Here is a 57316-nt window from a genome sequence, read left to right on the forward strand (position 1 = left end):
GGACCACTATGAATTCAAGGAAAGGCCAACACCCCAAAGACCATGGGCAAAAAAAACAGCCAATAAGCAGGCAAAAAAATCACTTGCTCAACTTGGAATGCCGCCGAGAATAGCCGAAATAGATAACCATCCCAATGAGCAACCAAACCACAAACGCCACCCAGGTAATCCCCTGAAGGTTAACCATTAAAAACAGACAGGAAGCGACCGCCAAAACCGGCACAACCGGCACCCCAGGACACCGAAACGCCCTCGGCAAATCCGGATGCGTCTTCCGCAAAACCAGCACCGCAATCGACACCATCGAAAACGCGGCCAACGTACCGATATTGATCAACTCAGCCAACACATTCAACGGCACGAGCGCCCCGATCAACCCAAAGAAAATCCCAACGAGCCAGGTCGTAAAAAACGGCGTAGCAAACCGCGGATGCACCTTCGAAAGCCGAGCAGGCAACAACCCATCCCGCGACATCGCAAAAATCACCCGCGTCTGCCCATAAGCCATCACCAGAATCACCGTCAGCATGCCCAGCACGGCGCCGAGGTCGATAAAACCCGCCACCCACTTTTGCCCCGCCACCTGCAACGCATAGGACACCGGGTGCGAAATATTCGCGAACTGCGCCGACGGCACGATGCCGGTGACCACGGCAGCCACTGCCACGTACAACACCGCGCAAACGCCCAGCGACGCAATGATCCCGATCGGCAGATCGCGCTTCGGATCCTTCACCTCTTCCGCCGCGGACGACACCGAATCGAAGCCGATGAACGCGAAGAACATCACCGCCGCCGCACCGAACACGCCGTTCCAGCCGTTCGGCATGAACGGATGCCAGTTGGCCGGCGTCACGTGAAACACGCCCACGCCGATCACCAGCAACACCACGACGACCTTGATCGCGACCATGATGTTGTTGATCCGCGCCGACTCGCGCACGCCGACCGACAACAGCGCGGTGATCGCCATCATCACGAGGAAGGCGGGCAGGTTAAAGAGCGTGTCATGGCCTGGCAACGCGCCCGGCGCGGCCGTCAGCGCGACCGGCAAGGACACGCCGAAGCCCGACAGCAAGGATTGCAGATAACCCGACCAGCCAACCGACACCGCCGAGGTGGCCAGCCCATACTCGAGCATCAAGTCCCAGCCGATAATCCACGCGGCCAGTTCGCCAAGCGTCGCATACGAGTAGGTGTAGATCGACCCGGCCACCGGAATCGTCGAGGCGAATTCGGCGTAGGCGAGCGCAGCGAAGCCGCAGGCGACAGCGGCGATCAGGAACGAGATCATCAGCGCCGGGCCGGCCTGCACGGCACCCGTGCCGGTCAGCACGAAAATGCCGGTGCCGATAATGGCGCCTACACCCAGGAAGGTCAGATCGAGCGCACCGAGCGCTTTCTTCAAGCCGGCGTTCTGAGCACTCGCGGCGATCATGTGCTCGACGCTCTTTTTGCGAAACAGGGACATTGGCGGGGTCTCCAGTAGTGCACGCGTGTTGCGCGCCGAATGTCGGGAAACCCGCGATTTTAGCGGATGCATGACCTTGCACCATTTTGGGACGTGCTTTTCAGGGCCGATGCGCCGGGCTGAAAATCCCCGGCAGAGACGATTCCAGCGGCACCTTTGTCCGCCGGACAGGCAATGGCCGCAAGGCTTTAGCTTGATGCGTGGCCAACCGGACGGGAATCGCTCTCTTGCAAATGAGTCGCGGCAAGGCCGAGCTATGCAGCGACACAGAGTCGCGCTGGCGTCGAAGGGACGTCAGCCCGCCATCGCCGGATTCAGATCGATGAGCCGGTTGCTCATCACATAGAACGTCAGCTCGGCGTTATTGCGCAGCTTCATTTTCTCGAGCAGCCGAGTGCGGTAGACGCTGACCGTCTTCACCGACAGCGAGAGCGCCACGGCGATATCCGTCAGCCGCTTGCCCGACGCGAGCATGCATAACGTCTGATACTCGCGGTCGGAAAGCTTTTCGTGCGGCAACTGTTCGCCGTCGAAGGAAACGTAGTCGGCGAGCGCTTCGGCCATCGCCGGGCTCACGTATTTGCGGCCCGCCGCGACCTGCTTGATCGCGCCGATCATCTGCGCGGCGTCGACGGTTTTCGACAGGTAGCCGGCGGCGCCGGCCTTCAATGCGCGCACGGCGTACTGGTCCTCGCGGTACATCGAGAACATCAGCACGGCCACGCGCGGCGCCTTGCGCTTCAGACGTTTGAGCACTTCGACGCCGTTCATGTCGGGCAGCGAAATGTCCAGCAGCACCACGTCATAGCTGTGGCGGCCGGCGGCGTCGAGCGCTTCCGCGCCGCTTTGCGCTTCGGTGACTTCGCGCGCCACGCCGCGGTCGAGCAGCAATTGGCGGACGCCCTGGCGAACCACCGCGTGGTCGTCGGCGAGCAGAATGCGCAGACTCATGATGGCGTACTCACGATTGCAGCGCGTGTCGAGCAGCGCGCGGCGCGTGCGCCAGCATCGCGTCCCAGGCAAAGCGCGCGCGCACGAGGGTTCCGCGCGACGCGTTGCCGCTCTCGCCGCGCTCCTGACCGGCGCGCCGTGCGCTCACGCGCAGCGTGCCGTCGAACGCCGCGCAGCGCGCCTGCATGCCGCTCAGGCCGAAATGGCCAAGGCGGCTGCGGGCGTTGCGCGTGACGCCGACACCGTCGTCGCTGATGATCAGCGTGAGGTGACGGCGGCTGGTTTCGATGCGCACGTCGGCCGATTCGGCGCGCGCGTGCTTGGCAATATTGTTCAGCGCTTCCTGCGCGACGCGGAATACGGCGAGCGCGGCGTCGGCGGGCAGGCGCGTCAGACGCACGTCGGCGGCGCACACGAAGCTCGTGCGCAGTTGCGTGCGCGCGGCGAAGTCGCCGGTCCAGTGGGCCAGCGCGCCGACAATGCCGGCCTCGAGCGACGGCGCATGCAGTTCCGCGACAGCCTGACGGCTGGCCTCGCAGACGGCGTCGAGCGACCGGTTCGCCACGGCGAGCGCGGCGGCGCACTGCGGCGGCGCATCGGCGGGCAGCCAGGTTTCGACGCCGGCGAGCGCGAAACGCGTCGCCGTCAGTTCGGCACCCACGCCATCGTGCAGTTCACGCGCCACATGGCGGCACGCGGCTTCCTGCGCCTGAACCAGTTCGGCCGAGAGTTCGCGCACCCGGGCGCGCAGCCGCGCGAGTTCCCGTTCGGCCGACGAAGCGAGCGCAACGGGCTCGGCCGCGACGGACGCGTCGAATCCGTCACGTGCCGGTGACGATGGAAGCGGGGCGGTGAACGGGACGACAGTCGACGTATCCATGACTTTCCCTCTCAGGAAGCGCTGTGGACAGCGAAGCGGATGCGCATCGGCGGCGCGAAGACGAAAGAACGCATGTGGGTCTCTGGCCTCCAGGTGCAGGCCGTCGCGCTTAGGACGCAACGGCCGAATCGCTACGGTGTGAAGTAACGAAATTTACATTCAGTAACATGGCGGGTGTGCCACGACAGGCGTGTCAATTTGACTGATGATGCGCCGCGATGATATCTCACTAAAAGAAAAAATGCAGTTCCACCAAGGGTTAGCGCCTACATTTCACGCAATGGTTGATGATTTGCAACGCCCGCTTTGTAGGAAGAATACCGACGCACAATGTCAGTCCGAGGACGCCAAATTGTAACTGCGAAAAAAAAGGAGCCCGAAGGCTCCTTTTGCTGATTCCGCGGCGCGGGCCGCGAATTTCGGACCGTGACTTAGCCGACGAAGGCCTTTTCGACCACGTAGTGGCCCGGCGCGTTGTTGCTGCCTTCCTGGAAGCCCGCTTCGTCGAGCAGCTTGCGCGTGTCGCGCAGCATGTGCGGGCTGCCGCACAGCATGATGCGGTCGTTTTCGAGCGAGAAACCCGGCACGCCGAGGTCGGCGAACAGCTTTTCGGTTTCGATCAGCTCGGTGATACGACCGCGGTTCTGGAACGCTTCGCGCGTGACCGTCGGGTAGTACAGCAGCTTTTCCTGAACCAGCTCGCCCAGATGTTCGTGCGCCGGCAGGTGATCCGTGATGTATTCCTTGTAGGCCAGTTCGTCGACGAAACGACAGGTGTGCGTGAGCACGACGCGCTCGTAGCGGTCGTAGATATCCGGATCTTTGATGATCGACATGAACGGCGCGAGCCCCGTGCCGGTGGACAACAGCCACAGGGTCTTGCCCGGCAGCAGGTTGTCGGCCATCAGCGTGCCGACCGGCTTTTTGCCGATCAGGACTTCGTCGCCGACCTTCAGATGCTGCAAACGCGACGTGAGCGGGCCGTCCTGCACCTTGATGCTCAGGAATTCGAGATGCTCTTCGTAGTTCGCACTCGCGAGGCTGTAGGCGCGGATCAGCGGCTTGCCGTCGACTTCGAGGCCCACCATCGTGAATTGGCCGTTTTCGAAACGGAACGACGGATCGCGCGTGCAGGTGAAGCTGAAAAGCGTATCGGTCCAGTGATGGACGCTCAGGACGGTTTGTGAATTCAGGTTGCTCATGGCTTCTTGGATAGTGCGAAAACAAAGGCGGCCAGTCGTTTTGAGCCGGCCGGCACGGCAAGGGCGATGCTGCGCTAACCCATACGGGAATCACGCGCATTCCGCTATTTTACCGCGCCCGCTGCCTGAGGGCTGCGACGCCGCGGTTGAGCGTGGTGAAGCGGGTTACCGGACCTGGAAGCGTCGGCGCCGGCTGTCTTTGCGATCGGCGCCGCGGAATACGTTGGCGTGGTGCGGCTACGCGCTTCAGCAGGGGTGCGGCGATGGGCGAATGTCGCGCAGGGCGGCTGCCATCGGTTGTCCGGGATGCGCCGGGTAGGCGCGCCGCGCGGGCAACATTTTCAGGATGATACCGAAACCCGCCATGCGCTGCAGCATTGACCCTGCTGATAAAACTGGCAAAAGCGTAATGAACGGTGAGGAAACGGAACGCGGCGAGCTGCGCGGCGTGCGCGCGACGGCGTTTCTATCGGGCCCGTTCTGACCGTGATAGGTTGGTACACAAAGGCATTCGGATGATTGATAAAAACGTCGGAATCCCAGTTTTAGTAAGGATTCTGGCGTTTTCCGCTTTGATTACCTCGATGCTCATGAAAGTGAGCACAAGACCGCCGCGAGCTCTCGCCGCATCGATCGACCGTTCAGCGTGAATCAGCCAGTCACGCCGCAGCCACGACCCGCTTTTTCCCGCGCTGCTTCAGCACGCGAGCCTGCAACACGATCACCAGCAGGAGGAACACGCCTCGAATCACCGACTGCCAATACGCCGACAAGCTGATAAACCCCAGCCCGTTCTCGAAGTTCAGCAGATTGAACACCAGCCCGAGCAACAACACGCCGGCAATCGTCATCGCGATCGAGCCTTCACCGCCCGTAAGCAGCGTGCCGCCAAGCACCACCGCCGAGATCGCGAACAGCTCCCAGCCGACGCCTTCGTTCGGTTGTCCCGCGCCGAACTGCGCGGCGAGGATCACGCCCGCCATGCCGGCGAGCAGGCCGCTCACCGCATAGGCCATCACGAGCGTGCGGTCGACGTTCAGGCCCATCAGCCGCGCGGCTTCCTCGCTGCCGCCGATCGCCAGCGAATGCCGGCCGAAGCGCGTACTGCGCAGCGCGAGCCAGCCGGCTAACGCCGCCACGACAGCGACGAGGCCCGGAATCGGCAGTCCGAACAGATCGCCTTGACCGAAGTTGCCGAAGTTCGAATCGGCGGCAATCGACACCGCATCGTTCTTGCCGAGCAGCAGCGCGACGCCGTGCGCGCCGAGGCTCGTCGCGAGCGTGACGATGAACGGCAGGATTTTCAGGCGCGTGATGATCAATCCGTTCAGCACGCCGACCGCGAGTCCCGCGGCGCATCCTGCCAGCACGGCGACCCAGCCGCCGTAGACGCTGGTCAGCGCGGCGACGACACTCGCCAGCGCGGCCACCGTGCCCACCGACAGGTCGATGCCGCCCGTGATGATCACGAACGCCATGCCGACCGAGATGAGCGCGAACATCGAGTTGTAGCGCCAGAAAGAGGTGATGTTGTACGCCGAGCCGAAATGCTCGTAGCGCACGAGGCCGAATACGACGAGCGCGGCCAGTGCGAGCAGGATAGGAAGATTCTTTTTCATCGCTTCAAGTCCGGAATTTTCTCTGAGGCGCGTGATTTAGCGAGACTTAGCGCGAGCGCCGCTGCACATAAACCGCCGCGACGATGATGCCGGCCTTCACCACCAGCGCCGCCGCGTCGGGAATGCCGTGCGCGAGCAGCGTGTAGCGCAGCAACTGGATGATCAGCGCGCCGATCAGCGTGCCGCCGATATACGCCTTGCCGCCGGTGAGCGCCGTGCCGCCGACGGCGACTGCCGCGATCGCATCGAGCTCGACGCCGAGCCCGACCACGTTCGCATCCGAGGACGAATTCACGGAGATCGAGATCAGCCCCGCCAGTCCCGCGAGCGCAGCGCACAGCGTGTAGGCGATCAGCTTCACCGTGGCCGTCGGCACCCCGCATAGATAGGCGGCCTTTTCGTTGCCGCCGGTGATCAGCAGATACTGGCCGAACAGTGTCTTGCGCACGACCCACACGAATACGGCGACCAGCGCCAGCATCAGCAGCACCTGGAAGGGCACGCCTGCAACCTTGCCCAGCGCGATCCACTGGAACGCGGGCGTGTTGAACGCCTGCAGGCTGCCGTCGGTGACCACTTGCGCGATGCCGCGTCCGGCGATGAACAGCACCAGCGTCGCGACAATCGGCTGCACGGATAACCTCGTGACCAGCAAGCCGTTGAAGACGCCACACAGCGCGGCGGCGAGCACCGGCAGCACGAACGCGAGCGCAATGCCGCCGGGTCCGGCAATGTTCAGGAACAGCATCGGCGCGAGCGCACCGGAGATCGCCATCGACGCGCCCACCGACAGATCGATGCCGCCGGTCGCCACCACCAGCGTCATGCCGATGCCGACGATCACGATCGTCACCACCTGCGTCATGTTGACGTTGAAGGTTTGCAGCGACCAGAAGTGCGGCGTGAAGATCAGATTGAAGAGCACCATCGCGAGCAGGACGATGACTTCCCGCTGCATCGCGAGATGGCGCCATTTACGCACCGTCGTTGCTGGGGCGGCGGGCGGCGCGGCCGTCATCTGCTGGGCGGTTTCGCCGAGCCGCGGCTCGGTATGCAACGATTCCGTGTGCAACTTAAGCGCCATGACGGTCGCCCTCCAACGCGTCTTCGATGTGTGCGGCGTTTGCCGTTTGCGCGGCTTCGGCCAGTTGCGAATGGCCGTCGCTGCCGTAGGCGATGGCGTCCATGATCGCGCTCTCGCTCATGTCGGCGCCGTTCAGTTCGGCGACCGTGCGGCCGTCGCGGATCACCACCGCGCGATCGGCCACGGCGGTCAGCTCCTCCAGTTCGGAGGCGGACAGCAGCACGGCGAGGCCCGCGTCGCGCAACTCGCGCACGATCTTCGCCACATCTGCTTTGGCGCCGACGTCGATGCCGCGCGTCGGTTCGTCGAGCAGCAAGAGCGAAGGCTCGGCTGCGAGCCAGCGCGCCAGCAAAACCTTCTGCTGATTGCCACCCGACAGTTCGCGGATCGGCTGATCAGCGGAACGCAGCTTGATGCCGAGCGACGCAATGAAACGATCGACGATCGCCTGCTGCTTCTTCACGTCGACCACGCCGTTCTTCGCCAGCGTGCGCAGACAGACGAGCGTGAGGTTGTCGCGCACCGAGAGTTCGGGGACGATGCCCTCGGCCTTGCGGTCTTCGGTGAGGTACGCGAGGCCGCGCGCAATTGCGTCCTGTGGCGACTTCAGCGCCACCGTTTCGCCGCCGATCGAGAGCGAGCCTTGCTCCAGCGGATCGGCGCCGAACATCAGCCGCATGGTTTCCGTGCGGCCCGAGCCGAGCAGGCCCGCGAGACCGACTGCTTCGCCCGCATGCACTTCGAGCGAGACGTCGCTCACCTTTGGATGCGCGCTCAGTTGTGTCGCCGCAATCATCTGCTTGCCGCGCCGCGCGAGGTTCGCTTCGCGCGCGTCGGCGTCGTCCTGCACGACGGCGGCGAGCGTGCGGCCGAGCATCGTCGTGACGAGCTGCAGTTTGTCCATGTCTGCCATCGTGCTTTGCGCGACGGTCTGGCCGTCGCGCATCACGGTGACGCGGTCGCACAGCGCATAGAGCTCGTCGAGCCGATGCGACACGAAGATCACCGCGCGGCCGTCGTCGCGCAGCTTGCGCACCACGGTGAAAAGCAACTCCACCTCGCGTTCGTCGAGCGATGAAGTGGACTCGTCCATGATGACCATCTTCGCATCCGACGACACCGCGCGCGCAAGCGCCACCATCTGCTGGATGGCGGTCGAATACCGGCCGACCGGTTTCTTCACATCGATCTGCAAACCGAATGATTCGAGCAGTGCGGCGGCGCGTTGCTGCACCGCGCGCCAGTCGATCAAGCCGAACCGGCGCGGCTCGCGGCCGAGGAAAATGTTCTCCGCCACCGAGCGGAACGGGACCAGATTGATCTCCTGATAGATCGTGCTGATGCCGGCTTCGCGCGCTTGCTTGGGCGTGCGGAAATCGACCTCGCGGCCTTCGAAGCGCACGCTTCCCGAGCCGCGCCGATACGCGCCGGTCAGGATCTTGATCATGGTCGATTTGCCCGCGCCGTTCTGGCCGATCAGCGCATGCACTTCGCCGGCGGCGACGCTCAGATTGGCGGCGCGCAACGCGGGTACGCCGCCGAAGCTGATGCCAATGTCCTGCATCTCGAGCAGCGGCGAACGGGTAAGGGGAGAGTGTGGCGTCTCTTTGCCGGATTCCGTCACGGGTGTCCTCCTGATGCGTGTGCTGCCTGATTTGCCGCGTGCGCGCCATGCATTGCACGTGCGAGCCGGTGCGGCCTTTCGTTCGGGCTCAGATGCGGGCGGTGTCGCCGGACCATGTTACGCCGCATAAAAGCGAAGCGACGGCTCGTGCTGCCACGAACGCGTCGCTCCGAACCCTTCCCGCCGCCCGCCCCCCGAGGAGACAGATTCGGGGCGGGGACGTCCTGCAAAGCAATCCCCGGACCCCCGATGTTTCAAACAGAACTTACTTCGGGCGGGGCGACTTCCTTCTTCGGGGCGCCGCCGGAGCGCGTGGACGCTCTGCTACAGCGCAGCGCTCAAACTTCAAGACCGCGCATACAGCGGCGCTTAGCCATCAATAGCCGTACTGCATGTTCTGCTGCACGTTGCTCTTGTCGTAGAACTTGTCGGACACCTTGACCCACGTCGGGATCTTTTCGCCCTTCGCGTAACGCTGTGCGACGTCGCAGGCGAGCGGGCCGAAGAACGGGCTCGACTGCACGCTCGCGCCGAGTTCGCCGGCCGCGATCGCGTCCATGCCGCCCTTGGTGCCGTCGATCGTGACGATCTGGATGTCCTTGCCCGGCTGCTTGCCGGCAGCCTTGATCGCGGCGATCGCGCCGAGCGCCATTTCGTCGTTGTGCGCGTAGACGGCGGTCACGTCCGGATGCGCCTGCAGCAGCGTTTCCATGACCTGGCGGCCCTTGTCGCGCGCGAAGTCGCCGCTCTGCGACGCGATGATCGTCATGCCCGGATTCTTCGCGATGATCTCGTCGAAGCCCTTCTTGCGATCGTTCGCGGCGGACGCGCCGGTGGTGCCTTCGAGTTCGATGATCTTCGCCTTGCCCCCAGTCGCCTTGACGAGCCAGTCAGCGGCGCGATGGCCCTGATCGATGAAGTCCGAACCGATGAAGGTGATGTAGTCGCGGCCCGCCTTGGCGACCGATTGATCGACGTCGCGGTCGACCAGGATGACCGGAATGCCGGCCTTTTTGGCTTGCAGCACGACCGGTGCAAGCGGCTTTTCTTCGCGCGGCGGGAACACCAGCAGATCGACGTGCTGCGCGATCATGTTCTGGATGTCCGATACCTGCTTGGAGTTCGAGCTGTTGGCGTCGGTCATGACCAACTGCCAGCCGCACTTCGCGGCGATGTCCTTGAAGCTCTTGGTTTCCGCCAGACGCCACGGATTGTTGCTTTCGGTCTGCGCGAAGCCGACCTTCAGCGGAGTCTTGCTGGATAACTTCGGCAGCGCGTCGTCGGCGTGCGCGGCGGCGACACCGAAACCGATTGCCAGAGCCAGCAGCGAACCCGCCAGCGGACGAATCTGCTGCTTGCGCACGTGACTGCGCGACTGCGTGTTGAGCGACGCCATGTCTTCCTCCAGTACCTGGTGAGGTAGGTGTATTTGCTTTTAATTTCTCCTGCCGGCCGGCGTTGATCTGCCCCACCGGACGTGCCGATTATTCCATCCTGAATTATTATCGGTCAATCACTAATAATATTAATTATTGGCTTTTTTGCCTCGGTAATTACCCTGACCGAACCGCGTTCGACGAGCGGACCGTCGAGTTTGACCATGCGATGCCGAACCGGCGCGCCGGCGGCACGGTTGTGTTCTTCCTGCAGCAAGGTCTCAACGGCCCAGCGCCCCAATTCGTAGTTCGGCAGCACGACCGTCGAGAGTGGCGGATGCGTGTGGCGGGCAATTTCCTGGTCGTCGTAGCCGAGCACCGAGACGTCTTCGGGCACGCGCAGGCCGAGTTGCTTCAGCGCTTCGATCGCGCCGATGGCGGTGAGGTCGTTCGCGCAGAAAATCGCGGTCGGCGGATTGGGTTCGCGCATCAGCGAGAGCGTCAGTTCGAAGCCGAGACCCGAGCTCCAGTCGCCGTCGCGCACCATTTCCGGCGCGTAGGGCAGGTCGGCGGTCGCGAGCGCGGTGCGGTAGCCTTTGAGGCGATCCTTCGAGGCATCCTGCCAGGGCTCGCCGTTGATATAGCCGATCCGCCGATGTCCGGCTTGCAGCAGATAGTCGGTCGCCAGATGGCCGCCGGCCACTTCGGCGGGCACCACCGAAGAAAACCCGCCTTCGCCCGTATAGCAGTTCAGCAGCACGGTCGGCACCTGTGACAGCGCCGTCGGCGGCGTCACCTTGCGCGTATAGACGGTCGCGTAAATCACGCCGAACACATGCGGATTCGACAGCGTGGTGTCCAGCACCTGCTTCTCGATGTCGGCGTTGCCGTGCGTCGAATAGACCGCCAGCATCTTGCCGCTTGCGTAGGCCGCATCGCGTGCGCCGTCGATGTTGACGACCGGATGCGGACTGGTGGAAATTTCGTCGGCGAGATAGACGATCAGATTGCGTTCATCGGCCGAGGCCGACACCGGCTCGCGCAGCGAAAGCCGGTAGCCGAGGTCGTGCGCGGCCTTCAGCACCTTGTTGCGGGTAGTCTCCGAGAACTTCGCGCCGGTCGCGTTGTTCAGCACCAGCGAGACAGTCGATTGCGACACGCCAGTGAGCTTGGCGATGTCGGTCATGGTCGGACGGCGTTGAGTCGATTTTTTCATTGTGCGGGCCGCAGGAGCGGCGCTAAAGCTGGGGCATGCCGTGGGCATCTCGGTGCTTGACGGTACCACTAATAATATGCGCGCGGCAACGCGCGCTAACCCGTCATTTGGGAGAGCTTCATCGCCGTTTGCACGACCTCAGGCCTGCAATTTATTACTAATAATATTGACGACTGCGCTTTGGCGTGCGATTCTCGGTCGCGCGGATTCTGACAGTCCGCCGGCCGCGCGTTGTGCGCGGCACGTCATAGGAGACACCGATGCGTGTTCATGCCGCCATCCGCCTGAGGCCCCGACTTTTCTGACCATGCGCGACGTTTCCTTGAAATCGATCCGCCCGCTCGCGACCGGGCTCATGTGGCTCGATGATCCCGCGGTCGTGGCCACGGTCGTCACGCTCTCGGCCGGCGCGCTGCGTGCCGTGATTGCGCCCGAAGTGGGCGGCGCGCTGGCGGCGTTCTACGAGACGACGCCCAACGGCCCGCTGCATTGGCTGCGGCCGGCCGTGCCGGCGGCCTTCGCTGAACGCGATCCGCTGCGCATGGCGAGCTTTCCGCTCTTTCCCTACTGCAACCGGATTCGCGACGCGCGTTTCGACTTCGACGGCCGCACGATCGATCTCGCCGGCAACGACACGCGTTTCGGCCATGCGCTGCATGGGAATGCGTGGCGGCATCCCTGGCAAGTCGGAGCGCGTACCGAAAGCTCGGTCGAACTGCACTTCGAACATGAACCGGATTCGCGCGTACCCGGCGATTGGCCGTTTCGCTATTGCGCGCGGCAGCGTATCGAGTTGAGCGGCGGCGCATTGCACATTACGCTGTCGGCGCAAAACCTGGCCGGGCAGCCGATGCCGTTCGGCATGGGGCATCACCCGTACTATCCGCGCACTGCGCAGACTCGCGTGTACGCCGACGTGGCAGCCATGTGGCACGCCGACGCCGACGTATTGCCGACGCATCTCGGCCCGCATCCCGCTGTGACCGCGTTGCGCGAAGGCATGTCGCCGGACGCCTTCGATCTCGACAACAACTTTGCGAACTGGTCGCGCGAGGCGACCATTGCGTGGCCCGACGAACACCGTCGACTGACGATGACCGCCGATGCGCCGTTCGATCACATGGTGATATTCGCGCCGGCCAATGATGCGCAACTGTGCGTGGAACCGGTGACGAACACCACCGATTCTTTCAACGCGGTCGGCATGCGTGAGCACGTGGGCGGCTGCGTGTTGCAGCCGGGCGAGGAGATCGCCGCGACGCTGAAATGGACGCCGCACAAGGACTAATATGCGGCGCCTGTGGTTTGGTCTGTGTCTATTCGACCCGCAAGCGAGCCATATACGGCAAGTGATCCGAGAGCCACGCGGTTTCTTGCGTCGGCTGGATCCATTCGATCGGCTTCATGCCGCGCACGAACATCTTGTCGAGCGCGAGTGCGGGTGAGAAAGCCGGAAAGGTGCGGCCGGACTCGCCGAGCAGCGTGGCCACTTCCTGCAAACCATGCTCGCCGAACAGCGGCACGGAATCGTTGCGCCAGTCGTTGAAGTCGCCGGCCAGCACCAGCGGACCTTCAGGCGCTTCCTTCGCGATCCAGTGCGCGATCCAGTTCATCTGACGCAAGCGGGCCGAACGCGTGAGCGCAAGATGCGCGCACAGCAGCGTGACCGAGTGACCACCGAAGGTGGCTCGCGCCACCAGCAAACCGCGCTTTTCGAAGCGATGCGCGGAGATGTCCCAGCGTCCGCCGAGATCGAGCGGATGCGGCGACAGGATCGCATTGCCATGCCGCCACGACGGTTTGAAAACATTCGGTCCGAGCGCGATTTCGAGTTCGAGCGCGCGCGCGATTTCGGTGGCCTGACAATGCCAGACGTCGCTCAACGGATCGGAGAGCGGCGCGCCGAAACTGCTTGCCAGCACCGGCGACGGCATGCGCCGCGCCATCGCTTCCTGTAAAAAATAGGCGTCCGCGTGGGTCGATTGCACCCAGCGTTGCATGGCTTGCCAGGCCTGAAAGCCGAGCGGTGTACGGCCTTTATGCAGGTTCCAGCTCACCGCAACGAAATCCTTGGGCGCTACGCTCTCGCGGATCAATTCTTCGGGGTTTCGCATGCCGCGTTGTCCACGTGTTCTGGTTGGGGGCGTCGGTTAGTCGCGTGCTGTTTGCGCATTCTCTTGCGTGTTCTTTGCATCGGTTCGATCAGTTTGCTGTGTTTGCGCTGTCCGCGAGGCTCGCACGCACGCGGTAGACCAGGTTCGGGTCCTTGTCGACGATGGTCCAACTGGCCCATTGCCCCGTCGCCACCTTCAGACCCGGATGGCTCGCGCTCACCTGGCGCGGTTGCGGCGGCAGTTTGCAGCCGGTGTCGGTTTGCCGCGCGGCGTTTTCCTCAAACGTTTCCTGCGCTTCGATCGACAGTGTGACGCCGCTTGCATCCGCCTGCAGCGGCGAGACGGTCAGCGTGCGCGCCAGATCGATACTGCCGGCGGGCTGATCCTTGCAGCCGACGTTATGTTGCACGATCTTGTGATGCGTGTCCGTGCGCGCCTGGCCGACGGTAGTGGTGCCGTCGAACGCGTCGATTTGCTGGCCGTCGCGCATGACTTGCAACTGCCATTGCACGACCTGCTGCGCCGGCCGTTGTTGCGCGCTTTGTTGTGCGCTTTGTTGTGCATTCGCAAGCAACGACGTGCCGAGCAATACGGCCGCGATACTGGTTTTCCACATAGAAGAAGTCTCCGGTCACGAGATCCGGCAGCGTAGCCAGAGGGCCATCTTACCCCTGATGGGCGCAACGCCTTTCTGACACATCAAACGGGGCCGGGTTCAGCAACAATCCATTTCAGATAAGGCTGGGAATCCCCAAAAACAACCCGCTGTTAGCAGCAGAGCGGCACGACTGCTGGCTTGCACGCGAATATAGCCTCGTTACACTGGACCTGAAACGGTGCCCACCAGGCGCCGCAACAGCAAGACCAGCCAGACGGGGTGAGCGATGACAACAGCAATGGTCAAACAGGAAATCGCCGTGGCGTCTTTCAGCAGGGTGTACGACCTCGATCAGGTCGAGACCGCGCTGAACGATCTCGGTGAAGGCGCGAACGAGGCACTGCGCGCGACATACGAAAAGATGCTGAAAACCGGCAATATGCGCTTTTGCGTGAAGCCAAACCGCATGCCGTCGATCGACGATCTGATCGACGCGCTGCCCAACTTTTCCGCGCCGCTCGACGACATCCGCAAGCAGGTCGCCTTGTGTCTGGAAACAGAAGACAGGCTCGAACTGATGCCGATCCTCCTGCTCGGCGACCCCGGTATCGGCAAGACTCACTTCGCCAAGCAGTTGGCGCGCCTGCTCGGCACCGCGTATCAATACGTGGCGATGAGTTCGTTGACGGCGGGCTGGATTCTCTCGGGCGCCTCGTCGCAGTGGAAGAACGCAAAACCGGGCAAGGTGTTCGATGCGCTCGTGAACGGCAGCTACGCGAACCCGGTGATCGCGGTCGACGAAATCGACAAGGCCACTGGCGATTCGCAATACGATCCGCTCGGCGCGCTGTATGCGCTGCTCGAGCACGACACGGCGCAGACCTTCATCGACGAGTTCGCCGAGATTCCGATCAATGCCGGCCACGTGATCTGGATCGCGACCGCGAACGACGAACGCTCGATTCCCGAGCCGATCCTGAACCGGATGAACGTGTATGAGATCCCGCCGCCGGATCACGACGGCGCGCGCCGTATCGCGCAGGCGATCTACGACGAGATCCGCTGCGCGCACAACTGGGGACTGCGCTTTCCCGACGTGCTCGGCGACGCCGCACTCGATGCGCTGATGCGGGCATCGCCGCGGGAAATGCGCCGCGCGATTCTCAACGGCTTCGGCGCGGCGCGAATCGATGGGCGGGATCATGTCGAAGCCGGCGACATTCGCCTCGACCACGGAAACCGGCGAAAACCTATTGGTTTTTGAGCATTTTTGCCACTTTTTCGTAGAAAAGCCGCCGCTGGGCGGCTTTTTTATGGCCGAAGCCGGGAATCCGTGCCCGAAACGCGGTGAATGCCGTGGCAATTGTTGCTATTAATGAGATGCTAAGTTGTAGTCAATCGATCTAGCTTTTCGATAGTCTGAGAATAAACTGAGCCCCCAACGAGATGACATCCGCGCGACACGCCAGACGTCACTCAGCAACGCACAGAACCCCAATTCAACGACTATTGGAAACCACCATCATGCGAACGGCTTCCCTCGCTTTGCTTTTCTCCTCCACTATCGCCGCACCGGCGTTCGCGAGCGGCTACGGTCCGGCGGCGTCGTATCGTCCCGAAGTCGCCACGTACACGCAACCGAGCGGCGTGACCCGCGCGCAAGTGCAAGCGGACGTCGCGCAAGCTCGCGCAGCCGGCGAGTTGAACCAGAATCCGTACGCGCCGATTTCAGCCGATAGCGTGAGCGCGACGCCCGACAACGGTCCGAAGACCCGTGCCCAGGTGAAGGCTGAATTGGCCGAAGCTCGCGCCAACGGTCAATTGAGCCTGAATCCGAACGCGCCGGCTTATCAGCAGGAACTCGCGGTCGGCGGCTACACCGTGCCGCGCGCGCAAAAGACCCATTTGGCGGAAGCTGCGCATCGAGGCGTCAGCACGCAGGACTAAGCCCCGGCCGTCCCGCAAGCACCGCGGCCCGACCGGGCCGCGTGTCACATTCACCGGCCACGCGAAGAAGCGAGCGCGGCGACCCTCGACGGCGTACACTAATTAGTCCGGCCGCTACGTTTGAGACCCGCTCAAGACCGCATGCCCGCAGTCATTGCCGACTGCGGGCATTTGTGTCTGTACGGCGTCGTACAATTTTACGTAGCGGTTGCGAATGGACAGGAGCGTTCGGCAGCGAGCGGTGGACGGCACGCGACAGCCGCACCCTGTCTTCATCTTGATCGGGTGAACGAGGTAGCGCGCGGCGAGGTTGGCCGCGTCAAGGGACATGGACCAAATCGAATGTGTAGTGATCGGCGCCGGCGTGATCGGTCTCGCGGTGGCGCGCGCACTGGCGGCGCGAGGCCGCGACGTGATCGTGCTGGAAGCGGCCGAAGCAATCGGCGTGGGCACCAGCTCGCGCAACAGCGAGGTGATTCACGCGGGCATCTACTATCCGCGTGGCTCGCTCAAAGCCGGGCTTTGCGTGCGCGGCCGCGAGATGCTCTACGACTACTGTGTCGAGCGTAACGTGCCGCATTCACGCTGCGGCAAATTGCTGGTGGCCACTTCGCGCAACCAGATTCCTCAGCTCGAAAGCATCATGGCCAAAGGCCGCGACAACGGTGTGCTCGACCTGATGCGAATCACCGGCGACCAGGCGCAAGCACTCGAACCCGCGCTCGAATGTGTCGAAGCGGTGTTCTCGCCGCAGACGGGCATCGTCGATAGTCATCAGTTCATGCTGGCGCTGCAGGGCGACGCCGAACGCGACGGCGCCGTGTGCGCGTTTCACGCGCCGGTGCAGGCGATCGAAGCGAGCAATGGCCGCTTCATCATCAAGGTGGGCGGCGATGCGCCGACCACGATCAGCGCAGCGTGCGTGATCAACAGCGCCGGTTTGCAGGCGAACGCACTGGCGCGCAAGATCCGCGGACTCGACGCGCGGCACGTGCCGCCCCTCTATCTCGCGCGCGGCAACTACTTCAGCATCTCGGGGCGCGCGCCATTCAGCCGCCTGATTTATCCGATGCCGAACGAAGCGGGCCTCGGCGTGCATCTAACCATCGACCTCGGCGGCCAGGCGCGTTTCGGTCCTGATGTCGAATGGGTCGATGCGATCAATTACGACGTCGATCCGCGTCGCGCGGAATCGTTTTACGCGGCGATTCGCGCCTATTGGCCGGCGCTTCCGGACGATGCATTGCAGCCCGCGTATGCGGGGATTCGTCCGAAGCTTTCCGGCCCCGGCGAACCCGCTGCCGACTTCGTGATTCAAGGTCCGGCCGCGCATGGTGTGCGTGGACTCGTCAATCTGTTCGGTATCGAGTCGCCGGGATTGACGGCGTCGCTTGCGATCGCGCAGCGAGTGTGCGAGCTGAGCGGACGCGCGTGATTCACGCGGTTCGCGCCAACGGTTTCACTGCGAGCGCCTCGACTCGCGCGCGGTCTGCGCATCGCGTGTTTCATCGCAAAGTGCTCACCTCGTATGCGATCGATTCGCATTCCGCGCGACATTCAGCCGCGCGGTCGTACCAATTCGGTTATCTCTATCATTTGGACCGTCACGCGCGACGGCTTCATTGCTATCCTTGAGAACCGCTGTCACTAGAACGGCGATCAGTTCAATAGAAATGGAGTGAGTCCCCATGAAACCTTCCCGTCGTACGTTTTTGATCACCAGCATTGGTGTGGCGTCCACCTTTGCGTTGTCGCGCCAGGCATTTGCCGACGCACCGAAAGTCGCCGAATCCGATCCGACCGCGCAAGCACTCGGCTACAAGGAAGACGCCACGAAAGTCGACAAGGCGAAATTCGCCAAGTACGCACCGGGCCAGGACTGCGGCAACTGCAGCTTCTACCAGGCCAAGCCGACCGACCCCTACGGCGGCTGTCCGATGTTCGCCGGCAAGCAGGTCGCGAGCAAGGGTTGGTGCAGCGCATATAACAAGAAGGCCTGATTAGCCATCAGCCGCACACGCACTCAGTGTTGCGCGAAATGCGCCGCAACATGGCGGTGCGCATTCGAGGCCCCGTCATTCAGGCGTCTGCCACCCCGCGCGGCAGACGCCTTTTTGCTGCTTGAAAACCGCTTGTGCGCTCTTTACACTCCAAGGCGACCTCTACGGCTCGCGCTCTTTTTTCTCGCTCGCGCTAATACGGCATTGCACTAAAACGACGCACCACAGGATACTTTTGGCAGGCTGGAGAGTCGAATGAAACCAGCGTCAAGGAGCCTTCATACGCGAGCCGTCGTCGCGGCTGTGATCGGCAATGCACTCGAGTGGTACGACTTCACCGTGTTCGGTTTTCTGACGGTGGTGATCGCGCAGTTGTTCTTCCCGGCCGGCAACGACTATGCGTCGCTGCTCCTCGCCACCGCGACGTTCGGCGTCGCTTTCGTCATGCGGCCGATCGGCGGCATCGTACTCGGACTCTACGCGGATCGCGCGGGACGCAAAGCGGCGTTGTCGCTCGTCATCGCGCTGATGACGCTCGGCATTCTGCTGCTGGCGATCGCACCGCCGTACTCGGCGATCGGCATCGGCGCGCCGTTGATGATCGTAATCGGACGCTCGCTGCAAGGCTTTTCCGCCGGCGGGGAGTTCGGCAGTTCGACGGCGTTGCTGATCGAAGCGGCGCCGTTTTCGAAGCGCGGCTTCTACGGCAGTTGGCAGATGGCGAGCCAGGCGGCGGCGCTGCTGCTCGGCGCACTGGTGGGCGCATTGATCACGCGCGGACTGTCGCCCGAGGCGCTGCAATCCTGGGGCTGGCGCGTGCCCTTCATTCTGGGTTTGATCATCGGGCCGATCGGCTTTTATATCCGCCGGCATCTCGCGGATTCCGAAGCGTTTCTACTCGCGCAAAAAACCGCGCGGCGCGCGACGCTCGGCGAAGTTTTCAGAACTCACACCCGTGACGTGCTCTGCGGACTCGGCTCGGTGATCGCGCTCACGGTGACGATCTACGTGCTGATCAGCTATCTGCCGACCTTCGCGGTCAATCAACTCAAGCTGCCTTACGCGCAATCGTTTTACGCGGTGATCGTCGGCAATCTGCTGCTGACGGTGCTGTCGCCATTGACCGGCGCATGGTCGGACAGGATCGGGCGCAAGGGGCTGTCGTTGTGGTCGCTGGTGATTACGCTCGTGATCATCTATCCGCTGTTCGCGTGGCTCGCGGCGGAGCCGAGCGTGTCGAAACTGATTCTCGTGCAGGCGTTGCTGTCGATCACGCTCTCCGGTTATTACGGACCGTTCGGCGCGCTGATCGCAGAGTTGTTTCCGGCGAACGTGCGCTCGACCGGCTTATCGCTCGCCTACAACATCGCGGTGATGGTGTTCGGCGGCTTCGGGCCATTCGTCGTGACATGGCTCATCAACACCACCGGCTCGCCGCTCGCGCCGATTTACTACGTGATGGGCGGACTGGCGCTGTCGATCGTCGCGGTGGCCTGTATTCCAGGCAAGCGCCACGCGGATCTCGACGCGCATCGCAAGCCGGCTTGAACGGCGCCTGAGTTTCAATCAGGTTTTGCTGCCGGCAGCAGACCATTTCCGCTACTTCGCTGCGACACCCTCTCCTAAACCGCTCGTCTAGTTGCGTGCCTGTATCAAAGGCGGCCGCTTGTCGAACCACGGCCGTGCCGTTTCGAGCTGCGCGGCCAGACGCAGAAGCGTCGCCTCGCCGCCGTCGCGCGCGGCAAATTGCACGCCGATCGGCAGCCCGCGCGCATTCCAGTAGAGCGGCACCGACATCGCCGGCTGGCCGCTCAGGTTGAACAGTTCCGTGCAACCGGCCCACGTGAACGCCTTGTTCGACGCTTCCATCAGCACCTTCTTCATCAGCGCTTCGAGAGGCATGGTGGTGACGGCGCGCATCTGCATGCGTTCCGCCGACGTGGGCTGCATCTCGCCGATCTTGATCGGCGGCGCGGCGAGCGTGGCGCACAGAATCACGTCGTAGCGATTCAGCAGATCGGTGAGCAGCCCGGTGATGCGGCGTTGTTCTTCGAGCGCGGCGGGCAGGCCGCGCTCGCCGAGTTTGCGGCCCACATGCGCCATCGCCCACGTCGAAATTTCGAATTCGGCGCGCAGCGGTTTGCGGCCGCTGATGCGCTCGGCATTCAGCACCAGATCTTCCGCCGTCACGGACCAGAGCGTGAGGAATGCGTGGCGAACCGCCGCGAAGTCTATGCCGAGCGACACCGGTTCGATGTTGTGGCCGAGCGAGCTGGCGAGTTGCGCGGCGTCTTCGAGCGCGGCGCGCGCGTCGGCGGAAAGCGACGGTGCGAGCATCGGCTCGGTGACGTACGCGATATTCAGCGGTTTGCACGGCTCGCGGCTCGCGCTCAGAAACGTGCCCGGCGCGCCGAGCGGCCGGTCGGCATTGCCGCCAAGCAGATCGAGCAGCAGCGCACTGTCCCGCACACTGCGCGACACCGCATGATCGACGCCGAGTTCACCGGCCTCAGCCTCCGCGGTCGCACGCGGCACACGTCCGCGTGAAGGTTTGAGGCCGAAGAGTCCACAGCATGACGCCGGAATGCGGATCGAGCCGCCGCCGTCCGATGCATGCGCGAGCGGCACGATGCCGGCGGCAACCGCCGCCGCCGCGCCGCCGCTCGAACCGCCCGGCGTATGGTCGAGATTCCACGGATTGCGGCACGCGCCGAACAGTTCGGGCTCCGTATAAGGCATCTGGCCGAGCTCGGACGTGCTGGTCTTGGCGAAGATGTTGAGGCCGGCCGCTTTCGCCAGCGCGACCACCGGGGCGTCTTCGGTGGGAATGAAGTGGCGGTAGTGGCGGCTGCCCATGGCCATGCGCAGTCCGGCGACCGGCGCGCCGAGGTCCTTGATCAGATAGGGCACGCCGGCCAGCGCTGTTTGCGCGCTGACGCCATCGGCGTTGTTTGCGCCGTTCGCACGGCTCGCGTCGTCGCGTGAAGCGCGTTGACGGGCTGCGTCGTAGTCCTTCAGGACAATCGCATTGATCGCGGGATTGACGGCTTCGGTGCGTGAAATCGCAATGTCGAGCAACTCGCGCGCACTTGCTTCGCGCTTGCGTATCAATTCGGCGAGGCCGGTGGCGTCATGAGCGAGATAGTCTGAATGCACGACGGATGAGCCCTCGCTATCGAGTGTTGAACCGGCCGGCGGTCCATGCGCGCGCTGAACCGCGCCGCGAGGTTTCGTCGCCCGGATTGATGGCCGCACATGGAAAAGACGGCGTGCCACAGACACGCCGTCTTTGAGAGAGTAACTGAGTTATGCGCGCGAGTTACTGACGCACATGAAAAGCGCCAACAAAAAAGCGCAATTGACGCGCGCTGATAAGCGTCGCGAACAGCGGCAGCAATCAGCGCGCCAATTAGAACCGCGCGTTACAGACGTTCGCCGAGGAAGGTCAGCGTGCGGCCATGTGCCAACGCGGCGGCGCGCTGGTTGTACGACGCGCGGTCCGAACAGTTGAAACCGTGATCGGCATTCGGATAGATGTGGAATTCGGCGTCGGTGCGCCCAGCGAAGCGTTCCTGAATCTGACCGACGGCCGACAGCGGGATATGCGCGTCGAGTTCGCCGTAGTGAAATTGCATCGGCACTTTGACCTTTGCGGCTTCGTCGAGCTGGTTCTGGATGCCGCCGCCGTAGTAGGCGACCGCGCCGTCGAGCGTGCCTTGCGCCGCGGCCAGATACGCGAGCCGGCCGCCGAAGCAAAAGCCGATTGCCGCCACCTTGCCGGTCACTTCCGGCATGGCGCGCAGTGCGGCTGCGGCTGCGCCGATATCGGCCACGGCTTCATCGACCTTGAGTTTCTGCATCAGTTCGATGCCCTTCTCGCGATCGGCGCCGTCGTACGTCAATTCCACGCGCGGTTGCACGCGCCAGAACACGTCCGGTGCGAGCGCGACGTAGCCGTCTTGCGCGTACTGATCCGCGACCGAACGGATGTGGCTGTTCACGCCGAAGATTTCCTGAATGATGATGACCGCCGGTCCCTTGCCGCCTTTGGGCAACGCCAGGTAGCCGCCGAAACTGTCGTTACCGGCGGGAATGTCGATCCATCGGGAAGTGGTGCTCATGTTGCTCTCCATTGACTCGCGCGCGGCTGCGCGAGGTCGGTCTGAATGAATACCAGAGGCTTCAATACCTGAAGCGGGGCGGTCAGTTTGCCATCAAAAGAAACGCCCTGCAGCGTGGCCCCGCGAAGCGGAAATCTCGTAAGGCGATTGAAACGTTCTCGATAATTCATTTTTCCCGTGCGGGCCGCCTCGGTACATTGAAGCGTATCGGCTCGCTAATGTCGCGAGCGCATTGACGGGAAAGGAAATCATCATGAGTGAAGGCAGTTTTGTGACGCCGTTTGCGGAGCGTTTCGGGTTGCGTGTGCCGGTCGTGCAGGCGCCAATGGCGGGCGGCGCAACGACGCCGGCGATGGTCGCCGCGGTATCGAACGCGGGCGGTCTCGGTTTTCTGGCGGGCGCGGCGCTCTCGCCCGAGAAGATCGCAAGCGAAGTCGCGGCGATTCGCGCGCTGACGGATCGTCCGTTCGGCGTGAATCTGTTCGTGCTCGAGCCGGCCACGCCGGACGATGCGACGGTGCGTAGCGCGCTCGAAGCCATCGATCCGTTGCGCCACGACCTCGGTTTGCCGCCGGGCGCACCGCTCGCACGCTACGCGCCGGACTTCCGCGCGCAACTGGACATGTTGATCGAATTGCGCGTGCCGCTGGCGAGCTTCACATTCGGATTGCTGCCGGCCGACGACGTCGCCCGGCTGCACGCCAACGGTCTATATGTAATAGGCACGGCGACGCATGCCGCCGAAGGTGTGGCCTGGCGCGACGCGGGCGCCGATGCGATTGCCGCACAAGGCGCGGAGGCGGGCGCGCATCGCGGCACATTCATCGGTGCATTCGAAGACGCGCTGGTCGGCACGATGGCGCTCGTGCCGCAGCTCGTCGACGCAACCGGGCTGCCGGTGCTCGCCGCCGGCGGCATCATGGACGGACGCGGCATCGTCGCCGCGCTCGCGCTCGGCGCGCAAGCCGCGGTGATGGGCACCGCGTTTCTCACCTGTCACGAGAGCGCGATCCCGCAGGCATGGAAAACCCGAGTGCGCTCCACGTCCGACACGTCGACTTCGGTCACGCGCGCGATTACCGGCCGCCATGCGCGCGGCATACGCAATCCGCTGATGCGGCGGTTGAGCGAAGCGGCGCAGAAGATCGCGCCGTATCCAGTGCAAAACGAGTTGACGCAGGAGCTGCGGCAAACCGCGAGCCGTGCGGAAAACGGCGACTATCTCTCGCTCTGGTCAGGCCAGGGCGCGCCTATGGGCCGCGCCCGCCGCGAAGGTGTCGGCGCCGCCGAACTGATGGGCCAACTCGAACACGAATGGCGCGAGGCGACGGCGCGCATCGCCGCGTTCAAACGCTGATTCAGCACGATCCGGACGGAGTCCGGACGTGCCTCCTTTTCAAGCACGAAGCCTATTCGGATGATTAACGGTTTAACACGCTAAAAGCTTTAGGCCGTGCTGTTAGACGAAAGCCTCACATAGCGGAAACCCGCATGGGCTGGTGCTTTCCAGTCTCTCTTTCCAGCCGGAATCAGCGCCTGTTGGATAAACGCTATTAGTGTTCATCCCACTTCCTCAAAAAAGCCCCACAAATTAATTTGATGGCCTACACTTGCGCGCAAGTACGGTTTGCCGCCTGCCACAAACAGTCCGGCGAGCGTGCTGGCCAAGTGCATGAACGATGCAACCGGCGTGGTCGTCCACGGGACTGAGCGACACGTGTTGGGGAAGCGGGGGCACAGGGCGATTACGTTGTTTTTGGGACCGAAACTGGAGACTTACATGAACATCAAGATTCAAAAGCTGTTGCCGATCAGCGCTGCGGCGATGCTGTTCGCGACGTTGGCAACTTCGGCTGCAGCCGACACGGTCGTCAAGATCGGTCACGTTGCACCGCTGACCGGCGGTATCGCTCACCTGGGTAAAGACAACGAAAACGGCGCGCGCCTGGCAGTTGAAGAAATCAACGCCAAGGGCCTGACGATCGGTGGCCAGAAAATCACGCTGCAACTCGATCCGCAAGACGACGCAGCCGACCCGCGTACGGCAACTCAAGTCGCACAGAAACTGGTCGACGATAAGGTCGTCGCGGTGGTTGGCCACTTGAATTCGGGCACGTCGATCCCGGCTTCGAAGATCTATAGCGATGCTGGCATCGTGCAGATCTCGCCGTCGGCAACGAACCCGGCCTACACGCAACAAGGTTTCAAGACGACGTACCGCGTCGTCGCGACCGACGCGCAACAAGGTCCGGCACTGGCTAACTACGCAGCGAAGGGTCTGAAAGTGAAGAGCGTCGCGATCGTCGACGACTCGACCGCTTACGGCCAGGGTCTCGCAAACGAATTCGAAAAGACCGCCAAGTCGCTGGGCCTGAACGTGATGTCGCATGACGCGACGAACGACAAGGCTGTCGACTTCCGCGCGATTCTGACGAAGATCAAGGGCGAAAACCCGGACGCGATCATGTACGGCGGCATGGACGCCACCGGCGGCCCGTTCGCCAAGCAAGCCAAGCAGCTCGGCTTGCGCGCGAAGGTGCTGGCAGGCGACGGCGTGTGTACCGACAAGCTGTCGGACCTGGCTGGCGACGCAACCGACAACATCGTCTGCTCGGAAGCCGGTATGGCGCTCGAAAAGATGGCTGGCGGCTCGGCGTTCCTCGCCAAGTATCAGAAGCGTTTCGGTCAGCCGATCCAGATCTACGCTCCGTTCACGTATGACGCTGTGTACATCATCGTCGACGCTATGAAGCGTTCTAACTCGACCGATCCGGCGAAGATCCTGGCAGCGATGCCGAGCACGGATTACAAGGGTGTGATCGGTGAAACCACGTTCGACTCGAAGGGCGACCTTCAGCACGGCGTGATCTCGCTGTACAACTACAAGGCAGGCAAGAAGACGCTGCTCGACGTAGTGAAGATGTAAAAATCGCGTGACCGAAGGCAGCGTGTTGTCTGTCTTCGGTTGCATGAGAAAAGAGGCACGCGCGCCGCGAGGTTCGCGTGCCTTTTGTTTTGCGGATTCTTTTTGCCGATCCGCATTGCTCGGAGAGACTGCCGTGACCACCGTGACCCGTTCGTTCGACGACGCGTGGCGCCGCTGGATCGCCGAGAATCTGCTGCTCGACGCACCATCGTCTGCGTTGCATCGCGCGCTGGTTGGCCACGGTTTCGACGCGGCTGATGCCACGCGAGAAATCGATGCGGCGCTCGCGAGTCCTTATTTTCACGGCGCAGCGCGTTTGCGCAATCGTTTGCGTAAGCGCGAATGGATATTGTCGGTGTACGGCGAGCTCAATCGCATGCGTGCGGCGAGCGGTGTAATCGAACGGCGCGAACGTTTATCGCGCGACGCGTTCTTCGAGCAGTACTACTTTCAGAACCGGCCGGTGATCATCACCGGCGCATTCGATTTCTGGCCTGCGCGTTCGCGATGGAACTGGGATTACCTTCGCGAACGGTGCGGCGATTGTGAAGTGGAACTGCAGTTCGGCCGCGAAACGGACGCGAATTACGAAATCAATCAGCTCAGGCTCAGGCGCATGATGCGCTTTGCCGATTATGTCGATCTCGTCGAGCGGAGCGGGCGGACTAACGATTTCTACATGACCGCCAATAACACCTCGCACAATCGCGCGGCGCTCGCGGCGTTATGGTCCGATGTACCGCCAATCGACGAATATCTCGACGCCGCGTCTCCCGACACCGGTTTCTTCTGGATGGGACCGGCCGGAACAAAGACGCCGTTTCACCACGACCTGACCAATAACTTCATGGCGCAGGTGATCGGCCGCAAACAGATCAAACTCGTGCCGCTGTCTGACACGCCGTATATGGCAAACCATCTGCATTGCTATTCGCAAGTGGACGGTGGCGCGATCGACTACGACAGTTTCCCGTCCATGCGGCAAGCGCAGTTGATCGAATGCACTCTCGCGCCCGGTGAATTGCTGTTTCTGCCGATTGGCTGGTGGCATTACGTGGAAGGACTGGATGCGTCGGTGACGATGACGTTCACCAATTTTCTCCACAGGAACGACTTCTCGCGTCACTACGATACGTATCACGAACTGTGACACGCGGATAAAAGAGTGCTGCTTTCAAGAGGCGCTGGCGGAATGTGATGCTGGCGGCGATTGCGCGGTTTTTCCGCGCCGTTACGGTCAGCGGTGCGCCGAGACCGGTTGTGTCGCCCACGGTTTGGGTCGTCTGCGCGAGCGTGCTGGTGATCGGCGTGATCGCGGTGTCGACGTAACGTAAAGCGAGCGCGTTTCGCTTGGCGCCGCACGCACCGAAGCAGCAGCGGCGCGCTTTCGCATCATCAGATCTTCAAACGCCGCAGCACCTTCGGACCGACGAGCGCGATCAACGCGGAACAGATGGCCACCACCGACAACCCGATCGGCAAACTGGTCACCTGCGTCACCGCGCCGATGATCACCGGCCCGAGCAGCAGTCCGAAGTACGCCAACCCGGCAACATGCGCGAGTCCTTCCGCCGCATGAATGCCTTTGACGTTCGCCGCCGCCGCGAACAGCACCGGCATCATGTTCGCCAGACCGAGGCCCATCAGCGTAAAGCCGATCAGCGCGACAACCGCATTCGGCAGCAACAGCGCGCCGACCATCCCGACGCAGGCGAGCGTCGCGCTTGCCATCACCAGTTGCGGCGCGCCGAAGCGGGCGCGCACCGCGTCGCCGGCAAAGCGCGCGGCCGCCATGCCGCCCGAGAATGCCGCGTAGGCCGCGCTCGCGAGCGCGGGCGTGGCCAGCACGACGTCGCGCATATAGACGGTGGCCCAGTCGTACATCGCGCCTTCCGCGATCAGCGCGACCAGCGCCATCGCGCCGAGCGCCCACAACGCCGGCGAGCGCCAGCGGTTGGCGCGCGGCGTGGCGGAGTCGGGGTGATCGGCGTGCGGCACGTGCGGCAGCACGGAAGGGCAGGCGGCGATCAGTACGAGCGCACTGACCGCGGCAGCCAGCACGAGATGCACCGCCGGCGCCATGCCGCGCGACAGCAGCGCGCCGCCGACCGCCGCACCGAACATTCCGCCGACGCTGAACATGCCGTGCAACGAAGACATGATCGGCTTGCCGAGCGCTTTCTCGACGGCGCTGGCCTCGGCGTTCATTGCGACATCGAGCGTGGCCATGCCCGCGCCGAAGGTGGCCAGCACGACCAGCAGCAGCCAGTAAGTGGGCACGACCAGAATCAGCGCCGCGCATACCGCCATCACCAGCCCGCCGGTGAGGCAGGCGCGGCGCGTGCCGACCCGCGCGATCCACGAGGCATTGGCCGCCATCGCGCCGATCGAGCCGCCCGCCACGGCCAGCAGCGCAACGGAGAGCAGCGCCGCGTTCAGGTGGAAACGGTCGCGCACCGTCGGTACGTGCACCCCCCACGACGCGTACATCATGCCGGCGATGAAGAACACCGCCATCGTGGCGATACGGGCTCGCTGCCGGGCGGTATCGGACAGGTCGCGGTGAGCGGCGGGAAGGGTGGCGAGTTCGGAGGAGCGGTCTGACACGGAAATCTCGAGGAGCGCTGACGCGGGGAAAGCGCGTTGAAAGCGAATTTCCGATTCTAACGAAGCGTGCTGTCTTATGCTTGGAAGGCGGAATCCGCATTTTTGCGATTGTTTGGCCCGGACGTGACAGGCGTTGGGCGTGTGTTGGGCATTGTGGTCCGCTGGCCGGTCTTTTTGTGATTCGCCGCACATCTATCGAGGAACGCGCACTTGAATATTCCCGCTCACGCTCCGCTGCATCTGCTGCACACGGCCGCTGTCGGCACGCTCGCCACTCACGCGCGCCAGCCGGAAGGTTTTCCCTATCCGTCCGTGCTGCCGTTCGCACCGGACCCGCAACATCGTCCGACGATCCTCGTGAGTCGGCTGGCCGAGCACACTCATAACCTGCACGCCGACCCGCGCGCCGGTTTTCTGGCCGTCGACGCTCCCGACGGCGACGTGCTGAGCGGCCAGCGTGTCACCTTGCTAGGCACCTTCGAGCCGGTCGACTCGACGCCCGAGGTGGTGCAGCGCTATCTGCGCTATCACCCGGACGCGGAGCGCTACCTCGTGCTTGGCGATTTCACGTTCTGGGCGATGAGGCTCGAGCGGCTGCGTTATATCGGTGGCTTCGGCGCGATGGGATGGCTCGCCGGGGCCGAACTCGATCCTTTGCCGCCACTCGGTTTCGATGAAGAGAACGCGCTGATCGCGCAATTCGCTAGCCATTCCGGCAGCAAGGGCGAATTTCAACTGCTCGGTGTCGATCGATATGGCGCCGATGTGAAACTGAACGGTGCGCGCAGTCGTTTTGTCTTTGACGACGCGAAACTCGAAACCGAAACCTTGCACGCGGCGCTCGAAGATTGCATGCAGCGCTACATGAATTAGATTTTTTTACCGCCGTTTGGGGAAAACACTCATGCGTAATAACAGCGCAGAACGGCTGTCGCAATATGTTACGAAGTTTCATGTTAAAGCTCTCATGGCGTGAAATGTTGGTGCCAAATCACCATCTTAATGTTCATCTTTTGATAGTTAATCCCATAATTACTCATGCCAACTGCGTTTTTCAGCAAAATGCGAAATCAGCTATTTGAAAGGGAGTGGTGTAACGCGGTGGGGGGCGGAAATTTTTTGAAACGAATTGGGATTAATTTAACGCGCGCGCTTTTGTAATCTTTCTATTTTGTGTTAATCTCGCCGTCAAATTCCGAGGCATGATCCACCTTCAAAGGGCAAGCTGGCTTAAGACTGGCAGTCATTTATCCAAACCACAAAGGGAACCTATGTCTTCCTACAAGGAACTACTCGCTCAGCGCGAGAAGCTCGAAAAGCAGATCGAAGAAGCGAAGTCGCGCGAATACGCGGAAGTGTTGAATGAGATCAAGCAGAAAATGACCGACTACGGCATTTCTCTGACAGAACTCGGTGGTGGTCGTGCCGCCAAGGGGGCTAAAGCCGCGCGTCCGCGCGCAGGTGTCGCACCGAAGTATCGCGACCCGGATAGCGGCAGCACGTGGTCTGGCCGTGGCAAGCCGCCCCGCTGGATCGCAGGTCTGGATCGCGAGAAGTTTCTGATCCAGAAGTAATGCTTCTGGCAAGCCGCTTTTGCCGGCCCCTTTGCCAGCAACTAATGCCTCTGGCCGTTAAGTAATACGAATAGCTTCAATCAGATGCACCTATCGCGTCTGCCGTTGCAAGAGAGAACCGCGTACCGTCGAGGGCGCGGTTTTTTATTGCCGCGTCCAATGCCGTGGGTTTTTATCGCGTGAACTTCATCCAACTTGAACGCGAATGCTTTTCGTTTAGATAAGCGGCTGATTTAAAAGGAATTTTTTAGGTATCTCCAGCGCGTTTCGAGATGCGCCGAGTAGAATGTAGGGATTGAACTTTTCATTCCGCTTCAGAGATGCCTGCCGCCGCCGCTGCCCAATCCGCCGAAAAACATCGCGTTGCGCGCAAAAGTACCTTTGTCAGTATTGCGCTCAATACAGTGTTGATGACGCTGCAAATCGTCATCGGCGTGTTTGCTCACTCGCAGGCATTGGTCGCCGACGGTGTCCATTCGCTCGCCGATCTGATTTCCGATTTTGTCGTGCTGTTTGCCAATCGGCACAGTGGCGCAAAGCCCGACGCGGATCACAATTACGGACATAGCCGGTACGAAACCGTGGCGTCGTTATTTCTGGGCGCGCTTCTGATCGCGGTAGGTGTCGGCATGTTATGGCGGGCCGGAACGCGTCTCGCCGATTTGCAAAGCATCCCCGCCGTCCATATGAGCGCGCTCGCGGTCGCGGTGCTAGTTCTGTTTTCCAAAGAGGGTCTGTTTCGCTACATGCTGCGCGAAGCGCAACGCGTGCGATCCGCCATGTTGATCGCCAATGCGTGGCACGCGCGCTCGGATGCGGCGTCGTCGCTGGTGGTCGCGATCGGTATTGTCGGCAGCCTTGCCGGCGTGCGGCTGCTCGATCCGATTGCCGCGGCGATCGTCGGCTTCATGGTGGCGCGCATGGGCTGGATGTTCGGCTGGGACGCGCTGCAGGATCTCTCCGACCGCGCGCTCGACAACGCCGCCTCCGCCGACATGCGCGCGCTGCTGCTCTCGACGCCCGGCGTACGCGACGTGCACGAAATGCGCACGCGCAAGATGGGCGACTTCGCGCTCGTCGACGCGCATATTCTGGTCGATCCGCTGATCTCGGTATCGGAGGGGCATTACATTGCCGAGTCGGCGCGTTTGCGCGTGCTGACGGACAACCGCGTGCTCGACGCTTTGATTCATGTCGATCCCGAGAACGATGCGCTTGCGCGTCCGCCCTTCGATCTGCCTACGCGCGAGCGGGTCATCGCGGAAGTGAACGCCGCCTTGGCGCCTCACGGCGTAAAAGCGGCGGCGGTGAATATCCACTACCTGAGCACGGGACTGGATGTCGAAGTGGCGCTGCCGGCCGCGTTGTCGTCGCGCGCGCTGGACAGCGAAACGCAACGCGCTGGAGTGGATCTGGCGGCGCTGAAGGCACGCCTGGGCGCGCGCAAAGTGGACCTGCTACTGGAATTGGACGCGCTGTCCGCGGACGCCGATCCGGCGACGCTCGACCCAAAGGCCGGCGGGGCTCTTGAGGAGCGCGCGAAGGCGACCGAACCGCACAGCGCCACCTGACGCCCGCGGCGCCACTCGAGCATGCTGCGGCGTGGTGCCGTTAAGCCATCAACGGATCACAGCGGCAATTGCGTGTCGAACTTGATTTCGCGCAGCACGACGCTCGTACGAACCTGGGCGACGGCGGGAATCTTGAAGATGCGTTCGTGCAGGAAGCTGTCGTATGCCTTGATATCCGGGGCGACGATCTTGAGAATGTAGTCGGATTCGCCGGTCGTGCTATAGCACTCGGTGACTTCCGGGCAGGTGGCGATTTCCCGCTCGAACTGTTCCACGCCGCCTTCGGTGTGCCGCGTGAGGTGAATATGCGCGAGGGCGCACACGTGCAGCCCGAGCTTTTCCCGATCCAGCAGCGCCGTGTAGCGCTGGATGACCCCCGACTGTTCCATGTCCTTAATGCGCCGCCAGCATGGCGTGCTCGACAGGCCGACCTGGTCGGAAATTTCTTGCACCGAGCGGCGTGCGTCGAGCTGCAATAGGCGCAGGATTTTTTGAGAGAACGTATCGAGTGTCAACTGCGCCTCCGTTTGCGTCGCCGTATCAACGCATGGTAGAGGGCGCGAAAACGAAACGCAATGTAAAACGGGTTCGACGAGGGAGATTACCTAATTTGCCGGTTCCTCAGCGGCGTTTTGTCCTGTGCCGTCCCCATCTCTACCCGCTGCGAGCGTGATCGCCTGACTTGCGCGCAGATCCTTCAACATGTTGCAGAAAAGCGCGCCTTGTTCGATCGCGTCGTCCAGCGCGACATGCGTGTGCGGATGTTCGTCGAACCAGTGCTTGGGAAAGCGCGGCTTGATGTTCTTGCGGTACGGCAGCCCGGTCATGGCGAAGGCCAGCGTCTTGATGTCGAGCGCCGACCACGAAAACGGACAGCGGCCGACAAACCGCATCATGTACCAGAACATATAAGTGAAGTCGAAGCCGGCCGGCATTGCCACGAACACCGGTTTGCCCGGTAAGGCTTCGACCCAGTCGACATACGCCGTCAATGCGGCCAACGGTGTCTGCAAGTCCTTGCGGCAGGCTTCCCACGCTTCGGGCTGCGTCTTCCACCACGCTTCCTGCACGGGATGCGCCTTGGCTCCCTCGAGCAACTCGAGATTCGCCGAGAAGGTGGCGATCAGTTGCTTGTCTTCGGTATATGCGGCGGAGGCGAAACTGAGCATGGAATGCGGACCGGGAATCGGGCCGTCCGCTTCGACATCGGTGCTCACGTAGATTTCGCTGCTCATGCCTCGACTCCGTCGGCGACGTACGGATTGGTGCGGCGCTCAGCGCCGAACGTCGAAGTGGGACCATGGCCCGGAACGAACGTGATGTCGTCGCCGAGCGGCCAAAGCTTTTCGCGGATCGAGCGCACCAGATCCGCATGGTTGCCACGCGGAAAATCCGTGCGCCCGATCGAGCCGGCGAACAGCACGTCGCCCACCAGCGCGAGCCGATGCGCGCGGCTGACGAACACCACGTGGCCCGGCGTATGGCCCGGGCAGTGATACACATCCAGCGTTTCGTCGCCGAACTGCACGGTCTCGCCGTTCTGCAACCAGCGATCCGGTTCAAACGCTTCGGCGGCCGGAAAGCCGAAGCGCGTGCTTTGATCCGGCAGTTTGTCGAGCCAGAAGCGTTCGTCGGGATGCGGGCCTTCGATCGGCACGCCGTAGTGCGTGGCCAGCGTCTTCGCGCCCGCGCAGTGATCGATGTGGCCGTGCGTCAGGAAAACTTTTTCGACCGTCACGTTCTGCCGCGCGATTTCGCCCTGGATGATGTCGAGGTCGCCGCCCGGATCGACGACGGCCGCGCGTCCGGTTGCCTCGCAAACGAGCAGCGAACTGTTCTGCTGGAACGGCGTGACGGGGATCAAGGTGACTTTCATGGATGACGGCGCCGCTGGAAAAACGTTGATTGTACCGGCCTCTCGCCCACGTTCGCCGAGGCCGCCGAAGCCCCGGCGCAGCGGGCTTTGCGCTGCTCATTTTTGCAGCAGGAGTGAAAATTCATCAAGGTTTTCAGTCGCTTGTCATCCCGAAATTCTGTTTTAGGTATAATGCACTCCATGCACAGGGAATTGTGCTGCCACAGGGCGATGCGTCCCCATCAAAAATGGGCACGCGGATTGCCACTCAAGTATGGGCTGTCGCACTTTTGGACGGCCATCAAGTATCGATGCATTCGATGCACACGTCTTGCCCAGCCAGGCGCCACGCGCCTGCTACGGACTTAACTGCCGTGACGCTGGGTGGGGCCTACGCCGCCGTTCCTGCACGCTGAGTTTCGCGCGCAAGAACGTGTTTGCCACGTTCGATGGCGGCATGTGGGGTCTGGTCAGGCTGCCGGGGACAGGTTGCGCCAGACGTGAAAATTAACCGTGCGGTAGCGGCTGAGTGAGCCGCATCCGGGCTTTGACGTTCTGCGCTCGTCTGCGCGGCGCGTTGTCGTCCATTGCCGCCGGAGTCGCAGGCAACACGCTCAATTTTGCGTGATGCGGCTCGACAATGTGATTGCACGTCTTATGAAAACTCGGTTATCCCGTGGTCTGGGGACTCTTTTTGCCTTTTTTGTGCTGGCGGGTTGCGCCACGCCTCCGGGCGCTAGCAACACGTCGGAAGGCGGCGCGCCGCAGAGCACGAAATTGACGCAAGCGGGCTCCTTCGGACCGCAAGCTTACGGTAGCGCGCCGGCCTCCGACGCGACCGCCAAGGGCTCCTCGCTGGCCGACGCAAAGCCTCTTACGGATGATGGTTCCGGCATTTCGGACTTTCATCAGACCGGCCGCGCTTCGTGGTACGGCCGCGGCTTCCATGGCCGCCGTACCGCCAACGGCGAACGCTACGACATGCACGCGCTGACCGCGGCGCATCGTACGTTGCCGCTCGGCTCCTATGTGCGCGTGACCAATCCGGCCACGTCGCGCTCGGTCGTCGTGCGTATCAACGACCGTGGTCCGTATGCGCGTGGCCGCGTGATCGATCTGTCCATGGCCGCTGCCTCCGCGCTCGACATGCGCCACGCCGGTACGGCGCGGGTGCAGATCGAAGGGCTCACGCAGCAGGAAGCACGCGACGCGCGTAATGAGATGCTGGCATCGAACTCGGATTCGAGCGCCCAGAAGTGATGTAACGGCGGCGAGCGCGGTCAGGCGCGCTCCTCGTAGCGCCGCGCAGCACGGCGGCCGCTTGGGTTGTGTCCGCAGAAAAACGAAGGGCCGCATTACGCGGCCCTTTTCATTTGTCCGTCAGCTTTACTCTTCGTCTTTCTTCAACGCCAAGGCGCGCGTGTACAGCGCGTTGCGCGACGCTCCGGTGATGGCTGCCGCCACTTTGGCCGCGCTGCTCACCGTCAACTCCTCCAGCAGAATGCCCAGCAGCGCGTCGTGATCGTGTTCGCCGGCGGCTTCCGGCTGCGCGCCTTCCACCACCAGCACGAATTCGCCGCGTTGCCGGTTCGGATCGGCGGCGAGCCACGTTGGCCCTTCGGCCAGGGTGCCGCGGTGCAGCGCTTCATGTAACTTCGTCAATTCCCGTGCGATGAGCAGCTTGCGCTCGCCGCCGAATGCGTCGGCCAGTGCCTGCACCGTTTCGACGATCCGGTGCGGCGCTTCGTAGAACACCATCGCGTGAGGATGGGTCGCGAGCGGCTGTAGCGTCGCGGCGCGGGCTTTTGCTTTCGGCGGCAGGAAGCCGAGGAACGAGAACGTTGCGACCCAGTCGCCGGCAGCGCTCAACGCGGTCGCGAGCGCGCTTGCGCCGGGTAGGGGAATAACTGGAAAGCCGGCTTCACGGACCGCGTCGACGAGTTTCGCGCCGGGGTCCGAGATGCCCGGCGTACCCGCGTCGGACACATAGGCCACGCGTTCGCCCGCTTGCAGATGCTCGATCAGGCGCAGCGCCGCGGCCCGTTCATTGTGCTGATGCACGGCGACGAGCGGCTTCGAGATGCCGTAGCGCGCGAGCAGCTGACCGGTGTTGCGGGTGTCTTCGGCGGCGATACGGTCCACCAGTCCGAGCACGTGCAACGCGCGCAGCGTGACGTCGGCGATGTTGCCGATCGGCGTGGCCACTACATACAGCGCGGAGGTGGGGTACTGCTGCCCTTGCGCGAGTTCGGAGAGAGGAGTCATGAGGCAGAAGACGCAAACAGACGAAACGAGGCCGCCATTGTGCCACGCAGTGTCACGCGGCCCGCGCGGCGCGCCGGCCATGAGCGCGACGGCGCCGATCGGTGCCTTCGCCACGTCGCACAACTTTTCGGGACGCGCCGGGTCCAAACTCGTCGGTGCGGCTTTCGAGGCGCGTGCGCAGGAATTTTTGCAGCGCCAGCGTTTGCGGTTCGTCGCGCGCAATGTGTCGTGCCGCGGCGGCGAGATCGATCTGGTGATGCGCGAGCGTGACGGCGCGCTCGTGTTCGTCGAAGTCCGCGCGCGTGCGCAACGCCGATATGGTGGCGCTGCGGCGAGTATCGGGTGGCAGAAGAAGCAGCGCATCGTACGCGCCGCGCAGCATTTTCTGGTGACCCGTGTCTCGCACTTGCGGGATCAACCCGCGTGCCGGTTCGACGTGATTGCGTTCGAAGCCGGCCGGCTCGTGTGGTTGCGCGATGCGTTCCGTGCCGACGAAGTCTGACGCCATGCGCGGAGAACGCGCGTGAGTGCGATAAACTTGCGCTCGCGTGCAGGCCACGGGGCAGCGTCGACAACGCAGGAAGCAGCGCAATAAGCGATGGTTTGCGCGCTTGCATCGCGTTGCTGGCCAGGTTCATCGGAGCGGCACGACTTCACATACGACTTCACAACACGACCGCGCAGTGCGGTCCATTCGCGGTAGAAGATAGAGACTCGATGTCAGTCGAACGCATTCAACAACACTTCCGCGACAGCGCGGCAGTCAAACTCGAAGCCCTCGAAACCCTGTCGATGCCGATCGCCGCCGCGATCGACACGATGTTCGCCGCGCTGGCCAACGGCAATCGCATTCTCTCGTGTGGCAACGGCGGCTCGGCGGCCGACGCGCAACACTTCGCCGCCGAGCTAATCGGCCGCTTCGAACGTGAGCGGCCGGGCTTGCCCGCGATCGCGCTGACCACCGACACGTCGGTGTTGACCGCCATCGCCAACGACTATTCGTTCGAGCAGATTTTCTCGAAGCAGGTCTGGGCACTCGGCCAGCCGGGCGACGTACTGCTGGCGATCACCACGTCCGGCAATTCCGCCAACGTGCTCGCCGCGATCGAGGCCGCGCACGAGCGCGAAATGATCGTGGTCGCGCTGACCGGCAAGGGCGGCGGACGCATGCAGGAAGTATTGAGCGATACCGATATCCATGTGTGCGTGCCGTCGGATCGCACCGCGCGTATTCAGGAAGTGCATTTGCTGACCATCCATTGTCTGTGCGACGGCATCGATGCCATGTTGCTGGGCGAAGACTGAGACTGATTCCGAAGGAGAGCTAGTTGATGAGCGTATTCCGCGTCAAGAAGACACTGGTGAGAACCGTGCTGGTGGTTGGGTTCGCGGCGGGGCTGTCCGCAACGTTGCAGGGTTGCTTTCTCGCCGTTGCCGGCGCGGCGGGCGGCAGCGCGCTGGTGGCGACAGACCGGCGCACGCTCGGCGCGCAGACCGAGGATCGCGAGTTGCAGGTGAAGGCGCTCTCGCAGATCAGCCAGAACTTGCCCGACAACGCGCACGTCAACGTGGCCGTGTTCAACCGCCGCGTGCTGCTGACGGGAGAAGTGGCGGGGGACGTGTCGAAGCAACGCGCGGAGACCATCGTGCGTGGCTTGAACAACGTCAGCACGATCGTCAACGAACTGACGATCATGCCGGCCAGCTCGTTCTCGTCGCGCACCAATGACACTTACCTCGAGACGCGTGTGAAGACCGCGCTGATCGCCGAGAAGAACATTTCGGCGAACAACTTCAAGGTGGTGGCCGAGCGTGGCTCGGTGTATCTGATGGGCCTCGTCACCATGGACGAAGGCAATCGCGGCGCCGACGTCGCGAGCCGTGTGCCGGGCGTGGTGCAGGTGGTGAAGGTGTTCCAGTACATCCAGCCGGCGGAAGCCGCGGCGGCAGCCGCCGCAGCGGGGACGGCGCCCGTGGCGGCTTCGCAACCGGACGCGAACGCGGCGACCGTCGGCGCGATTCCTGATTCGTCGGTGAGTTCGCGGCCGCTCGAACAGCAGGCCCCCGCGCCGGTCACTAATTCGAACGCCGTGCATCCAGGTAATCCGAAAGCGACGTCGCCATGATGCGCGGTGTTGCCGTTGCAGTCAGCGCTGTGATGCTTGGCGCGCTGGCGGGAGTTGTCGCGCCGGCCGCGCGTGCCGCCGATGCGCCGAGTGGTCAACGGGTCGCCAACGCGAATGCCTGCATGGGATGTCACGCGGTGGATCGCAAACTCGTCGGGCCGTCGTTTCAGCAGATCGCCTCGAAGTACAAGGGCGATGCGCAAGCGTCGGCGAAATTGTCACGCAAGGTGAAGGACGGCGGCTCCGGCGTGTGGGGCATGATTCCGATGCCCGCGCATCAATCGATGAGCGATGCGGATATTCGTACGGTGGTGGATTGGGTGCTTGCGGGTGCGCCATCTAAGTGATGGTTTTTTGTCGGGTTGCCAGGGGATTGGAGGCTTGGCAAAACGGAAAATGCTTGTGCTAGAATTGTTTGGACGTCGGGGGGGTAGCTCAGCTGGGAGAGCGTCGCGTTCGCAATGCGAAGGTCGGGAGTTCGATCCTCCTCCTCCCACCAAGTTTTTCTTTAGAAACAACGCACCTGCTACACGCCGGTTTTCGCGCTTCTGGCCCAGGCTTTTCACTTAAGCCGCTTGGCTCCCCGAGCCAAGCCATGTCCTGCGAGAGCGCCACCCGCAAACAACCACGGCGCTCAAGCAGAAATACACGTTCAAAACTTATCCCACCCATCATCCGCACCTACCGCCGCCGTCGCCAACACGGCAACCGGCGTCGCAACCGGCGCAGCTGTCGCACGCACAACCCGCCGCACAGGCGCACCAGCCACCTCCCGTCGCACCGTCCTCTCACGCAAAGGCGCAACAGAAACAAAGCCCGCCCCACCACCCACAATCTGAAAAAACGCCACAGCCTCATTCAACTGCTGCCCCTGATCTTCCATCGACCGCGAAGCCGCCGCCGCTTCTTCCACCAAAGCGGCATTCTGTTGTGTGACGTTATCCATCTGCGTGATCGCAAGATTGACCTGCTCAATGCCACGGCTTTGTTCACTCGATGCCGCCGCGATCTCCGACATGATGTCCGTCACCCGCGCCACCGCCTGGGTGACTTCGGCCATCGTCTTGCCCGCTTCGCCGGCGAGCGCCGAGCCGTCGCGGATCTTGTCCACGGAGGTGGCAATCAGATCCTTGATCTCCTTCGCCGCGCTCGATGAGCGCTGCGCCAGGCTTCTGACTTCGCTCGCGACGACCGCGAAACCGCGGCCCTGTTCACCGGCGCGCGCGGCTTCGACGGCCGCGTTGAGCGCGAGAATGTTCGTCTGAAACGCAATGCCTTCGATGATGCCCGTGATATCCGCGATCTTGGTCGAGCTGTCGCTGATATCGTGCATCGTGTTCACCACTTGGCCGACTACCTCGCTGCCTTTCTGCGCAACCGACGAAGCATTCGCGGCCAGCATGCTGCCTTGCTGTGCATTGTCGGCGTTTTGCTTCACCGTCGAGGTGAGTTCCTCCATGCTCGACGCCGTTTCCTGCAGGGAGGCTGCCTGCTGTTCGGTGCGCTGGCTCAGATCCATATTGCCCGCAGCAATCTCGCGCGCTGCGCCGGCGATGCTCGTGCTGCTGTCGCGCACGCGTCCGACGATGGTCGTCAGCCGCTCGTTCATTTCGCGCAATGCGCCCAGCAGCTTGCTGGTCTCATCGTTACCGTCGACGGTGATGCGCGTGCGCAGATCGCCTTCCGATACGGTGCGCGCGACGTCGATCGCCTGGCGCAGCGGTCCGGTCACCGCGCGCGTGATCAGCACGCATGCGCCGATCGCTAGCGCCACCGCGATCAGGCTGATCGCGATCAGCAGATTGCGCTGGTTCTCGTAATGCGCCGCGTACTCGTTGATCATCTGTTCCTGGCGCGTATGCGTGTAGTCGGCATACGCGTTGGTCGCGCGAATTAGCGCGGCGAGCAACGGCCGGCATTGATCGTCCATCTTGACGATCGCTTCGTCGCGTTTATTGGTCAGCGCGAGATTGACGATGTCGGTGGCGACCGGTCCATACGACGCCTCGACCCGGTTGATCTCGGCGACGAGACTGCGCGCTTTTTCCGACGTGTCGGTAGCGGTCGCGATCATGGCATTGAGCTTCTTCAGATCGGTCTGCACATCTTCGTGCGCGCGCAGCACATCGGCTTTCTCTATGTCGAGATCCTGAGGTTTGGTCACGAGCACGAGGTTACGCGCGGCGATTGCCCGGCGATCGACCGCGGTTCGCACCTGCACCGCCATGTCCGCGCGTGCGTTGATGCCGTGCACGAAGCTGGAAAATCCATCGGTCGAGTCGCTGAGCGCTTTCAGGGAGAGCCCGGAAACCGCGACGACGATAAGAGACAGCATGCCAAAACCGGCAATGAGTTTTGCTTTGATGGTGAGGTGCTTCAGTGTCACGATTTTTTTCTCCAATAACGAAACGTGGATCCGTTCGCAATGGACTCTCAGGTCCGGGTATGGGAGCGTCTAGATCGCCGCCGCGTACCGCGGCGGGTTTGCGCGGTCTATCCCTTCGGTGTCTCACGTCGATGCATCAGTGAAAGCGCATCGCCGTGAGACACAAAATGGGTATCCCATCTACCGGATATCGGTTCGCATACTCGAGTACTGAAGGCGGATCGGGTATATCTCTAAAAGGCTTGCACACGATGACCGAGGAAAATGGATTTCGTGCCAAATGAATATATTTAGGCGTGTGATGAAAGCATCCCGTTGAGCAAGATGTCGAAAACCGCTTGAACGATTTGCCGTTCGTGTATATGATTGAGCAATCACTCATTTATTGATTGCAGCAAAACCGAATCCGCATGGCCCGTCCCAAGAGCGAAGACAAACGTAACGCCATCCTTGCTGCTGCAGCCGAGGTCATCGCCGAGCAAGGGCTGGGTGCGCCCACGTCGCGCATCGCCAAAGTGGCGGGTGTGGCGGAAGGCACGCTGTTCACGTACTTCGACAACAAAGACGACCTGCTGAACGTCCTGTATCTCGACATCAAGGCCGAACTGCGCGAAGTGATGGTGGCCGGTTATCCGAAGCACGCCACCGTGCGCGAGCGGGCGCAACACGTGTGGAACAAGTTCGTCGACTGGGGTGTCGCGCAACCGAACAAGCGCCGCGCCGTGGCGCAACTGGCCGTGTCGGAGCGCTTGACCGACCACACGCGGGCGAAGGGCATGCAGTCGTTCGCCGACATCAACGACATGATTCAGGCAAGCGTGGCGAGCGGCGCGTTGCGGGATCATCCGCCGGCTTTTCTGTCGGCGATCATGGGCGCTTTGGCGGAAACGACCATGGACTTCATCGCTCGGGAACCGGCTGAGGCCGAGCGTTATCGCCGCGCTGGCTTCGACGCGTTCTGGAACGCGATCGCCCGTCACTAAGTTTTTTTGTCGTATTAATGAGTGATTACTTGCTCAATTAACTTCAAGGAGTGCAATATGGCTAAGGTCTGGTTGGTCACCGGTAGCGCCCGTGGACTTGGGCGCGAGATTGTCGAGGCAGCTTTGCAGGCAGGCGAACAGGTTGTCGCGACCGCGCGTGACCCGCGTCAGTTGGCTGATCTGTCGGCGCGTTATGGCGAGCGGGTCCGCGCGGTCGCGCTCGACGTCACGGATCCGCAGGCGGCGCGCCAAGCCGTGCAAGCCGCCGTCGACGCGTTCGGCCGGCTGGACGTGGTGGTCAACAATGCGGGCTTCGGTCACCTGGTTCCGTTCGAGCAAAGCTCCGAGGACGACTTCCGCGCGCAGATCGACACCAACTTCTATGGCGTCGTCAACGTGACGCGCGCGGCCTTGCCGGTGCTGCGACAGCAGCGCGCCGGGCACATCATCCAGATTTCGTCGGTGGGCGGGCGCGTGGGGATTGCCGGCTTGAGCGCCTATCAGGCTGCCAAGTGGGCCGTGGGCGGCTTCACTGAAGTGATTCGCCAGGAACTCGCGCCGTTCGGCGTTCACGTCACCGCGCTCGAACCGGGCGGCATGAAAACGGAATGGGGCAACGAGGCGGCTGGCGCCACGCCGGAATTGTGGCCGGATTACGTGCCGTCGGTGGGTGCCGTCATCGATATGCTGTCTCAGTACATCGGCCACGAAGCCAGCGATCCGGCGAAGGTCGCGCAAGTGGTGCTCAAGCTGGCTTATCACGATGCTTTGCCGGCGCATCTTTTGTTGGGCACCGACGCCTTGCACTACTGTGGAGAAGGCGAGAAGGCACGCGCGGCCGACGCGCAAGCGTGGCGTGCCGTCAGCGAGTCGACGGATTTCTCCGCGCCGTCGCCGCTGCCGGCATTCCCGGCCGCATCGGCGAAAGCTTGAGCGCCGAGCCGAGCCTGGCAAGCAGGTCAAGGGCCGAAACCGACCGAAGGCAACCATGAGAACCATGAACATGGCGAACTGGACCTCCGCGGACATTCCGCCTCGGAGCGGCCGCCTCGCGGTGATCACCGGCGCGACCGGAGGGCTGGGTTTCGAGACGGCGCTTGTGCTGGCCGGCGCGGGCGCGGACGTCGTGCTCACCGGACGCAAGGAGCAGAAAGCGCAAACCGCGGTCGCCGCCCGTTTGTGGGCGATTTCCGAAGCACTGACTAACGCGCGCTGGCCCAGCGCGACCATGGAGCATGCATCATGAAGGTTCTCATTTTTGGCGCGACCGGCATGGTCGGGCAGGGCGTGTTGCGCGAGTGTTTGCGCGCGCCGGACGTCGAAGTGGTCCAGACAGTCGGCCGCACTCGCACCGGCCAGCTCGATCCACGGCTCATCGAAGTGGTTCAGCCGGACCTGATGGACTATCGCGCGGCGGAAGCATCGCTCAAGGGTTTCGACGCATGTTTCTTCTGCCTTGGCGTGTCGTCGGTGGGAATGCAGGAGGCGGAGTATGCGCGCCTCACCTATGACCTCACGTTGGCGGCGGCGCAGACGCTCGCCCGTCTCAATCCGCAGATGACCTTCGTCTACGTGTCCGGTGCAAGCACCGACGGCACGGAGCAAGGCCGCAGCATGTGGGCGCGCGTCAAGGGCAAGACCGAGAACGCGTTGCAGCGGCTGCCGTTCAAGGGCGTCTACCTGTTCCGTCCGGGCGTGATTCAACCGCTGAACGGCGCGCGCTCCAAGACCCGCTCGTACCAACTGTTCTACACGCTGGCCCGGCCATTCCTGTCGACGCTGCGTGCGCTTTTCCCCAACCAGATTCTGAGCACCGAAGACATCGGTCTCGCCATGCTGGCGGTCGCCCGTCACGGCGCCGACAAGGCGGTGCTCGAGACCGCCGACATCCGCGCGTTGAGCCGGTCGGCATCCGGGCCGATGCTCGATCTCCATACCGGCTGAGCACGGGCGAGCAGCGTCAAGCTCGCCCGACCCGGCAAAAACCGGTCTTTTCGATGATTCGGCGCGGCACATCGTCTGGTACGCTACCGGTTCACGGTACGCGCCGGTCCGGACGCGGCCCTCTTCTTCACGCGCGTAGGTCAGCGCATGTTCGAAAGAAACGCCCATGGTGACGCGCCGACCGAACATCGTGATTGCTATCAGTATCGTGCTGGCCAGTGCGATTCTTGCGATCGCCGTGTGGGTGCTGGCGCAGATGCGCGACGACGCTTTGCGGCGCGCCCAGGACTCGGTCTTCAACGTGTCGCTGCTGGTCGAGCGCGACGTGTCGCGCAATCTGGAGATTTACGATCTCTCGCTGCGCGCGGTGATCGACGGCCTGAAACAGCCCGGCGTGCTGGACCTGAAGCCGGCCATCCGCCAGATGGTGTTGTTCGACGGCTCGGCGAGCGCCAAAGACATGGGCTCGATCCTCGTGACCGACGAGACCGGCAACGTCAAGTTCGACTCGCAAGCCTCTCCGCCGCGCCACGTCAATCTCGCCGACCGCGACTACTTCAAGGTGCAGCGAGACTCGCCCAATGTCGGCCTGTACATCAGCCATCCGTTCATGCCGAAGATCAGCGGCAAGGAAGTCAGCATCGCGCTGAGCCGGCGCATTACGCGACCGGACGGCAGTTTCGGCGGTGTGGTGGCCGGCACCATGCGCCTCACCTATTTCCGCAGCCTGTTCGCCGGCATGAATCTCGGCGCCGGCGGCTCGATGGCGCTGATGCTGAGCGACGGCACGATGCTGATGCGGCGTCCTTACGACCCGAAAATCATCGGTATCAATCTGACCGGCACCGCCAATTACTCGCGTTTCACCCAGCAGCCGAGCGGGGACTTCTTCGGTACGGCGGCGATCGACGGCGTCGAGCGCTGGTATGCGTTCCGCCATATCGACATGTATCCGCTGATCCTCGACGTCGCGCTATCCACGCACGATATCTACGTGGAGTGGCGGCGGCGCGCGTGGATCATCGGTTCGCTGATCGCCGCGCTCGACGTGACGATCATCGCGCTAGCGGTGCTGTTCTCGCATCAGTTGCGGCATCGCCGCGCGGCCGAAGAAGAGTTGCGCGTGCTGGCGCGCACCGACGGGCTGACCGGCCTGAACAATCGCCGCACTTTCGAGGAACACGCGGAAGAAGAATGGCGCCGCGCGCAGCGCAACGCGTGGCCGCTGTCGATGCTGCTGATCGACGTCGACAGTTTCAAGGGTTTCAACGACCTGTACGGCCATTCCGCGGGCGACGACGCGCTCACCGGCGTGGCCCGCTGCATCGCGCAGAGCGTGCGGCGTCCGGGCGACACGGCGGCGCGCTACGGCGGCGAAGAGTTCGCCGTGCTGCTGCCGGACACCGACGAAACCGGCGCTAGCTTCATCGCCGAGAAGATTCGCACCGCGGTTCAGGCGCTCCAGCTTCGCCACGTGGCGAGTTCGCATCATGTGCTGACGGTCAGCATCGGCATCGCCACCACGCGAGGCCAGGCATTCGCAACTAGCCGCGCCCTCCTGAATGCCGCCGACGACGCCCTATACGAAGCCAAGGATGCGGGCCGCAATCGCGTGCTGTGCTATCGCACCGTGACGCACGCGTCGCACGGCGGCGCCGCCACGATGGCGCCCGGAACCGAAGCGCGGAACTCTGTCTGAGAGATGTCGCATAAATCTACCCGGGTAATATGTTGCATTTGAATTTAACCCGGATATAATTCGGCAAATTCTTTTCTTGGAGTTTGTCATGACCGCCCGTTCCCAAACCTGCACCGCGTTCGAAGGCCATCGCCGCATCGCGTCAGGCGCTTTGCCCGACGTAGCGCTCGCGGTAAGAGCAGTGCTCGCGCGCGGCGAACAGGCACCGGTGCTGGTCTTCGACGACATCACCAGCCGGCCGGTCGAATTCGATCTGCGCGGCACGCCCGAGGAGATCGTCGCGCGACTCGCAAGCCAGAATGACGAAGCCGAAACCGCTCACGCCGCCGTCGACGCAGCGGAGGACGCTCCGCGTGGTCGTGGCCGGCCCAAGCTCGGCGTGGTGGCGAGAGAAGTCACGTTGTTGCCGCGTCATTGGGATTGGCTGAACGGGCAGTCGGGCGGCGCTTCGGTCGCGCTACGCAAACTGGTCGATGCGGCGCGCGCTGCCGGCGAGGACAAGGACCGCCGGCGCGCGGCGCAGGAAGCCGTGTATCGCTTCATGACCGCGCTGGCGGGCAATCTGCCGCGCTATGAAGATGCCACCCGCGCGCTGTACGCGGACGATCGCCCGCGTTTCGAAGAGATCGTCGCGACATGGCCGGACGACGTGCGCGACTACACCTTGCAACTCGCAGACGTCGCTTTCGCAACGCACGTGTAAAGCAGGCGCATCGCAGCATCTTCGCGAGCGCAAACAACGGATCGCACGGACGAAAAAAAACCGCTCACACCGGGGAAGCGTGAGCGGGAAAGTCGGAGAGTTACAACAACATCGCGTGCGTTTACTCATGGGGTCAACGCAGCAGAAACAAGTCTAAGAGGTTGCCTCGCCCCTATACATCAGACGAATCCCAAACATATCGCCAATACGCCGCGCGCAATGGCTTCTCGCGACCCGGCCTCGTGCGCTAAGCATTGCTTACAACATCCTGTCCCGGTTATTCCTGACATTTCCCTTATCAAGTCTCGGTGATGGCCGCCGTAAATGAGGTGGGAGTGCCGCCACGTATCCGATGATCGCGAAGGTTTCGCGACGGCGTGGCGGCGCCGACGTCCCGTCGTGACTCATGAAGGATGGTGAAATGAAGTGGTTCGACCGCATGCCCGTGTTCAGGAAACTGCTGCTGGCGTTTGCCGTGGTGATTGGTTTTTGCGTCGTGATCGGCGCGACGTCGCTGAGTACGCTGTCGGCGATGCACGGCATTACCGACGCGATCGGCGATAAACACATGGACGGCTTGTACTGGATGGAAGAGGCGAACCGGCACAAGATCGATTCCGATCTGGCCGCCGCGAATCTCGGCTATGCCGCCGACGACGCCGGCCGTCAAAAGTTGAAGAACAACATAGTCGGCTCACTCAAGGAGATGCACGCCGCCTACGACCAGTATCGCGCGACGATCGAGACGAGCCAGGGCCAGGAAATATTCGACGACGTGCTGCGCAAGTCGGCGGTGTGGGAAGGCATCGTGCATCAGCAGATCGGTCTCGAACCGATTCCGGCAGGTGTCGATAACAACGAACTCGTGCGTCGCGCGATTGCGGCGAGCGAGGCGCTGCGCGATCGCATCACGGCGCTGATCGACTATCGCCGCCAACAAGCCAACGACGCGCAACTGGAAGCGTCCACCGGCTATCAGCACATGCGCATCGTCATGAGCGCACTGGTGCTGGGTGCGATCGTCGCGGGTATGCTGCTCGCCACCGTGATCGCGCGTCGTCTGTCCGGGCAGCTCGGCGGCGAACCGGATTACGCGATGCAGATCGCCAACCGCATCGCTGGCGGCGACCTCAGCGTGCGCGTCGAAACCCGCGCGGGTGACTCTCACAGCTTGCTGTTCGCGCTGCGCAACATGCGCGAGCGGCTGGCGGGCATCGTGTCGGGCATCAGCGAATCGAGCGAATCGATCCTGATGGCGTCGGGCGAAATCGCGCAAGGCAATACCGATCTGTCGCAACGCACGGAAGAGCAAGCCGCCGCGTTGCAGGAAACCGCGTCGAGCATGCAGGAACTGACGTCGACGGTGAAGATGAACGCCGAGAACGCGCAGCAGGCGGGCGGCGTGGCGCACGGCGCGTCGGAAGTCGCGGCGCGCGGCAGCCATCTCGTCGGCGATGTGGTCGAAACGATGCGTGAGCTGGCGGCGGGCTCGAAGCGCATGACGGACATCATCGCGGTGATCGAAGGGATCGCGTTCCAGACCAACATCCTCGCGCTGAACGCGGCGGTCGAAGCGGCGCGCGCCGGCGAACAAGGTCGCGGCTTCGCGGTGGTGGCAGGCGAAGTGCGCTCGCTCGCGCAGCGCAGCGCAGTGTCGGCGAAGGAGATCAAGGAGCTGATCGAAAGCTCGACGGCACGCGTAGGCAGCGGCGCTGAACTCGCCGAGCGGGCCGGGCAGACGATGGCCGAAGTCACCCACGCGGTGAAACGCGTGACCGACATCATGGGCGAGATTTCGTCGGCGTCGCAGGAACAAAGCACCGGCATCGAAGAAGTCAATCGCGCGGTCGCGCAGATGGACGACGTGACCCAGCAGAACGCGGCGTTGGTCGAGCAGGCGGCTGCCGCGGCGGCGTCGATGGCGGATCAGGCGAGGCAGTTGCAGGCGGCTGTGACGGTGTTTTCGCTGGAAGCGCAGCACGGCTGAGCGCCGCGCATTTCCCCGAGCTTGCCAGGCCCAATGGCACTCCGTACACTCGCGCCTAATTCCTGGGCGGCGCCTTTGTGCTGGCGCCGCGCCACCATAAATAGCGCCGAACAGAGGAGAACCCCCGCCATGGCCGATTCCTACTTCCCCCGCTGGCGCGCCCAGTCCGCGGCTGCCGAGGGCCGCATCGTCGGCACCGACGAGCGGCTCGCGTGGCCGCAGATGTTCGCGATGGGCGTGCAACACGTGGTCGCGATGTTCGGCTCGACGGTGCTCGCGCCGTTGCTGATGGGCTTCGATCCGAACCTGTGCATCTTCATGTCGGGCATCGGCACGTTGTTGTTCTTCGTGCTGGTGGGCGGCCGCGTGCCGAGCTATCTCGGCTCGAGCTTCGCGTTCATCGGGCTCGTGATCGCGGTCACGGGGTACGGCGGCCACGGCCCGAACATGAACATTCCGGTCGCGCTGGGCGGGATCATCGCGTGCGGGGTGGTGTACGCGCTCATCGGCCTGATCGTGTCGGCGGTCGGCACGACATGGATCGAGACGCTGATGCCGCCGGTGGTGACGGGCGCGATTGTCTGCGTGATCGGTTTGAATCTGGCGCCGATCGCGGTGCGTGGCGTGAGCGGCAGCAACTTCGATTCGTGGATGGCGCTCGTCACCGTGTTGTGTGTGGGCGCGGTCGCGGTGTTCGCGCGCGGCATGCTGCAGCGTCTGCTGATTCTGGTTGGCCTGCTGATGGCGTACGTGATTTACGCGATCGTCACCAACGGTCTCGGCATGGGCAAGCCGATCGATTTCGCCATCGTCGCGAATGCCGCGTGGTTCGGCATGCCGCATTTCACGGCGCCGGTGTTCAACATGCAGGCGATGACCTTGCTCGCGCCGATCGCGGTGATTCTGGTGGCGGAGAACCTCGGGCATATCAAGGCGGTGAGCGCGATGACGGGCCAAAATCTGGACCGCTACGTCGGCCGTGCATTTCTCGGTGACGGACTCGCGACGATCGTGTCGGGCTTCGCCGGCGGCACCGGTGTCACGACGTATGCCGAGAACATCGGCGTGATGGCCGTCACCAAGATCTATTCGACGCTGGTGTTCGTGATCGCCGCGTTGATCGCGCTGGTGCTGGGTTTTTCGCCGAAGTTCGGCGCGGTGATCCAGACTATTCCGGGTCCGGTGCTGGGCGGCGTGTCGATCGTCGTGTTCGGCCTGATCGCCGTGACCGGCGCGCGCATCTGGGTCGTCAACAAGGTGGACTTCTCCGACAACCGCAATCTCATCGTGGCCGCGGTCACGCTCGTACTCGGCGCCGGCGATTTCTCGCTGAAGCTCGGCGGCTTCGGTCTGGGCGGTATCGGCACCGCGACCTTCGGCGCGATCATTCTCTACGCTCTCCTGAGAAGGAAACCGGCGCAAGGTCCGGTGGCGTGATTTTTCTCGCGCACTGAACTACTCGTTTCCACAGGTTCGTCGGCGGCGCAGGCTTTTCTCTTACGCACGTTGTTTCGATCGAAGAAAAAGCCCTCGCCGCTGGAATCGCAACTACTCAGTGCGAGCGCCCGTTACTTCCTTCGCGCCGTCAGCGCAGTCTCCGACAAATCCACTTCGCGCATCAGCTTGTTCAACGTCTCGTCGTTGATCTCCTGACTGCTGCGCAGTTCAAGCAGCGTCTTGCGCTCGGCTCTCATGGCCGCGAGTTTCATCCTGAACTCCAGCGCATCGGCGCGGCGCGCCAGTTCGCGCGGTTCGCGTTCTTCATCGAGCGTGGCGAGGCGGCGCTGATAGAGGTCCATCACTCGTGCGGTGACATCCGCCGCATACGCCGAAGCCGACTCATCGAGATTCGCGCACTCCCTGTCGTGCACCTCGTCGACAGCGCGAATCGCGGCTTGCGCGGCCATGGTCCGTGCGAGCGCCTCCTCGGCCGCATGCGGATCCTTGCCGCGGCGCCAGCCGCTCAGCAACAGTGGCAACGCCACCACCGCCACGATCAGCGAGACCAGGATCACGCCGGATGCGATGAAGATCGCGAGATCGCGGCCCGGCAACGCGGCGCCACCCGGCAACACCTCTGGCAACGACAGCACGCCCGCGAGCGTCACGGCCCCGCGCACACCGGCCACCGTCGTCACTGCGGCGGTGCGCAAGCCCGGAACGGCATTCGCCACGCCTTGCTTCGCGGCGCTGCGGCTCGCGAAATAGCGCAGTAGCCACACCCACACGAAGCGCATTGCGTACAGGGCGCCCGCCACTGCGGCGACGTAGCCGACCAGCCGCCAGACCTGCGCGTTACTGGTCTCGTGCGCGTCGAGCAGTGCCCGGCCGAGAATGTGCGGAAACTGCAGCCCCAGCAGAATGAACACCATGCCGTTGAAGACAAACTCGATCATCGTCCACGTGCTGCTGGCGCGCACTCGCGACGACGCCGGCCCGGCGGTCACAATGGTCGTGTAGTTCATCATCATGCCGGCGGCGACTGCGGCCAGAATGCCCGACAACTCGAAACGCTCGGCGACCAGGTAAGCGGCGAATGGAATCAGCAGAGTCATCACGACGCCGGGCGCCGGGTCGCCTTCTTCGGTGAGATTCAGAAAGTGGGCCGACACAAAGCCGAACACCCAGCTCACTGCAGCGCCCGTCGCGAGGCCGCCCACGGCGATGATCACGAAACTGATCGACGCGTCGCGCAACGAAAACACGCCGGTCAGCGCCGCGGCAATCGCGAACTTCAACGCGACCAGTCCCGACGCGTCGTTCATCAACGCCTCGCCTTCGAGGATATGCATGAGCCGCCCCGGAATCTTGCCCTTGCCGGCGATGCCGGACAGCGCCACCGCATCCGTCGGCGACAACACTGCAGCGAGCGCGAATGCAACTGGCAGCGAGATCGACGGCACCAGCGCATGCACGAAATAACCGACCACCAGCACCGTCATGAAGACGAGGCCGAGCGCGAGCATCAGGATCGAGCGTCGCGCCATGAAGAACTCGCGCTTGGGAATGCGCCATCCGTCCGCGAACAGCAGCGGCGGAATGAACAGCATCATGAAAATGTCCGGATCGAACGTGACGTGCAGCCCGAGCCTGGGCCATGCGAGCAACGCGCCGATCACGATCTGCACGAGCGGCAGCGGCAACGCGATCGGCAGGATGCGGATGACGACGCCCGACGCGGCGACGGCGAGCAAAAGAATCAATACGGTAAAGACAATGTCCATCGGTCTATTTCTGGGGATATAACGGTGTTACTTCGGTGATCTTCGACGATGCGGCCACGCGATGCTGACGAAGCGTAAGGCCGAAGTTTAGCCCGACGACGTGTTGCGTCACGCCCAGACCGACATGGAGCGCCGCTGGCCCGGCGCGGGCGTGTCTTCGAGACCCGGCGCACCTTAACGGTGCGAGTCACGCCCACACGCGGCGCATGCTCCCTTACACGGGTGCAATCTTTCGGACAAATTTCATCGGAATGTGCGTCAGCGTGCGCATGGAGCTTGCTTAAGGTATATCGATGACGCACATTTGAGAAACGGCGCCGAAGTTGTTCGCTTCCGCGTTCCGACCGGCCCGGCTCTCGCGTGAGAGGACTGCATGACGATTGCGCAACAGGAAAGGACGGCCAGCGCGCCACATGGCTTCGGTGTCGAGATGACGTCGGGGCTCGAACGTTTCACGGTGCAGCATGGCGAACTCACGCTGAGCAGCGTGTTTCAACCGATTTTCAGCCTGTCGCATATGCGGGCGGTCGGTTACGAAGGGCTGCTGCGCGCGCACGATGCGCTCGACCGGCCCGTGTCGCCGCTCGACGTATTCGGCGAGGCCGCGCGCCTCGGCGATGTGCTGCAGGTCGACAAACTGGCCCAGACCCTGCATCTGGAAAATTTCAAGGTGCTCGGCGCCGAGCGCGAGTGGCTGTTCCTGAACGTGCATCCCGGTGCGCTCACCGATCCGTATCTCGCCGCTGCCTTGCTGGCCACGCTGAAGCGGCTCGATTTGCCGCCGCGGCGCATCGTGCTCGAAGTGCTCGAGCATCGCGCCGAAGATCTGGAACGTCTCGCCGACGCCGTGCGTCAGTTCCGCGAGCGCGGCTTCCTGATCGCGCTCGACGATTTCGGCGCGGGACACTCGAACGTCGAACGGATCTGGCAATTGAACCCCGACATCGTGAAGCTCGATCGCATCATGCTGTCGCACGCCGCGCATCGCGCCGACATGGCGACGATTCTGCCGGGCCTCGTGGCGCTGCTGCACGAAGCGGGCAAGCTGGTGCTGGTCGAAGGCGTGGAAACCGAGCATGAGGCGCAGATGGCGCTCGCCTGCAATGCGGACTTCGTGCAGGGCTTTTTTTTCGGCCGTCCGAACCCGGGCGCGGCCGATGCGTTGCACGCGACGACGTGCATCAGCGAACTCACCGAGCGTTATCGCGATCAGGCCGACGCGCGCGAGCGCCGCAATGCCAGCCGGATCGCGCCGTACTTGCGGGCTTTCGAGCGGGCGGCGGAACGGCTCGCGGCAGGCGAACCGCTCGAGGAAGTGTGCTGGAATTTTCTCGCGCTCGACCATGCCGCGCGCTGCTTCCTGCTCGACGCGAAGGGCAAGCAGGCGGGCCGCAACGTCGTGCTGCGCGCCGATCGCGCGGCGCATGAAACGCGCTTTCTGCCGCTCGCTGATGCGCAAGGGGCGAACTGGCTGCGTCGTCCGTATTTCCGCGATGCGATCAATGCGCCGGAGCGTGTGCATGTGACGCGGCCGTATCTGTCGATCAACGAGGCGTTGCCGTGCGTGACGCTTTCGGTGGCGACCCGTGTCGGCGAGCAGACCTGCGTGCTGTGCGGCGATATCGACTGGGTGGACGAAGAGCAGTTCTGAGATCATGTCGTTTTCAACGATATTTAACGACACTCTCCCGCGCTTATGTCCGTCCTCCTCGAAGTCATTGCCACAACTGTTGCCGACGCGCGCCTCGCCGCGCAAGCCGGTGCTGACCGTCTGGAACTTGTCACCGCGATGGGCGAGGGCGGCCTGACGCCGAGCCTCGGCTTGATCGAAGCGGTGGTGGCGGCGGTCGAGATTCCCGTGAACGTGATCGTGCGGCCGCACAGCCGTTCGTTCGTCTACGACGCCGACGACTATGCAGTGATGCTGCGCGACGTGCGGGCCGTGAAAGCGACGGGCGCGAATGGCGTGGTGATCGGCATGCTGAACGCCGCTGGCGAGATCGACCGCGAAGGCCTCGCGCGTGCGATCGATGCGGCGGATGGACTGGCTGTCACCTTCCATCGTGCGTTCGATGAAGCGCGTGATTTGCGCCAATCGCTCGATGTACTGCTCGGTTTCGAGGCCGTGACGAATGTGCTGACCTCGGGTGGACAACCTTCAGTGCTGCACGCGGAGGCCACCATTCGCGAGCTGGTGCAGCAAGCGGCCGGTTCGCAGTGCACAGTGCTGGCCGGCGCGGGTTTGACAGTCGACGCCATCGCCGGTTTTGTGAGCAGGACGCAAGTTGAAGCGGTGCATTTTGGTTCAGGCGTTCGCGTGAACAGCAACGGCCTCGCGCCGGTCGATGCAGACAAAGTTGCCAAGGTCAGAGCACTGCTGAACGCATGACCAAGTAGTTGAACCAACGAAGCAAAGAAAAATGCCGCGTCGAGATCGCTCTCGAAACGGCATTTCTTCATCTGCGTCTACGTGCCCAAGAAAAACTACTTCGCTACGACCACCGGAATCCCGCGCAACTGCCCCGCGCCCTTCACCTCTTCCAGCGATTTCCGCACGGACTCACCCGTCGCCGCATCGATCTGCAAACGTGCGGCCAGATCGCGCTCACCACGCTTCACGCCCGCCAGATTCGCGAGTTTCACGTGACCATAACCGCGCACACGAGCGTGCAGGTCGGCCAGCTTCGCCACGTCTTCCAGATTGCCGGCATCGAGCTTGGCGAGCGCACGCTGCAACGTGGTTTCGTAATCGCCCGCGAGTTCGCGTTCCATCTTGCGTTCCAGCGTGCGGCCAAACGGATCGAGCATCGTGCCGCGCAGACTGCTGAATTTTGCCAGCGTGCCGAGCACCGGCCACATCCACTGACCGAAGGTTTTCTTGGTTGGATTCTTGCCGGGTTCAGGACGCGTGAGCGTCGGCGGCGCGAGATTGAACTTGATGCCGAAATCCTTGCCGGCCACGCCTTCGAATTGCGCTTCCAGCGCCTCACGGAATGCAGCATCCGTGTGCAGACGCGCCACTTCGTATTCGTCCTTCACCGCAAGCAAACGATAGAACGTGGTCGCCACCGCGCGCGTCAAGCGTTCGCTCTTCGCGTCCACTGCGAATTCCGCGCGGCGTGCGGCGTCGACCAGCGCGCGATAACGCTTCACATAGCTCGCGCCGCCGTAAGTCTGCAGACGGCCTTCGCGATGCGCGATCAGTTCGTCGAGCGTATCGACGCGCACGCTTTGCTTCGCCAGATGCCGCGCTTGCCACAGCGATTCGAGCGCGGCTGGATCTTCGGCGGCGAGGCGCCCGATCGAAAACGCCAACTGATTCATCTGCACCGCGACGTTGTTCAATTCGATCGCGCGCATCATCGCGCCGAACGACACGGGCACGAGACCCAGTTGCCAGGCATAACCGAGCATCAGAATGTTCGCGCCGATGGTGTCGCCGAGAAACCGCGTCGCGAGCGCCTGCGCGTCGCACGTCGACATACGCTCCGGGCCGGCCGCGTGACGCATCTTGTCGAGCAGCGCGTCGGCGTGCAGCGTTGCGTCCGGATTCGTCACGAACGTGGCGTTTGGAATCGCATGCGTATTCACGACAATGCGCGTGCGGCCATGACGCACCGTTTGCAGCGCATCGGCGCTTGCGCCCACCACCATATCGCAGGCGAGCAGCACGTCAGCCTGTTGCGTGTCGATGCGTACCTGATTGAGCCACTCGTCGCGCGCGGCGAAGCGTACGAACGACAGCACCGAGCCGCCCTTTTGCGCGAAGCCCATGAAGTCGAGCACCGACGCGCTCTTGCCTTCCAGATGCGCGGCCATGCTGATCAATGCGCCGACCGTCACGACGCCCGTGCCGCCGACACCCGTGACCAGAATGTCGTACGGCGCGGCATCGAGATGCGTCGCAGGAATCGGCAACGCGTCGACGCGCGCAGCTAGCGCTTGCGGATCGAATGCGGCGCCCGCGGCTTTCTTCAGCTTGCCGCCTTCCACCGTGACGAAGCTCGGGCAGAAGCCGTTCACGCACGAGTAGTCTTTGTTGCACGACGATTGATCGATGCGACGCTTGCGGCCCAATGCCGTTTCAACCGGTTCCACGGATAGGCAATTCGACTGCACGCCGCAATCGCCGCAACCTTCGCAGACTTCCTCGTTGATGAAGAGGCGCTTGTCCGGATCGGGGAATTCGCCTTTTTTCCGGCGCCGGCGTTTTTCCGCCGCGCAGGTCTGGTCGTAGATCAGCACGGTCACGCCATCGGTGTCGCGCAATTGACGCTGCACGGTGTCCATCTCGCTGCGATGGTGAAACGTGGTGCCCTTCGGAAACTGATCGTGATGGCCGTCGTATTTCTCCGGCTCGTCGCTGACCACGACGAAGCGCGACACGCCTTCGGCTTCCACCTGACGCGCGATCTGCGGCACCGAGATGCTGCCGTCCACCGGCTGGCCGCCCGTCATCGCGACGGCGTCGTTATAGAGAATCTTGTACGTGATGGTGGCTTTCGCGGCTACGGCCTGGCGGATCGCCAGAATGCCCGAGTGGAAGTAGGTGCCGTCGCCGAGATTCTGGAACACGTGGCGCGTTTTCGTGAACATCGAATGGGACGCCCAGTCGACGCCTTCACCGCCCATCTGGATGAGACCAGTCGTGTCGCGTTCCATCCACGACGCCATGAAGTGACAGCCGATGCCCGCATGCGCGATCGATCCTTCCGGCACCTTGGTCGAGGTGTTGTGCGGGCAACCCGAGCAGAAGTACGGCGTGCGTTTCACGCTGTCCGCAGCGTTCGAGAGAATTTGCGGCGCGACCAGATCGACGACGCGTTCGCGGCGATCGAGTGCGGGCTTGTGCTTCGCGAGCCAGTTGGCGAACACCGGCAGAATGCGCGACGGCCGCAATTCGCCGAGCGACGACAGCAGCAGCGTGCCGTCTTCGGCGTTCTTGCCGACGACGATCGGCCGCGTGCCTTGCGTGCGGTTGTACAGATAGTCCTTGATCTGCTGTTCGATGACCGGGCCTTTCTCTTCGATCACCAGCACTTCGGACAAGCCGGAGACGAACGCGTCGATACGCGTCATCTCCAGCGGAAACGACAGGCCGACCTTGTAGATCCGTACGCCGGCCGCTTCCAGATCGGCGACCGTCAGATCGAGGCGGCGCAGCGTTTCCATCAGGTCCAGATGCGCCTTGCCGCAGGTCACGATCCCCACGTTCGCATGCGGGCTCGGCGCGATCCATTTGTCGATGCTGTTCACGCGCGCGAAGTGGCGCACCGCGTCGAGCTTCGCGTGCATCCGCGATTCGATCGTCAGGCTGGGCAGATCGGGCCAGCGGTTGTGCAGGCCGCCTGCCGGTGCTTCGAAATCCCGCGGCGCGGCCCAGTCTGTGCGCAGCGCGTCGAGATCGACCGTCGAGCCCGATTCGACCGTTTCGGAGATCGCCTTGTAGCCGACCCACGCGCCCGAGAAGCGCGACAACTCCCAGCCGTACAAGCCGAACTCGAGCATGTCGGCGATGTTCGACGGATTCACGACCGGCATGTGCCACGCCATCATCGCGAAGTCGCTCTGATGCGGCATCGACGACGACACGCAGCCGTGGTCGTCGCCCGCCACCACCAGCACGCCGCCGTGCGGCGACGACCCGTAGGCGTTGCCGTGCTTGAGCGCGTCGCCGGCGCGGTCCACGCCCGGGCCTTTGCCGTACCACATCGCGAACACGCCTTCGACGGTGCGCTCCGGGTCCGATTCCACCCGCTGCGTGCCGAGCACGGCGGTGCCGCCGAGTTCTTCGTTGATGGCGGGCAAGAAGCGAATATCACTCGCCGTGAGCAGTTTTTGCGCTTTCCACAACTGCTGATCGACCATGCCGAGCGGCGAGCCGCGATAGCCGCTGATGAAGCCGGCGGTGTTCATGCCGCGCGCCTTATCGGCGGCGCGCTGCATGAGCGCGAGGCGCACCAGCGCCTGAGTGCCGGTCAGGAAGATTCGGCCGCGCGTCGCGGTGAGGTTGTCGGAAAGCTTGTAATCGGCCAGTGCGGGCGTGCCGTCGATGGGCAGGCGAGCGGTCATGGGTGAGTCTCCTGTTTTGCATCCGCGCGCAGTGGTGGGGACCACGAAGGTGGCGCAGCGAAAGAGACTCTATTTTTTAGCGGCAATGGGAGAGAATTTTTTCTACTTTGACCGGCCGCTCGCGAATAGGCGCGACGAGCCACGCGTTTTAGTGGCGTTTTGAGATGGATCTCCCACGCAACGGCCGGATTCGGGTATGCCCTGGTGCGTTTTTCGAACGGCTTACGGTGCCGGCGCCGTTGCCTTGGCGGCCGCGAGGGTCGTATCGTCGAGCGGCACGATTTCGTCGAACAGCGCGTAATCGATATGACTCACGCCGTCTCGCTCGCTCATGATGTCCACGAAACGGTGATGCCAGTAGATCTGATCGCACGACCACATATGGCGCGCCTGCATGGTTTGCGAAGTCGATTCGTCGACGCCTTCCAGGGTGAGAATCAATGAGGTGTCGAGGCGCTTGAGCGTTTCGGCGGTTTCGCCGAACAGCGGGCTGTTTTCGTCGACGATGTGCATCACCGTCCAGCCCAGTTTGAACACCGGGTGTTGATCGCGCACCAGCGTGAGGTCGTACAGTTTGCGCAGCGTATAACCTTCGGCCGTGGTTTCCTGGCGCAGAATGCGCAGCCTTGCGCGGGCCTCGGCGATCACGTTCTGACGCGCGTTGGCCGAGCGCACCATCAGCGTCATGCGGCCGTCGAGCGGCCGGATCACCGCGTAACGCGTGAACATGATTTTGGCGTGCGGGCGCGAAAAGCGCGCGAAGATCAGCCCCGTCGCCAACGCGATGCCGGACATGCCGACGAAAATTTCCAGCGTGGCGATCCAGTGCGCGTAGACGGTTTGCGGATGCATGTCGCCGTATCCGACCGTCGCGAGCGTTTCGACGCTGAAGAAAAACGCGCCGCCGAAACCGGCTGGAAACTGGTTGGCGATCGGCGCATTGCCGAGCATATAGAGCTCGGCGAACGTCGTGTTGAGCAACACGAACAGGACTGCGAGCGAGACGAAAAACGTCGGCCACCGAACCACCAGAGCGCGGTGATAGAGATCCTGCCAGAGCGGCGTCGGCATGCCGTGCGCGATGATCACGCGATCGTCCAGACGCAACTCGCGGCTGCCGCGCGAGCGGCGCGCCGGTGCGCGTGCTTCGGCGTCGCCGAAGCCGGAAGGACGGTCTGACGGTTCAGTCAC

At 63.0% G+C, this 57316-nt stretch carries 50 protein-coding genes and 1 tRNA gene (1 of these 51 cut by a window edge); 29 read left to right on the plus strand and 22 right to left on the minus strand.

What is annotated here, in order from left to right; translation table 11 throughout:
- Window positions 1-79: 79 nt before the first annotated feature.
- The 9 genes from bcaP to P0D96_RS07330 form a co-directional block, all read right to left on the minus strand.
- Window positions 80-1471: a branched-chain amino acid transporter BcaP gene (bcaP, locus tag P0D96_RS07290; RefSeq protein WP_408289784.1), complete on the minus strand. Its 1392-nt coding sequence runs from the start codon at window positions 1469-1471 to the stop codon at window positions 80-82.
- A gap of 294 nt (window positions 1472-1765) precedes the next feature.
- On the minus strand, window positions 1766-2422 hold the full coding sequence (gene rqpR / locus P0D96_RS07295) for a response regulator transcription factor RqpR (protein WP_408180392.1): 657 nt from the start codon (window positions 2420-2422) through the stop codon (window positions 1766-1768).
- Between the two features lie 10 nt (window positions 2423-2432).
- Window positions 2433-3302, minus strand: coding sequence for a sensor histidine kinase (locus P0D96_RS07300; protein ID WP_408312703.1), 870 nt, complete (start codon window positions 3300-3302; stop codon window positions 2433-2435).
- A 431-nt stretch (window positions 3303-3733) separates the two neighbouring features.
- Entirely contained in the window at window positions 3734-4504 is a 771-nt protein-coding gene (locus P0D96_RS07305) for a ferredoxin--NADP reductase (protein ID WP_132376363.1), read from the minus strand.
- Between the two features lie 659 nt (window positions 4505-5163).
- Window positions 5164-6123, minus strand: coding sequence for an ABC transporter permease (locus P0D96_RS07310; RefSeq protein WP_132376362.1), 960 nt, complete (start codon window positions 6121-6123; stop codon window positions 5164-5166).
- Window positions 6124-6169: 46 nt separating this feature from the next.
- Window positions 6170-7207 (minus strand): ABC transporter permease, encoded by a 1038-nt coding sequence (locus P0D96_RS07315; protein WP_408248592.1) that lies wholly within the window; start codon window positions 7205-7207, stop codon window positions 6170-6172.
- The gene (locus tag P0D96_RS07320) at window positions 7197-8771 is read right to left on the minus strand and encodes a sugar ABC transporter ATP-binding protein (RefSeq protein ID WP_408180462.1); all 1575 of its coding nucleotides are present in this window, start codon (window positions 8769-8771) and stop codon (window positions 7197-7199) included. Before P0D96_RS07320 ends, P0D96_RS07315 begins: the two co-directional genes overlap by 11 nt.
- A 436-nt stretch (window positions 8772-9207) precedes the next feature.
- On the minus strand, window positions 9208-10227 hold the full coding sequence (locus P0D96_RS07325; RefSeq protein WP_132376360.1) for an ABC transporter substrate-binding protein: 1020 nt from the start codon (window positions 10225-10227) through the stop codon (window positions 9208-9210).
- Between the two features lie 113 nt (window positions 10228-10340).
- The gene (locus P0D96_RS07330; protein WP_132377006.1) at window positions 10341-11393 is read right to left on the minus strand and encodes a LacI family DNA-binding transcriptional regulator; all 1053 of its coding nucleotides are present in this window, start codon (window positions 11391-11393) and stop codon (window positions 10341-10343) included.
- A 337-nt stretch (window positions 11394-11730) separates the two neighbouring features.
- Here P0D96_RS07330 and P0D96_RS07335 point away from each other — a divergent pair, with 337 nt between their 5' ends.
- Window positions 11731-12711 (plus strand): aldose 1-epimerase, encoded by a 981-nt coding sequence (locus P0D96_RS07335; RefSeq protein ID WP_408312708.1) that lies wholly within the window; start codon window positions 11731-11733, stop codon window positions 12709-12711.
- A 28-nt stretch (window positions 12712-12739) separates the two neighbouring features.
- On the opposite strand, the gene P0D96_RS07340 is transcribed toward P0D96_RS07335, so the two are convergent.
- Together P0D96_RS07340 and P0D96_RS07345 are read right to left on the minus strand one after the other, a co-directional pair.
- Complete coding sequence (locus P0D96_RS07340; RefSeq protein ID WP_408180397.1) at window positions 12740-13537, minus strand: endonuclease/exonuclease/phosphatase family protein; 798 nt, start codon at window positions 13535-13537, stop codon at window positions 12740-12742.
- A gap of 88 nt (window positions 13538-13625) precedes the next feature.
- Window positions 13626-14153, minus strand: a complete 528-nt coding sequence (locus tag P0D96_RS07345) for a hypothetical protein (RefSeq protein ID WP_132376357.1) — start codon at window positions 14151-14153, stop codon at window positions 13626-13628.
- A 268-nt stretch (window positions 14154-14421) separates the two neighbouring features.
- On the opposite strand from P0D96_RS07345, the gene P0D96_RS07350 reads away from it, so the two are divergent.
- From P0D96_RS07350 to P0D96_RS07370, 5 genes are all read left to right on the plus strand, one after another.
- Window positions 14422-15399, plus strand: a complete 978-nt coding sequence (locus P0D96_RS07350; RefSeq protein ID WP_132376356.1) for an AAA family ATPase — start codon at window positions 14422-14424, stop codon at window positions 15397-15399.
- Window positions 15400-15659: 260 nt separating this feature from the next.
- Window positions 15660-16082 (plus strand): DUF4148 domain-containing protein, encoded by a 423-nt coding sequence (locus P0D96_RS07355; protein ID WP_408312711.1) that lies wholly within the window; start codon window positions 15660-15662, stop codon window positions 16080-16082.
- A 328-nt stretch (window positions 16083-16410) separates the two neighbouring features.
- Window positions 16411-17517: an NAD(P)/FAD-dependent oxidoreductase gene (locus tag P0D96_RS07360; protein ID WP_408180399.1), complete on the plus strand. Its 1107-nt coding sequence runs from the start codon at window positions 16411-16413 to the stop codon at window positions 17515-17517.
- A 253-nt stretch (window positions 17518-17770) separates the two neighbouring features.
- Window positions 17771-18082 carry a high-potential iron-sulfur protein gene (locus P0D96_RS07365; RefSeq protein ID WP_132376353.1) on the plus strand — a complete coding sequence of 104 codons (312 nt, stop codon included), beginning with the start codon at window positions 17771-17773 and terminating at the stop codon, window positions 18080-18082.
- A gap of 255 nt (window positions 18083-18337) precedes the next feature.
- Window positions 18338-19630: an MFS transporter gene (locus P0D96_RS07370; protein WP_408312714.1), complete on the plus strand. Its 1293-nt coding sequence runs from the start codon at window positions 18338-18340 to the stop codon at window positions 19628-19630.
- Between the two features lie 87 nt (window positions 19631-19717).
- On the opposite strand, the gene P0D96_RS07375 is transcribed toward P0D96_RS07370, so the two are convergent.
- Both P0D96_RS07375 and P0D96_RS07380 read right to left on the minus strand, forming a co-directional pair.
- Entirely contained in the window at window positions 19718-21238 is a 1521-nt protein-coding gene (locus tag P0D96_RS07375) for an amidase (RefSeq protein ID WP_408312717.1), read from the minus strand.
- A gap of 266 nt (window positions 21239-21504) precedes the next feature.
- Window positions 21505-22203, minus strand: a complete 699-nt coding sequence (locus P0D96_RS07380) for a dienelactone hydrolase family protein (protein WP_132376350.1) — start codon at window positions 22201-22203, stop codon at window positions 21505-21507.
- 253 nt (window positions 22204-22456) lie between these two features.
- On the opposite strand from P0D96_RS07380, the gene P0D96_RS07385 reads away from it, so the two are divergent.
- The 4 genes from P0D96_RS07385 to P0D96_RS07400 all read left to right on the plus strand — a co-directional run bounded on the left by P0D96_RS07385 (window position 22457) and on the right by P0D96_RS07400 (window position 26458).
- A complete protein-coding gene (locus P0D96_RS07385; RefSeq protein ID WP_408312720.1) occupies window positions 22457-23560 on the plus strand; it encodes an NAD(P)H-dependent flavin oxidoreductase in 1104 nt (367 codons plus the stop codon).
- Between the two features lie 423 nt (window positions 23561-23983).
- A complete protein-coding gene (locus P0D96_RS07390) occupies window positions 23984-25129 on the plus strand; it encodes a branched-chain amino acid ABC transporter substrate-binding protein (RefSeq protein WP_132376348.1) in 1146 nt (381 codons plus the stop codon).
- 133 nt (window positions 25130-25262) lie between these two features.
- Entirely contained in the window at window positions 25263-26279 is a 1017-nt protein-coding gene (locus tag P0D96_RS07395; protein ID WP_408312723.1) for a cupin-like domain-containing protein, read from the plus strand.
- 47 nt (window positions 26280-26326) lie between these two features.
- A complete protein-coding gene (locus tag P0D96_RS07400; RefSeq protein ID WP_408180404.1) occupies window positions 26327-26458 on the plus strand; it encodes a hypothetical protein in 132 nt (43 codons plus the stop codon).
- Between the two features lie 66 nt (window positions 26459-26524).
- Here the strand turns inward: P0D96_RS07400 and P0D96_RS07405 are convergent, their stop codons facing one another.
- Window positions 26525-27736 carry an MFS transporter gene (locus P0D96_RS07405; RefSeq protein ID WP_408180405.1) on the minus strand — a complete coding sequence of 404 codons (1212 nt, stop codon included), beginning with the start codon at window positions 27734-27736 and terminating at the stop codon, window positions 26525-26527.
- Between the two features lie 210 nt (window positions 27737-27946).
- Here P0D96_RS07405 and P0D96_RS07410 point away from each other — a divergent pair, with 210 nt between their 5' ends.
- From P0D96_RS07410 to P0D96_RS07420, 3 genes are all read left to right on the plus strand, one after another.
- Window positions 27947-28609: a HugZ family pyridoxamine 5'-phosphate oxidase gene (locus P0D96_RS07410; protein ID WP_408180406.1), complete on the plus strand. Its 663-nt coding sequence runs from the start codon at window positions 27947-27949 to the stop codon at window positions 28607-28609.
- Between the two features lie 398 nt (window positions 28610-29007).
- Window positions 29008-29310, plus strand: coding sequence for an H-NS histone family protein (locus P0D96_RS07415; RefSeq protein WP_132376344.1), 303 nt, complete (start codon window positions 29008-29010; stop codon window positions 29308-29310).
- Window positions 29311-29630: 320 nt separating this feature from the next.
- On the plus strand, window positions 29631-30881 hold the full coding sequence (locus P0D96_RS07420; RefSeq protein WP_408312727.1) for a cation diffusion facilitator family transporter: 1251 nt from the start codon (window positions 29631-29633) through the stop codon (window positions 30879-30881).
- A 56-nt stretch (window positions 30882-30937) separates the two neighbouring features.
- On the opposite strand, the gene P0D96_RS07425 is transcribed toward P0D96_RS07420, so the two are convergent.
- From P0D96_RS07425 to P0D96_RS07435, 3 genes are all read right to left on the minus strand, one after another.
- Window positions 30938-31396 carry an Lrp/AsnC family transcriptional regulator gene (locus P0D96_RS07425; protein WP_012431468.1) on the minus strand — a complete coding sequence of 153 codons (459 nt, stop codon included), beginning with the start codon at window positions 31394-31396 and terminating at the stop codon, window positions 30938-30940.
- Window positions 31397-31486: 90 nt separating this feature from the next.
- Window positions 31487-32116, minus strand: coding sequence for a 3'-5' exonuclease family protein (locus P0D96_RS07430; RefSeq protein WP_132376342.1), 630 nt, complete (start codon window positions 32114-32116; stop codon window positions 31487-31489).
- On the minus strand, window positions 32113-32757 hold the full coding sequence (locus P0D96_RS07435) for an MBL fold metallo-hydrolase (protein WP_408180408.1): 645 nt from the start codon (window positions 32755-32757) through the stop codon (window positions 32113-32115). Before P0D96_RS07435 ends, P0D96_RS07430 begins: the two co-directional genes overlap by 4 nt.
- Before the next feature lie 636 nt (window positions 32758-33393).
- Here P0D96_RS07435 and P0D96_RS07440 point away from each other — a divergent pair.
- Entirely contained in the window at window positions 33394-33996 is a 603-nt protein-coding gene (locus P0D96_RS07440) for a septal ring lytic transglycosylase RlpA family protein (RefSeq protein ID WP_408180409.1), read from the plus strand.
- 126 nt (window positions 33997-34122) lie between these two features.
- On the opposite strand, the gene rsmI is transcribed toward P0D96_RS07440, so the two are convergent.
- Window positions 34123-35001 (minus strand): 16S rRNA (cytidine(1402)-2'-O)-methyltransferase, encoded by an 879-nt coding sequence (gene rsmI, locus P0D96_RS07445; protein ID WP_132376338.1) that lies wholly within the window; start codon window positions 34999-35001, stop codon window positions 34123-34125.
- Between the two features lie 79 nt (window positions 35002-35080).
- Here rsmI and P0D96_RS07450 point away from each other — a divergent pair, with 79 nt between their 5' ends.
- The 5 genes from P0D96_RS07450 to P0D96_RS07470 all read left to right on the plus strand — a co-directional run bounded on the left by P0D96_RS07450 (window position 35081) and on the right by P0D96_RS07470 (window position 37626).
- Window positions 35081-35503, plus strand: coding sequence for a YraN family protein (locus tag P0D96_RS07450; protein ID WP_408180410.1), 423 nt, complete (start codon window positions 35081-35083; stop codon window positions 35501-35503).
- A 215-nt stretch (window positions 35504-35718) separates the two neighbouring features.
- Window positions 35719-36306: a phosphoheptose isomerase gene (locus P0D96_RS07455; RefSeq protein WP_408180411.1), complete on the plus strand. Its 588-nt coding sequence runs from the start codon at window positions 35719-35721 to the stop codon at window positions 36304-36306.
- A 26-nt stretch (window positions 36307-36332) separates the two neighbouring features.
- Entirely contained in the window at window positions 36333-37127 is a 795-nt protein-coding gene (locus tag P0D96_RS07460; protein WP_408180412.1) for a BON domain-containing protein, read from the plus strand.
- A complete protein-coding gene (locus P0D96_RS07465; RefSeq protein ID WP_243658229.1) occupies window positions 37124-37474 on the plus strand; it encodes a c-type cytochrome in 351 nt (116 codons plus the stop codon). The genes P0D96_RS07460 and P0D96_RS07465 overlap by 4 nt, the downstream gene beginning before the upstream one ends.
- A 77-nt stretch (window positions 37475-37551) precedes the next feature.
- Window positions 37552-37626, plus strand: a tRNA-Ala gene (locus P0D96_RS07470).
- A gap of 153 nt (window positions 37627-37779) precedes the next feature.
- Here the strand turns inward: P0D96_RS07470 and P0D96_RS07475 are convergent.
- Complete coding sequence (locus tag P0D96_RS07475; RefSeq protein ID WP_408312733.1) at window positions 37780-39513, minus strand: methyl-accepting chemotaxis protein; 1734 nt, start codon at window positions 39511-39513, stop codon at window positions 37780-37782.
- A 410-nt stretch (window positions 39514-39923) separates the two neighbouring features.
- Here P0D96_RS07475 and P0D96_RS07480 point away from each other — a divergent pair, with 410 nt between their 5' ends.
- From P0D96_RS07480 to P0D96_RS07515, 8 genes are all read left to right on the plus strand, one after another.
- On the plus strand, window positions 39924-40496 hold the full coding sequence (locus P0D96_RS07480) for a TetR/AcrR family transcriptional regulator (protein WP_132376305.1): 573 nt from the start codon (window positions 39924-39926) through the stop codon (window positions 40494-40496).
- Window positions 40497-40553: 57 nt separating this feature from the next.
- The gene (locus P0D96_RS07485; protein ID WP_408312736.1) at window positions 40554-41429 is read left to right on the plus strand and encodes an SDR family NAD(P)-dependent oxidoreductase; all 876 of its coding nucleotides are present in this window, start codon (window positions 40554-40556) and stop codon (window positions 41427-41429) included.
- Between the two features lie 55 nt (window positions 41430-41484).
- A complete protein-coding gene (locus tag P0D96_RS07490) occupies window positions 41485-41742 on the plus strand; it encodes an SDR family NAD(P)-dependent oxidoreductase (protein WP_408312739.1) in 258 nt (85 codons plus the stop codon).
- Window positions 41739-42440, plus strand: a complete 702-nt coding sequence (locus P0D96_RS07495) for an NAD-dependent epimerase/dehydratase family protein (protein ID WP_408180432.1) — start codon at window positions 41739-41741, stop codon at window positions 42438-42440. Before P0D96_RS07490 ends, P0D96_RS07495 begins: the two co-directional genes overlap by 4 nt.
- A 166-nt stretch (window positions 42441-42606) precedes the next feature.
- Window positions 42607-44139, plus strand: coding sequence for a sensor domain-containing diguanylate cyclase (locus P0D96_RS07500; protein ID WP_408312742.1), 1533 nt, complete (start codon window positions 42607-42609; stop codon window positions 44137-44139).
- An 88-nt stretch (window positions 44140-44227) separates the two neighbouring features.
- Window positions 44228-44842 carry a DUF2239 family protein gene (locus P0D96_RS07505; protein ID WP_408312745.1) on the plus strand — a complete coding sequence of 205 codons (615 nt, stop codon included), beginning with the start codon at window positions 44228-44230 and terminating at the stop codon, window positions 44840-44842.
- A 421-nt stretch (window positions 44843-45263) separates the two neighbouring features.
- Window positions 45264-46829 carry a methyl-accepting chemotaxis protein gene (locus tag P0D96_RS07510; RefSeq protein WP_408312747.1) on the plus strand — a complete coding sequence of 522 codons (1566 nt, stop codon included), beginning with the start codon at window positions 45264-45266 and terminating at the stop codon, window positions 46827-46829.
- Between the two features lie 129 nt (window positions 46830-46958).
- Entirely contained in the window at window positions 46959-48266 is a 1308-nt protein-coding gene (locus P0D96_RS07515; RefSeq protein WP_408312750.1) for a solute carrier family 23 protein, read from the plus strand.
- Between the two features lie 131 nt (window positions 48267-48397).
- On the opposite strand, the gene P0D96_RS07520 is transcribed toward P0D96_RS07515, so the two are convergent.
- Window positions 48398-50053: a Na+/H+ antiporter gene (locus tag P0D96_RS07520; RefSeq protein WP_408312753.1), complete on the minus strand. Its 1656-nt coding sequence runs from the start codon at window positions 50051-50053 to the stop codon at window positions 48398-48400.
- Between the two features lie 373 nt (window positions 50054-50426).
- Between P0D96_RS07520 and P0D96_RS07525 the strand changes: the two genes are divergently transcribed.
- Together P0D96_RS07525 and P0D96_RS07530 are read left to right on the plus strand one after the other, a co-directional pair.
- The gene (locus P0D96_RS07525) at window positions 50427-51704 is read left to right on the plus strand and encodes a sensor domain-containing phosphodiesterase (RefSeq protein ID WP_132376297.1); all 1278 of its coding nucleotides are present in this window, start codon (window positions 50427-50429) and stop codon (window positions 51702-51704) included.
- 45 nt (window positions 51705-51749) lie between these two features.
- Entirely contained in the window at window positions 51750-52442 is a 693-nt protein-coding gene (locus P0D96_RS07530; protein WP_408312756.1) for a copper homeostasis protein CutC, read from the plus strand.
- Between the two features lie 95 nt (window positions 52443-52537).
- Here P0D96_RS07530 and P0D96_RS07535 read toward each other — a convergent pair whose 3' ends face one another.
- The gene (locus P0D96_RS07535) at window positions 52538-56125 is read right to left on the minus strand and encodes an indolepyruvate ferredoxin oxidoreductase family protein (RefSeq protein ID WP_408312759.1); all 3588 of its coding nucleotides are present in this window, start codon (window positions 56123-56125) and stop codon (window positions 52538-52540) included.
- 222 nt (window positions 56126-56347) lie between these two features.
- A protein-coding gene (locus P0D96_RS07540) for an ion channel (RefSeq protein WP_408180440.1) crosses the window boundary here: on the minus strand, window positions 56348-57316 show its 3' portion. 3 nt of this gene lie beyond the right edge of the window; only the last 969 of its 972 coding nucleotides appear in the window; its start codon lies off the right edge, out of view — the gene reads right to left on this strand; its stop codon occupies window positions 56348-56350.

Origin of the sequence: Paraburkholderia sp. RL17-347-BIC-D, from assembly GCF_046027915.1 — a bacterium.
GTDB lineage: Bacteria > Pseudomonadota > Gammaproteobacteria > Burkholderiales > Burkholderiaceae > Paraburkholderia.

Excerpts from the sequence above, each read along its gene's own strand:
- bcaP (WP_408289784.1), bottom strand. The coding sequence starts at position 1,471 with ATGTCCCTGTTTCGCAAAAAGAGCGTCGAGCACATGATCGCCGCGAGT.
- rqpR (WP_408180392.1), bottom strand. The coding sequence starts at position 2,422 with ATGAGTCTGCGCATTCTGCTCGCCGACGACCACGCGGTGGTTCGCCAG.
- P0D96_RS07300 (WP_408312703.1), bottom strand. The coding sequence starts at position 3,302 with ATGGATACGTCGACTGTCGTCCCGTTCACCGCCCCGCTTCCATCGTCA.
- P0D96_RS07305 (WP_132376363.1), bottom strand. The coding sequence starts at position 4,504 with ATGAGCAACCTGAATTCACAAACCGTCCTGAGCGTCCATCACTGGACC.
- P0D96_RS07310 (WP_132376362.1), bottom strand. The coding sequence starts at position 6,123 with ATGAAAAAGAATCTTCCTATCCTGCTCGCACTGGCCGCGCTCGTCGTA.
- P0D96_RS07315 (WP_408248592.1), bottom strand. The coding sequence starts at position 7,207 with ATGGCGCTTAAGTTGCACACGGAATCGTTGCATACCGAGCCGCGGCTC.
- P0D96_RS07320 (WP_408180462.1), bottom strand. The coding sequence starts at position 8,771 with ATGCAGGACATTGGCATCAGCTTCGGCGGCGTACCCGCGTTGCGCGCC.
- P0D96_RS07325 (WP_132376360.1), bottom strand. The coding sequence starts at position 10,227 with ATGGCGTCGCTCAACACGCAGTCGCGCAGTCACGTGCGCAAGCAGCAG.
- P0D96_RS07330 (WP_132377006.1), bottom strand. The coding sequence starts at position 11,393 with ATGACCGACATCGCCAAGCTCACTGGCGTGTCGCAATCGACTGTCTCG.
- P0D96_RS07335 (WP_408312708.1), top strand. The coding sequence starts at position 11,731 with ATGCGCGACGTTTCCTTGAAATCGATCCGCCCGCTCGCGACCGGGCTC.
- P0D96_RS07340 (WP_408180397.1), bottom strand. The coding sequence starts at position 13,537 with ATGCGAAACCCCGAAGAATTGATCCGCGAGAGCGTAGCGCCCAAGGAT.
- P0D96_RS07345 (WP_132376357.1), bottom strand. The coding sequence starts at position 14,153 with ATGTGGAAAACCAGTATCGCGGCCGTATTGCTCGGCACGTCGTTGCTT.
- P0D96_RS07350 (WP_132376356.1), top strand. The coding sequence starts at position 14,422 with ATGACAACAGCAATGGTCAAACAGGAAATCGCCGTGGCGTCTTTCAGC.
- P0D96_RS07355 (WP_408312711.1), top strand. The coding sequence starts at position 15,660 with ATGCGAACGGCTTCCCTCGCTTTGCTTTTCTCCTCCACTATCGCCGCA.
- P0D96_RS07360 (WP_408180399.1), top strand. The coding sequence starts at position 16,411 with ATGGACCAAATCGAATGTGTAGTGATCGGCGCCGGCGTGATCGGTCTC.
- P0D96_RS07365 (WP_132376353.1), top strand. The coding sequence starts at position 17,771 with ATGAAACCTTCCCGTCGTACGTTTTTGATCACCAGCATTGGTGTGGCG.
- P0D96_RS07370 (WP_408312714.1), top strand. The coding sequence starts at position 18,338 with ATGAAACCAGCGTCAAGGAGCCTTCATACGCGAGCCGTCGTCGCGGCT.
- P0D96_RS07380 (WP_132376350.1), bottom strand. The coding sequence starts at position 22,203 with ATGAGCACCACTTCCCGATGGATCGACATTCCCGCCGGTAACGACAGT.
- P0D96_RS07385 (WP_408312720.1), top strand. The coding sequence starts at position 22,457 with ATGAGTGAAGGCAGTTTTGTGACGCCGTTTGCGGAGCGTTTCGGGTTG.
- P0D96_RS07390 (WP_132376348.1), top strand. The coding sequence starts at position 23,984 with ATGAACATCAAGATTCAAAAGCTGTTGCCGATCAGCGCTGCGGCGATG.
- P0D96_RS07400 (WP_408180404.1), top strand. The coding sequence starts at position 26,327 with ATGCTGGCGGCGATTGCGCGGTTTTTCCGCGCCGTTACGGTCAGCGGT.
- P0D96_RS07415 (WP_132376344.1), top strand. The coding sequence starts at position 29,008 with ATGTCTTCCTACAAGGAACTACTCGCTCAGCGCGAGAAGCTCGAAAAG.
- P0D96_RS07420 (WP_408312727.1), top strand. The coding sequence starts at position 29,631 with ATGCCTGCCGCCGCCGCTGCCCAATCCGCCGAAAAACATCGCGTTGCG.
- P0D96_RS07430 (WP_132376342.1), bottom strand. The coding sequence starts at position 32,116 with ATGAGCAGCGAAATCTACGTGAGCACCGATGTCGAAGCGGACGGCCCG.
- P0D96_RS07435 (WP_408180408.1), bottom strand. The coding sequence starts at position 32,757 with ATGAAAGTCACCTTGATCCCCGTCACGCCGTTCCAGCAGAACAGTTCG.
- P0D96_RS07440 (WP_408180409.1), top strand. The coding sequence starts at position 33,394 with ATGAAAACTCGGTTATCCCGTGGTCTGGGGACTCTTTTTGCCTTTTTT.
- rsmI (WP_132376338.1), bottom strand. The coding sequence starts at position 35,001 with ATGACTCCTCTCTCCGAACTCGCGCAAGGGCAGCAGTACCCCACCTCC.
- P0D96_RS07450 (WP_408180410.1), top strand. The coding sequence starts at position 35,081 with ATGAGCGCGACGGCGCCGATCGGTGCCTTCGCCACGTCGCACAACTTT.
- P0D96_RS07455 (WP_408180411.1), top strand. The coding sequence starts at position 35,719 with ATGTCAGTCGAACGCATTCAACAACACTTCCGCGACAGCGCGGCAGTC.
- P0D96_RS07460 (WP_408180412.1), top strand. The coding sequence starts at position 36,333 with ATGAGCGTATTCCGCGTCAAGAAGACACTGGTGAGAACCGTGCTGGTG.
- P0D96_RS07465 (WP_243658229.1), top strand. The coding sequence starts at position 37,124 with ATGATGCGCGGTGTTGCCGTTGCAGTCAGCGCTGTGATGCTTGGCGCG.
- P0D96_RS07480 (WP_132376305.1), top strand. The coding sequence starts at position 39,924 with ATGGCCCGTCCCAAGAGCGAAGACAAACGTAACGCCATCCTTGCTGCT.
- P0D96_RS07485 (WP_408312736.1), top strand. The coding sequence starts at position 40,554 with ATGGCTAAGGTCTGGTTGGTCACCGGTAGCGCCCGTGGACTTGGGCGC.
- P0D96_RS07490 (WP_408312739.1), top strand. The coding sequence starts at position 41,485 with ATGAGAACCATGAACATGGCGAACTGGACCTCCGCGGACATTCCGCCT.
- P0D96_RS07495 (WP_408180432.1), top strand. The coding sequence starts at position 41,739 with ATGAAGGTTCTCATTTTTGGCGCGACCGGCATGGTCGGGCAGGGCGTG.
- P0D96_RS07500 (WP_408312742.1), top strand. The coding sequence starts at position 42,607 with ATGGTGACGCGCCGACCGAACATCGTGATTGCTATCAGTATCGTGCTG.
- P0D96_RS07505 (WP_408312745.1), top strand. The coding sequence starts at position 44,228 with ATGACCGCCCGTTCCCAAACCTGCACCGCGTTCGAAGGCCATCGCCGC.
- P0D96_RS07510 (WP_408312747.1), top strand. The coding sequence starts at position 45,264 with ATGAAGTGGTTCGACCGCATGCCCGTGTTCAGGAAACTGCTGCTGGCG.
- P0D96_RS07515 (WP_408312750.1), top strand. The coding sequence starts at position 46,959 with ATGGCCGATTCCTACTTCCCCCGCTGGCGCGCCCAGTCCGCGGCTGCC.
- P0D96_RS07520 (WP_408312753.1), bottom strand. The coding sequence starts at position 50,053 with ATGGACATTGTCTTTACCGTATTGATTCTTTTGCTCGCCGTCGCCGCG.
- P0D96_RS07525 (WP_132376297.1), top strand. The coding sequence starts at position 50,427 with ATGACGATTGCGCAACAGGAAAGGACGGCCAGCGCGCCACATGGCTTC.
- P0D96_RS07530 (WP_408312756.1), top strand. The coding sequence starts at position 51,750 with ATGTCCGTCCTCCTCGAAGTCATTGCCACAACTGTTGCCGACGCGCGC.
- P0D96_RS07535 (WP_408312759.1), bottom strand. The coding sequence starts at position 56,125 with ATGACCGCTCGCCTGCCCATCGACGGCACGCCCGCACTGGCCGATTAC.